The sequence below is a fragment of the Sphaerisporangium perillae genome (assembly GCF_023276435.1).
Lineage (GTDB): Bacteria > Actinomycetota > Actinomycetes > Streptosporangiales > Streptosporangiaceae > Sphaerisporangium > Sphaerisporangium perillae.
In genome coordinates this window covers 1-53,624 of record NZ_JALLPO010000053.1, presented here as the reverse complement: position 1 = coordinate 53,624, position 53,624 = coordinate 1, and the positions used below count along the sequence as shown (strand labels likewise).

44 protein-coding genes are annotated in these 53,624 nt (G+C 71.1%); 33 read left to right on the top strand and 11 right to left on the bottom strand.

Annotated elements, in window-relative coordinates; genetic code table 11:
• The 3 genes from MYF83_RS36725 to MYF83_RS36715 all read right to left on the bottom strand — a co-directional run.
• Window positions 1-1,604 (bottom strand): NAD(P)-binding domain-containing protein (locus MYF83_RS36725; protein WP_248965416.1); only part of this gene is annotated, 1,604 nt, incomplete at its 3' end.
• 4 nt (window positions 1,605-1,608) lie between these two features.
• Complete coding sequence (locus MYF83_RS36720; RefSeq protein ID WP_248965415.1) at window positions 1,609-2,172, bottom strand: hypothetical protein; 564 nt, start codon at window positions 2,170-2,172, stop codon at window positions 1,609-1,611.
• A gap of 116 nt (window positions 2,173-2,288) precedes the next feature.
• A complete protein-coding gene (locus MYF83_RS36715) occupies window positions 2,289-2,849 on the bottom strand; it encodes a carboxymuconolactone decarboxylase family protein (RefSeq protein ID WP_248965414.1) in 561 nt (186 codons plus the stop codon).
• Between the two features lie 288 nt (window positions 2,850-3,137).
• Here MYF83_RS36715 and MYF83_RS36710 point away from each other — a divergent pair, with 288 nt between their 5' ends.
• Window positions 3,138-3,533 carry a nuclear transport factor 2 family protein gene (locus MYF83_RS36710; protein ID WP_248965413.1) on the top strand — a complete coding sequence of 132 codons (396 nt, stop codon included), beginning with the start codon at window positions 3,138-3,140 and terminating at the stop codon, window positions 3,531-3,533.
• Between the two features lie 113 nt (window positions 3,534-3,646).
• Here MYF83_RS36710 and MYF83_RS36705 read toward each other — a convergent pair whose 3' ends face one another.
• Window positions 3,647-4,366 carry a carboxymuconolactone decarboxylase family protein gene (locus MYF83_RS36705; RefSeq protein ID WP_248965412.1) on the bottom strand — a complete coding sequence of 240 codons (720 nt, stop codon included), beginning with the start codon at window positions 4,364-4,366 and terminating at the stop codon, window positions 3,647-3,649.
• Between the two features lie 209 nt (window positions 4,367-4,575).
• Here MYF83_RS36705 and MYF83_RS36700 point away from each other — a divergent pair, with 209 nt between their 5' ends.
• The 9 genes from MYF83_RS36700 (at window position 4,576) to MYF83_RS36660 (ending at window position 18,375) form a co-directional block, all read left to right on the top strand.
• Window positions 4,576-4,812 (top strand): acyl-CoA carboxylase subunit epsilon, encoded by a 237-nt coding sequence (locus MYF83_RS36700; protein WP_248965411.1) that lies wholly within the window; start codon window positions 4,576-4,578, stop codon window positions 4,810-4,812.
• A gap of 212 nt (window positions 4,813-5,024) precedes the next feature.
• Window positions 5,025-6,020 carry a DUF1702 family protein gene (locus tag MYF83_RS36695; RefSeq protein ID WP_248965410.1) on the top strand — a complete coding sequence of 332 codons (996 nt, stop codon included), beginning with the start codon at window positions 5,025-5,027 and terminating at the stop codon, window positions 6,018-6,020.
• 208 nt (window positions 6,021-6,228) lie between these two features.
• Window positions 6,229-7,209 (top strand): DUF1702 family protein, encoded by a 981-nt coding sequence (locus tag MYF83_RS36690; protein WP_248965409.1) that lies wholly within the window; start codon window positions 6,229-6,231, stop codon window positions 7,207-7,209.
• Window positions 7,206-9,173: a CRTAC1 family protein gene (locus MYF83_RS36685; protein ID WP_248965408.1), complete on the top strand. Its 1,968-nt coding sequence runs from the start codon at window positions 7,206-7,208 to the stop codon at window positions 9,171-9,173. The genes MYF83_RS36690 and MYF83_RS36685 overlap by 4 nt, the downstream gene beginning before the upstream one ends.
• Before the next feature lie 5 nt (window positions 9,174-9,178).
• The gene (locus MYF83_RS36680; protein WP_248965407.1) at window positions 9,179-10,171 is read left to right on the top strand and encodes an enediyne biosynthesis protein; all 993 of its coding nucleotides are present in this window, start codon (window positions 9,179-9,181) and stop codon (window positions 10,169-10,171) included.
• A complete protein-coding gene (locus MYF83_RS36675; RefSeq protein WP_248965406.1) occupies window positions 10,168-15,957 on the top strand; it encodes a type I polyketide synthase in 5,790 nt (1,929 codons plus the stop codon). The genes MYF83_RS36680 and MYF83_RS36675 overlap by 4 nt, the downstream gene beginning before the upstream one ends.
• A gap of 4 nt (window positions 15,958-15,961) precedes the next feature.
• Complete coding sequence (locus MYF83_RS36670) at window positions 15,962-16,390, top strand: acyl-CoA thioesterase (RefSeq protein ID WP_248965405.1); 429 nt, start codon at window positions 15,962-15,964, stop codon at window positions 16,388-16,390.
• 33 nt (window positions 16,391-16,423) lie between these two features.
• The gene (locus MYF83_RS36665) at window positions 16,424-16,963 is read left to right on the top strand and encodes a flavin reductase family protein (RefSeq protein WP_248965404.1); all 540 of its coding nucleotides are present in this window, start codon (window positions 16,424-16,426) and stop codon (window positions 16,961-16,963) included.
• Window positions 16,960-18,375: a cytochrome P450 gene (locus MYF83_RS36660; protein WP_248965403.1), complete on the top strand. Its 1,416-nt coding sequence runs from the start codon at window positions 16,960-16,962 to the stop codon at window positions 18,373-18,375. The genes MYF83_RS36665 and MYF83_RS36660 overlap by 4 nt, the downstream gene beginning before the upstream one ends.
• Window positions 18,376-18,642: 267 nt before the next feature.
• Here the strand turns inward: MYF83_RS36660 and MYF83_RS36655 are convergent, their stop codons facing one another.
• A complete protein-coding gene (locus MYF83_RS36655; protein WP_248965402.1) occupies window positions 18,643-19,416 on the bottom strand; it encodes a helix-turn-helix domain-containing protein in 774 nt (257 codons plus the stop codon).
• Window positions 19,417-19,780: 364 nt separating this feature from the next.
• Between MYF83_RS36655 and MYF83_RS36650 the strand changes: the two genes are divergently transcribed.
• The 8 genes from MYF83_RS36650 to MYF83_RS36615 all read left to right on the top strand — a co-directional run bounded on the left by MYF83_RS36650 (window position 19,781) and on the right by MYF83_RS36615 (window position 31,475).
• The gene (locus MYF83_RS36650; RefSeq protein ID WP_248965401.1) at window positions 19,781-20,350 is read left to right on the top strand and encodes a DUF5987 family protein; all 570 of its coding nucleotides are present in this window, start codon (window positions 19,781-19,783) and stop codon (window positions 20,348-20,350) included.
• Window positions 20,347-22,002 (top strand): GMC family oxidoreductase N-terminal domain-containing protein, encoded by a 1,656-nt coding sequence (locus MYF83_RS36645; RefSeq protein WP_248965400.1) that lies wholly within the window; start codon window positions 20,347-20,349, stop codon window positions 22,000-22,002. Before MYF83_RS36650 ends, MYF83_RS36645 begins: the two co-directional genes overlap by 4 nt.
• 170 nt (window positions 22,003-22,172) lie before the next feature.
• Window positions 22,173-23,369, top strand: a complete 1,197-nt coding sequence (locus tag MYF83_RS43355; RefSeq protein ID WP_279340566.1) for a carboxymuconolactone decarboxylase family protein — start codon at window positions 22,173-22,175, stop codon at window positions 23,367-23,369.
• A 39-nt stretch (window positions 23,370-23,408) separates the two neighbouring features.
• Window positions 23,409-24,212 (top strand): TIGR03084 family metal-binding protein, encoded by an 804-nt coding sequence (locus MYF83_RS36635; protein ID WP_248965399.1) that lies wholly within the window; start codon window positions 23,409-23,411, stop codon window positions 24,210-24,212.
• 430 nt (window positions 24,213-24,642) lie between these two features.
• The gene (locus MYF83_RS36630) at window positions 24,643-25,593 is read left to right on the top strand and encodes a prephenate dehydrogenase (protein ID WP_248965398.1); all 951 of its coding nucleotides are present in this window, start codon (window positions 24,643-24,645) and stop codon (window positions 25,591-25,593) included.
• Window positions 25,594-26,244: 651 nt separating this feature from the next.
• Window positions 26,245-27,885 carry an MFS transporter gene (locus MYF83_RS36625; RefSeq protein ID WP_248965397.1) on the top strand — a complete coding sequence of 547 codons (1,641 nt, stop codon included), beginning with the start codon at window positions 26,245-26,247 and terminating at the stop codon, window positions 27,883-27,885.
• Window positions 27,886-28,048: 163 nt separating this feature from the next.
• Window positions 28,049-28,378 carry a YciI family protein gene (locus tag MYF83_RS36620; protein ID WP_248965396.1) on the top strand — a complete coding sequence of 110 codons (330 nt, stop codon included), beginning with the start codon at window positions 28,049-28,051 and terminating at the stop codon, window positions 28,376-28,378.
• Window positions 28,379-28,616: 238 nt separating this feature from the next.
• Window positions 28,617-31,475, top strand: coding sequence for an MGH1-like glycoside hydrolase domain-containing protein (locus MYF83_RS36615; RefSeq protein WP_248965395.1), 2,859 nt, complete (start codon window positions 28,617-28,619; stop codon window positions 31,473-31,475).
• Between the two features lie 153 nt (window positions 31,476-31,628).
• On the opposite strand, the gene MYF83_RS36610 is transcribed toward MYF83_RS36615, so the two are convergent.
• Window positions 31,629-32,840, bottom strand: coding sequence for an acyltransferase family protein (locus MYF83_RS36610; protein WP_248965394.1), 1,212 nt, complete (start codon window positions 32,838-32,840; stop codon window positions 31,629-31,631).
• A 313-nt stretch (window positions 32,841-33,153) separates the two neighbouring features.
• On the opposite strand from MYF83_RS36610, the gene MYF83_RS36605 reads away from it, so the two are divergent.
• Both MYF83_RS36605 and MYF83_RS36600 read left to right on the top strand, forming a co-directional pair.
• Window positions 33,154-34,230: a DUF2855 family protein gene (locus MYF83_RS36605; RefSeq protein WP_248965393.1), complete on the top strand. Its 1,077-nt coding sequence runs from the start codon at window positions 33,154-33,156 to the stop codon at window positions 34,228-34,230.
• An 84-nt stretch (window positions 34,231-34,314) separates the two neighbouring features.
• On the top strand, window positions 34,315-35,052 hold the full coding sequence (locus MYF83_RS36600) for a DUF2306 domain-containing protein (RefSeq protein ID WP_248965392.1): 738 nt from the start codon (window positions 34,315-34,317) through the stop codon (window positions 35,050-35,052).
• Between the two features lie 169 nt (window positions 35,053-35,221).
• On the opposite strand, the gene MYF83_RS36595 is transcribed toward MYF83_RS36600, so the two are convergent.
• Window positions 35,222-36,568: an extracellular solute-binding protein gene (locus MYF83_RS36595; RefSeq protein WP_248965391.1), complete on the bottom strand. Its 1,347-nt coding sequence runs from the start codon at window positions 36,566-36,568 to the stop codon at window positions 35,222-35,224.
• A gap of 295 nt (window positions 36,569-36,863) precedes the next feature.
• Between MYF83_RS36595 and MYF83_RS36590 the strand changes: the two genes are divergently transcribed.
• From MYF83_RS36590 to MYF83_RS36560, 7 genes are all read left to right on the top strand, one after another.
• Window positions 36,864-38,447 carry an FAD-binding oxidoreductase gene (locus MYF83_RS36590; RefSeq protein WP_248965390.1) on the top strand — a complete coding sequence of 528 codons (1,584 nt, stop codon included), beginning with the start codon at window positions 36,864-36,866 and terminating at the stop codon, window positions 38,445-38,447.
• A gap of 149 nt (window positions 38,448-38,596) precedes the next feature.
• Window positions 38,597-39,844 carry a cytochrome P450 family protein gene (locus tag MYF83_RS36585; protein ID WP_248965389.1) on the top strand — a complete coding sequence of 416 codons (1,248 nt, stop codon included), beginning with the start codon at window positions 38,597-38,599 and terminating at the stop codon, window positions 39,842-39,844.
• Window positions 39,845-39,863: 19 nt separating this feature from the next.
• Window positions 39,864-40,409 carry a dihydrofolate reductase family protein gene (locus MYF83_RS36580; RefSeq protein ID WP_248965388.1) on the top strand — a complete coding sequence of 182 codons (546 nt, stop codon included), beginning with the start codon at window positions 39,864-39,866 and terminating at the stop codon, window positions 40,407-40,409.
• A 72-nt stretch (window positions 40,410-40,481) separates the two neighbouring features.
• Window positions 40,482-41,363 carry an LLM class F420-dependent oxidoreductase gene (locus MYF83_RS36575; protein ID WP_248965387.1) on the top strand — a complete coding sequence of 294 codons (882 nt, stop codon included), beginning with the start codon at window positions 40,482-40,484 and terminating at the stop codon, window positions 41,361-41,363.
• A gap of 129 nt (window positions 41,364-41,492) precedes the next feature.
• Complete coding sequence (locus MYF83_RS36570; protein WP_248965386.1) at window positions 41,493-41,642, top strand: hypothetical protein; 150 nt, start codon at window positions 41,493-41,495, stop codon at window positions 41,640-41,642.
• 1 nt (window position 41,643) lies between these two features.
• Complete coding sequence (locus tag MYF83_RS36565; RefSeq protein ID WP_248965385.1) at window positions 41,644-43,020, top strand: condensation domain-containing protein; 1,377 nt, start codon at window positions 41,644-41,646, stop codon at window positions 43,018-43,020.
• 89 nt (window positions 43,021-43,109) lie between these two features.
• Complete coding sequence (locus tag MYF83_RS36560; protein ID WP_248965384.1) at window positions 43,110-43,661, top strand: thioesterase II family protein; 552 nt, start codon at window positions 43,110-43,112, stop codon at window positions 43,659-43,661.
• On the opposite strand, the gene MYF83_RS36555 is transcribed toward MYF83_RS36560, so the two are convergent.
• From MYF83_RS36555 to MYF83_RS36545, 3 genes are all read right to left on the bottom strand, one after another.
• On the bottom strand, window positions 43,601-44,128 hold the full coding sequence (locus MYF83_RS36555; RefSeq protein ID WP_248965383.1) for an SRPBCC family protein: 528 nt from the start codon (window positions 44,126-44,128) through the stop codon (window positions 43,601-43,603). The two genes, MYF83_RS36560 and MYF83_RS36555, sit on opposite strands and share 61 nt — an antisense overlap.
• On the bottom strand, window positions 44,128-44,451 hold the full coding sequence (locus tag MYF83_RS36550; RefSeq protein WP_248965382.1) for an ArsR/SmtB family transcription factor: 324 nt from the start codon (window positions 44,449-44,451) through the stop codon (window positions 44,128-44,130). The genes MYF83_RS36555 and MYF83_RS36550 overlap by 1 nt, the downstream gene beginning before the upstream one ends.
• Before the next feature lie 255 nt (window positions 44,452-44,706).
• Window positions 44,707-45,942, bottom strand: a complete 1,236-nt coding sequence (locus MYF83_RS36545; protein WP_248965381.1) for an acyltransferase family protein — start codon at window positions 45,940-45,942, stop codon at window positions 44,707-44,709.
• 269 nt (window positions 45,943-46,211) lie between these two features.
• On the opposite strand from MYF83_RS36545, the gene MYF83_RS36540 reads away from it, so the two are divergent.
• Window positions 46,212-47,465 (top strand): acyl-CoA dehydrogenase family protein, encoded by a 1,254-nt coding sequence (locus MYF83_RS36540; protein ID WP_248965380.1) that lies wholly within the window; start codon window positions 46,212-46,214, stop codon window positions 47,463-47,465.
• Between the two features lie 232 nt (window positions 47,466-47,697).
• On the opposite strand, the gene MYF83_RS36535 is transcribed toward MYF83_RS36540, so the two are convergent.
• Entirely contained in the window at window positions 47,698-48,528 is an 831-nt protein-coding gene (locus MYF83_RS36535; protein WP_248965379.1) for a methyltransferase domain-containing protein, read from the bottom strand.
• A 426-nt stretch (window positions 48,529-48,954) separates the two neighbouring features.
• On the opposite strand from MYF83_RS36535, the gene MYF83_RS36530 reads away from it, so the two are divergent.
• From MYF83_RS36530 to MYF83_RS44605, 5 genes are all read left to right on the top strand, one after another.
• Complete coding sequence (locus MYF83_RS36530; RefSeq protein WP_248965378.1) at window positions 48,955-50,502, top strand: class I SAM-dependent methyltransferase; 1,548 nt, start codon at window positions 48,955-48,957, stop codon at window positions 50,500-50,502.
• Between the two features lie 79 nt (window positions 50,503-50,581).
• Entirely contained in the window at window positions 50,582-51,967 is a 1,386-nt protein-coding gene (locus MYF83_RS36525; protein WP_248965377.1) for an FAD-binding oxidoreductase, read from the top strand.
• A 300-nt stretch (window positions 51,968-52,267) separates the two neighbouring features.
• Window positions 52,268-52,477 carry a heavy-metal-associated domain-containing protein gene (locus MYF83_RS36520; RefSeq protein ID WP_248965376.1) on the top strand — a complete coding sequence of 70 codons (210 nt, stop codon included), beginning with the start codon at window positions 52,268-52,270 and terminating at the stop codon, window positions 52,475-52,477.
• Complete coding sequence (locus tag MYF83_RS36515; protein WP_248965375.1) at window positions 52,477-53,469, top strand: DUF8832 domain-containing protein; 993 nt, start codon at window positions 52,477-52,479, stop codon at window positions 53,467-53,469. Before MYF83_RS36520 ends, MYF83_RS36515 begins: the two co-directional genes overlap by 1 nt.
• Before the next feature lie 29 nt (window positions 53,470-53,498).
• The coding region (locus tag MYF83_RS44605; protein ID WP_279340030.1) for a cation transporter at window positions 53,499-53,624 on the top strand (126 nt) is incomplete at its 3' end.

Here is a 53,624-nt window from a genome sequence, read left to right as displayed (position 1 = left end):
GTGGTCGGGGGCGGGAGATGGGGGGTGAGGAAGGCTCTGAGGGGGGCTTGGTGGCGAACGGGGTCGCGCCATTGGGCCAGGAGGTCTTCCAGGAGGTGGCGCTCGCCGATCTGCTCGCCGTGACGCCAGGCGCGGACGACCGGGTGGAGGAAGGCGCTCTCGTGCGCCCGGTCGGGGGTGGGATGCCGCTGGATGGCGAACACGTCGTCGTAGCGGTCGCGCCCCCACCGCAGGGTGACCGTGAAGTACAAGGAGTGCCCGGCGAACCGTTCGACCGCGTAGTCCTCAGGCAGGTCCGCGTGGTGGACGATGTGGCGCGCCGGCCGGTCCTCGGCGGGGTTCCCGGAGTGGGTGAGGTGTCCGGAGGGCTCTTCGACCACGTAGACGTCGCACAGGTACTCGAACTGGGTCCATAGCGCCGAGCTGTGGTTGACCCGGTCGAGGATGGTCTCGGTCAGCCGGTCGGGGTCGGCGGGCAGGACCTGCCGGTCGAGCGGGGTCCCCTCGTACCGTTCGGCGAGCAGGGTGGCCAGGGTGCGCAGGTTGTAGCGGAAGCCGTCGATGAAGGCGGAGGAGGCGCGCTTGAAGTCGCGGGCCTGCATCAGCGTGCCGGCGAAGTAGAGGCCGTCGACGTTCACCGACTGGAAGTCGGGGCGGATCGCCGGGATGCGGCCGTTGGGGGCGAGTTCGGGCCGGCAGGAGGTGCCGAAGAGGGTGGTGTCCATGGTGAAGCCGGTGCAGCGCACCACCGCGTCGTACTCCAGCAGGGCTTGCTCGCCCTCGGCCAGGGTGTAGGTGATGGCGGCCTTGTACCGGTCGCCTTCGCGCCAGAGCCGGTCGACCTGGCATTCCAGGACGCCGTGCAGCGTCTTGAACCAGTAGCTGTCGAGGAAGGCGCCGTACTGGCCGCGCACGTGGCCGGGGTGCTTGCTGGTCCAGGCGAGCTTGACGGGGCTCGGGCTGGCCAGGTGGATGACGGCGGCGTGGCCGAGCATGGCCTGGGCGGTCTCGAACGCCGCGTTGCCCTTGCCGATGATGAGGACCTGCTGCCCGGTGTAGTCCTCTCCGTTGATCGAGACGTCCTCGTACCCGACGGCCAGCTCGATGCCGGGAATGTCGGGAACGTACGGGCCGCCCCAGCCGGTGGCCATGATCAGGCACTCGGCGCGGAACACCTCGTCTCCGGCGTGGGCCACGAAGACCCCGTCCACCTTCTCGACGTGGTCGACGGGCATGGAGAAGCGGACGTTCAGCTTGTGCTCGCGCTGGAAGTCGGCGAGGTATCGGAGCAGGTCCTCCGCGCTCGGGAAGTACTCCTGCGAGTACCGCGGGAACAGCAGGTCCGGCGAGTCGTTCAGCAGGGAGTTCCAGTCCCAGCGCAGCGCGATCTCCGGGTCCTTGTCGGTGATGTGCACCTTGTTCAGTGAGATGAGCCTGCGGTGGCGCGGGTAGCGGCGGAAGAAGCCGCCGGGGGCGTCCCCGCGTTCCAGCGTCAGGTAGTCGGCGCCGCCGCGCTGCAGGAAGTAGCTGAGCTGCAGGCCGGCGGGCCCGGCCCCGACGATCAGGTAGCGGTGGACGTGGTCGCGGTGTTCCGTGGACGTCATCGGCTCAGGCCGGGGCGATCGCGCAGCGGCAGGTCATCGCCGCGCGTTCGGCGGGATTGGGCCGGCGGTGCAGCCACATGGCCACCACCATGGGCGCGAACACGATCGCGTTGTAGAACAGGTGGAGCTCCACGCGCGGCACCAGGAGCTGGATCACGCTCGTCGGCACCGGCCTGCCCAGCAGGTTGTTCCCGGTCAGCGCCTGGAGCAGCAGCAGGAGGTGTTCCAGGTGGTGCCACACCTGGATGCCCAGCGAGATGTTCCACCAGGTGCGGGCCCGCCCGGTGAACCCGCGCCGCAGCACGATCAGCCCCGCCAGCATGAGCAGCGCGTAGCCGTAGTGCATCCACTCGGAGGTCACCAGCCAGGGGAACGCCAGCCCGAGGACGCCGCGCGCCTCGGGGATCGGCCAGCCCAGCGCGTAGATCTGCACGGCCTGCGCCACGTGCTCGGCCCAGTGGGCCAGCACGATCACCAGGAAGACGTTCAGCCCGAGCCGGTGGCGGTCGGTGTTCAGCGACGTGAACGGCGCGGCCCTGGGCGGTAACGCGCTCGACTGGCTGGCCATGGGGGATCCTCCGCGATCGTTCGGGTTCTGTGAGCCGTCGGCGCGGGGGTCGCGCGCCGGGGCTCCGCACGGCAGGGGTCGGATGCTTCCGGCCGGCGCGCCGGTGGGCGCCGGCGTCAAGAGCGACCTTGTGATTCGGCGAGCAGCGCCAGGTAACCGTCGGCGACGATGCGCTTCGCCCGGGCGGCGTACAGGGCCGGATCGTCGGGGGCCACCGTCGCGAGGCCGTCGACGTAGCGGTTGTACATGCAGAACGCCGCCGCGATGAGCACGGTGTCGTGGATCTCCAGGTCGGTTGCGCCGGCCGCGCGGGCGGTGTTCACGTGCTGCTCGGAGACCTCGCGGCCGCCGCGCTGGACGGCGCCGGCGATGCCCAGCAGGGCTCTCAGCTTGGGCGGGATCGGCGCCCCGTCGAGGTCGGCGCGGACCTGCTCCACCAGCTCCATGCCTTCCGGCAGCTGCGCCGCCGCGTAGGCGGCGTGCGAGGAGAAGCAGTAGCGGCAGTGGTTGAGCGCCGAGACGTACGCCGCGATCAGCTCGCGCTCGCCTCGCGTCAGCGTGCTCTCGCCGCGCAGCAGCACCTCCACCAGCTCGTTGAGCGGGCGTGCCGTCTCCGGGCGGAACCCGAAGAGGCCGCGGATACCCGGTTCGTCCGTGTCGAGAGTGATGTGGGGCATGGTCGCTCCCTCGCCGTCAAGGAGTAGCCGTCAAGGAGTGGAGGCCTTTCGCGCAGCCCCGGGGATTCATTACGTCCGACAAACGTTCATGCTCGCCATATGACCACCCGGCTGTCAATGGCTCTTTTCGGCCACCCCTAATTCCTTCCCTGACCCCCCTTTAATCGCGTTGTTTCATCCACATGGCTATACGGTAAGTCTGTCCTCACTCTCTTGTTTGACCGCAATGCCCGGCGTAGCGTCACCGTCGCCCCCAAAACGATCCGCACCATCATGAGGAGGCCGTCCATGTCCGAACACCCGAATGTCAACCCCGTCCGTGAGATTTACGACGCGATCGCCAAGGGCGATCTGGACTACATTCGCGACAGCCTCCTCGCCGAGGACGTCTCCTTCCACGTACCGGGCCGTGGCCCGCTGGCGGGGACCTACAGCGGCAAGGACTCCGTGCTCGGATACCTCGCCAAGCTCGCCGAGCACACGGGGAACTCGCTGCGGTACGACCCGGACACCTTCCTCGCCGACGACGGCCACGTGGCGGTGCTGCTCCGTATCCGCGGCGACCGGGACGGCAAGGACCTGGACGAGCGCGGCGTGCACGTGTTCCACGTCTCGGGCGGGAAGATCACCGAGCGCTGGAGCTTCCCCTACGACACGCACGTCATCGACGAGTTCTTCGCCTGAGCGAACCCGACACGGTTCTCCCGCGGTCACCCGGTCTCCGCCGAGCGAGTCGGCGGCGGCCGGGCGGCCCCGGCCGCCCTGCCACCTGCTCCGCGTGGCCCCGGCCGCCGGGCTCAGGACGCCGCCGGTTCCGGCGCGTGGTCCTCGCGCTGCGACTCGGCGAACACCGCGAGGTAGCCCCCGGTCATCTTGGCCCGGGCCGCGTAGACGCCCGGATCGTCCGGGGCGAACGTGGACAGCCCGTCGACGTAGCGGTTGTACATGCAGAACGCCGCCGCGATGAGCACGGTGTCGTGGATCTCCATGTCCGAGGCGCCGGCCGCGCGGGCGGAGTTCACGTGCTGCTCGGACACCGCCTTGCCGCTCTGCTGCACCGCCGCTGCGATGGCCAGCAGCGCTCGCAGTTTGTCGGAGACCGGCGCCGTCGACAGGTCAGCGCAGACCTGTTCCACCAGCGACATCCCGTCGGGTGAGCGCACGGCCGCGAACGCCGCGTGGGTGTAGAAGCAGAACCGGCACTGGTTCAGCGCCGACACGTAGGCCGCGATGAGCTCGCGTTCCCCCCGGCTCAGCGTGCTCGGGCCGCACAGCAGCACCTCCGAAAGCGCGTTCAAAGGGAGCGCGGTATCCGGGCGGTAGCGGAACAGGCCGCGGATTCCCGGCTCGGTGGAGTTCAGGGCGATGTGCGGCGCGGAGGGGCTCTGGCCGCCCAGCGGCACCAGTGGGGGCCGCGCCGGCCACTCCAGCCCGCACGAGAGGCCGGCGGTGTCGGGCAGGGTCGACACGTCGACGGTGACATTCGAGCGGACCGGTAAGGCCACTGCGTTAGTCATTTCATAACCCTTCTTTCGGCTGTCAACTGATCTCGCACGACCAACTCTGCGCTCGGCGCCATCCCGCGGAACAGGGGAATGGGAGTCAGCAAAATGCCGTCAGGAATCCGTTTCCTGCCAATTTCTCCCCTTGACTGGGGTGATCGCGGGCAGGTGCGCATTCGAGAAGTTGCTCCGTCCGATGCCCGGAGGTGACGCTCGGAGAACGGGTGGTGCCGATCTGGAGGGGCGACGTGGCGGACGAGTTGTATCTGAGGGTCGTACGCGGCAATCCCACTCCTGAGGAACTGGCCGCGCTGATCGCCGTCCTGAGCGCCCGCGCCTCCTCGGCGGCGCAGGCGGAGGCCGACGCGTCCGCCTGGCTGGACGGCTCCCGCACGATGCGCAAGCCGTCCGCGCCCAGTTCCAACCCGGCGGCCTGGCGCGTCAGCGGCTGGGCCGGCTGACGGCTCCCCGCCCGCGAGCTCGAGCCCCCGCCGGCGCGGGGGCTTCATTCATGTCGAGGGCTGATCGTCCGCGCCGGTAAGACGGACCATTACCGATCATCACTGAGCTTCGCAATCAGGGAGATGTGCCGTAACTATCCGGCATATCACCATGAAATGGTCCAGCTGGTGTGTGGAACCGTCATCGGCTGATGGCGAAGACGAGGAGCATTATGTCCACCCTGTTGGGTTCACTGCGCAGGCTCATGCTGACTCCATCGCTGACGGATGTGACTTTCGGCGTGCGCGGCTTTCCGGCCATCCCTTCGGAGGCGACCCGGCGGCTGGAAGCGATTCCGCAGGCGGTGATCTGTGGATTCGAGTGGGGAATCGACGCGCGCGACCAGTGGGAGGTCGAGCGCCGCCTGAGCATGGTCGAGCAGGAATTGCGCGGATTCGCCTATGAGGGCGCGACGATGGCGTTCACCGTGCTCGACGCGATGGCGGGCGGGCGCGGCCACCGCACCCGCGACCTGCTGCTCGGGCCCGGGCAGCCGCACATCTTCCTCACCTATATCGGCATCGGTTTCGCCATGGCGCGCCTGCCCCGGCCGCTGTGGAAGAAGGTCATGCCCGACCTGACCGGCTCGGCGTACTACCCCACCATGAGCTGGCTGGCGGTGGACGGGTACGGGTTCGACCGCGCCTACTTCGACACCCGTCGCTGGGTCGACGAGCAGCGGGTCCCGTCGCCCTACGCGTGGGAGGGCTCTCCCGGCTACTTCCTGCGGGCGGTCGACCAGGGCATCGGCCGGGCGCTGTGGTTCATCCACGGCGGGCACGTGCCGGGCATCGCCGCGCGGGTGGGCGGCTTCGCCTCGCACCGGCAGGCCGACCTGTGGAGCGGCGTGGGCCTGGCCGCCACCTTCGCCGGCGGCTCCACCGCCGAAGGGCTGGCCGCGCTGCGCGAGGCGGCCGGCGAGCACCGGCCCGAACTGGCGCAGGGCGTGGTGTTCGCCGCCAAGGCGCGGAGCTTCTCGGGCTTCGTGCCCGAGCACACGGAGGTGGCCACCGGGGCGCTGGCCGACCTGTCCATCGACGGCGCGGTCGCGCTCGCCGACGCCACCGCCGTGGCGGCCGGCGGGTCCGGCGCGCTCCCGGCGTACGAGCTGTGGCGGCGCGCGGTCCGGACGCATTTCGCCGCCTCCGGGGACCGCATTCCCGGCTGACGGCGCCGTCACGGGGCCGAAAGACGATCGCGCGGGCGGTGGGATTTCCTTTTTCCGGCCGGGTGGTCTTTTCGTCATGCCCGGAAAAGGAATCGGACCTCGGGCGGATGAGCACGTTTGAAGTGGACCGGAAGTCGGCCCATATGAGTACATTTTTACAAAAGATTATCCCACGGAGCAGGGAAACCCCCGGGGGAGGGAGAGGCAATTGGCCAGCCTTCTGAGGTCACTGAGACGCCGTATTATCACACCCGACGTCTCGGAGACGAGACTCGCGACGCGTGGTTTCCAGGTGAAAAGCCCGGAAGCCCGTGATCTGCTGGAAACGGTCGGCGAAACGTTTCTCACCGGTTACGCCTACGCGGCGGAGGCGCGTACTCCCGCCGAGGCCGAGGAGCGCCTGGAGCAGATCCCGAGGCGGTTCCGCGGGTTCGCCTACGAGGGCGCGGGCATGGCCTTCGCCATCCTCGACGCGACGCCGCTGTCGATCGGGCCCAAGGTGGCCGGCTGCCTGGCCGGGCGGGGCGACGGGCAGATCTACCTGATCTACGTCGGCATCGGCTGGGCCATGGCGCGGCTGCCCCGGATGCTGTGGTCGAAGATCCACGCACCCGACCCGCTGCTGCGGTGGCTCGCGCTCGACGGATACGGCTTCCACCAGGCCTACTTCCGCACGGAACAGTACGTGCACGGGCAGTACCAGGACCCCCGCTTCCCGTGGCCGGCCGGCGGCCCGCCGGGGTACGCCAACCGTGTCATCGACCAGGGCATCGGCCGGGCCATGTGGTTCGTCGGAGGCACCGACGTGGAGCTGGTCGCCACGATGATCGGCCGGTTCCCCGAGTCGCGGCGAGGCGACCTGTACGCCGGCGCCGGGCTGGCCGCGACCTACGCCTGCGGCGCCGAGGAGGACGAGCTGCGCCGGTTCTGGGAGCTGGCGGGCCCGTACCGGCCCCAGCTCGCCCAGGGGTCCGCGTTCGCCGCCGAGGCGCGGGTGCGGCCGGGGCTGGTGGTGCCCGCCACCGAGATCGCGACACGGGTGTTCTGCGGCGTGACGCCGGAACAGGCGGCGCGGATCAGCAACGAAGCCCGTCCCGAGCAGCCTTTCCAGGGTGATGTGCCGGCCTATGAGGTGTGGCGGCAGCGCATCGCCGACCAATTTGTCTCTCTTGGAGGTGTTAGCCCGTGACTGCGACCCTTGGCTGGCTGCGCAGGCAGCTACCGGGAATCGTCGCTCTCGTGCTGGTCGCGACGGTCTTCTTGATCGCCCGTCTGCCCTCGTACTCCGTGGCCGAGACGGCGACCATCGCGAGCAAGTTCTCGTTCAAGCCCCTGTCCATCGCGCTGCCCAGTGGCTACACCCAGCAGACGATCCGCAAGGTGAACAAGGACTACACGCACATCGACGCCTGGATCTCCTCGGTCGGCGCGGCCATCGCGATGAACGACCTCGACGGTGACGGGCTGTCCAACGACCTGTGCATCGTGGACACGCGCATCGACCAGGCCGTGGTGACGCCGACCCCCGGCGCCGCCGGCGCCAGGTACGCGCCGTTCGCGCTGAACCCCGGCGCGCTGCCGATGAACGACCACATGGCGCCCATGGGATGCGTCCCCGGTGACTACAACGAGGACGGCCGCATCGACCTGCTGGTCTACATGTGGGGCCGCACGCCGATCGTGTACCTGGCCAAGCCGGGCGCGACCAGGCTGGACGCCGGCGCCTACCAGGCGACCGAACTGGTGCCCGGCGCCAACTCGGCGAACGGCGAGTACACCGGGCCGCAGTGGAACACCAACACCGCCACCGTCGCCGACTTCGACGGCGACGGGCACGACGACATCTTCATCGGCAACTACTTCGCCGACAGCCCCGTCCTCGACCCCACGGTCAGCGGCGGCGTGCACATGAACCACTCGATGTCCGACGGCCACAACGGCGGCGAGGACTACTTCTTCCGCTGGACCGGGTCCGCCACGGGTGCGACGCCGTCGGTCAGCTACCAGAAGCTCGACAACGTCCTGTCGGAGGTGGCCTCGAAGGGCTGGGAGCTCGGCGCCGCCGCCAACGACCTGGACGGCGACCAGCTTCCCGAGCTGTACCTGGCCAACGACTTCGGTCCTGACCGGATGTTCTACAACCGCTCCACGCCCGGGCACATCAAGCTGTCGCCGGTCGAGGGCGTGCGCTCGCCGATCATCCCCAAGTCCAAGACGGTCGGCAACGACTCCTTCAAGGGCATGGGCGTGGACTTCGGCGACCTGAACCACGACGGCCTGTACGACATGTTCGTCAGCAACATCACCACCTCGTGGGGCATCGAGGAGAGCAACTTCCAGTACATGTCCACGGCGAGCGACAAGGCCGACCTGACCGCCAAGCTGCGCGCCGGCGAGGCCCCGTTCAAGGACGTGAGCGGCACCTCCGGCACGGCGTGGTCCGGCTGGGGCTGGGACATCAAGATCGAGGACTTCAACAACAGCGGAGAATCCCAGATCGCCCAGGCGACCGGGTTCGTGAAGGGGCAGACCGACCGCTGGCCGCAGCTCCAGGAGCTCGCCACCGCCAACGACCAGCTGCTGCAGAACCCGTTCTGGTGGCCGAACGCGCGCGCCGGTGACGACATCGGCGGCAACCAGACGCTGCACTTCTTCGTGAAGGGCCCGACGGGCCGCTACGTCGACCTGGCCCACGAGCTCGGGCTGGCCATCCCGGTGCCGACGCGCGGCATCGCCACCGGTGACTCCGACGGGGACGGCCGCCTGGACTTCGCCGTCGCCCGCCAGTGGGACGCCCCGGTCTTCTACCAGAACCAGAGCCCGCAGACCGGCGCCTACCTCGACCTGAAGCTGACCCGCGACGCCGCCCCGTCCCCCGGGACGCTGCCCGCGGCCGGCTCGCCGGTCACCGGCGCCCAGGTCACGGTCACCACCGCCGACGGGCGCACGTTCATCGGCCGCGTCGACGGCAGCAGCGGCCACTCCGGCCGGCGCTCCACCGACGTCCACATCGGCCTCGGCCAGAACGTCACCGGGCCGGTGAAGACGCACATCCGCTGGCGTGACCGCACGGGACAGGTGCACGACCAGGATCTACAGCTCACCACGGGCCGGCACTCGCTGACGCTCGGCCAGCAGGCCAAGGAGAAGTGATCGACATGTCTGAGAAGAAGCCGAGCGCGCCGCCGCGCCATGACCCGAAGGTCATCACGGCTCTGCGCAACTTCGCGATCTCGATTACGGTCTTCAACATCTTGGGCTACACCGTCCTCGGCTTCGAGCAGCCGTGGCTCTGGCCCTTCATCGCGCTGGCCACCGGCTACTCCACCGAGATCGGCCTTGAGTACATCGGCGCCCGGGTGGAGGGACGCGCGCCGCGCTACGCGGGCGGCGGATTCAAGGGCCTGGTGCAGTTCCTGTACCCGGCGCACATCACCAGCCTCGCGATGAACATGCTGATCTACGTCAACGACCAGATCTGGGTCCTGCTCTTCGGCGTTGTCGTCGCCGTCGGCGCCAAGTGGGTGCTGCGAGCACCGGTCAAGGGCCGGATGCGGCACTACATGAACCCGTCGAACTTCGGCATCGGGGTCATCCTGCTGGTCTTTCCCTGGGCCAGCATCGCCCCGCCGTACCACTTCACCGAGCACACCGACACCTGGTTCGACTGGATCATCCCCGGCATCATCATCATCGGCGGCACGATGCTCAACGGGAAGCTCACGAACCGGATGCCGCTGATCGCCGGCTGGGTGGGCGTCTTCGCGCTCCAGGCCATCGTGCGCGGCGTCTTCTTCGACACCTCCATCCCCGCCGCGCTCGGGATGATGACCGGCGTCGCGTTCGTGCTCTTCAGCAACTACATGGTCACCGACCCGGGAACGAGCCCCTCCAGGCCCGCCTCCCAGGTGGCCTTCGGCGGCGGCATCGCCCTGTTGTACGGGCTGCTGACCGCCGTGCACATCTCCTACGCCCTGTTCTTCGCCACCGCCGGCGTCTGTGCCATCCGCGGCGGGTTCTTCTGGGCGCTGCACTTCGTCAACAAGGCGCGCGAGCAGCGTGAGGCGCAGGCGGCGCTCAAGGCGGTGGCCGAGTTCCCGGTCGACCAGGTGCCGGCCGCGGCTTCAGGGAAAGAGGTCGCGAACGTATGACCAGGATCGCGATCGTCGGCATGGCGTGCCGATATCCGGACGCCACGTCGCCCAGAGAGCTCTGGGAGAACGCCATCGCCGGTCGCCGCGCCTTCCGCAGGCTGCCCGACGTGCGCATGCGACTGGAGGACTACTGGAACGCCGACCCGGCGCACCCGGACACCTTCTACGCGCGCACGGCCGGAGTCATCGAGGGCTACGAGTTCGACCGCGTCGGATACAAGATCGGCGGCAGCACGTACCGCTCGACCGACCTGACGCACTGGCTCGCCCTCGACATGGCGGCCCTGGCGCTGGCGGACGCGGGTTTCCCCGCGGCGGAGGGCCTGCCCCGGGAGCGCACCGGCGTGGTCGTCGGCAACACCCTGACCGGCGAGTTCACCCGCGCCAACGTGATGCGCCTGCGCTGGCCGTACGTGCGCCGCACGGTCGCCGCGGTGCTGCAGGACCAGGGCTGGGACGACGACCGGCTGGCCACGTTCCTCGCCGACTTGGAGGCCACCTACAAGAGCCCATTCCCTGAGATCGACGAGGACACCCTCGCGGGTGGCCTGTCCAACACGATCGCCGGGCGCATCTGCAACTATTTCGACCTCAACGGCGGCGGCTACACCGTCGACGGGGCGTGCTCCTCCTCGCTGCTGTCGGTCACGACGGCGTGCAAGGCGCTCCTGGACGGGGACATCGACGTCGCGCTCGCGGGCGGCGTCGACCTGTCCATCGACCCGTTCGAGATCATCGGCTTCGCCAAGACCGGCGCCCTGGCCAAGGGCGACTTCCGGCTGTACGACCGGCACTCCAACGGCTTCTGGCCGGGCGAGGGCTGCGGCATGATCGTGCTGATGCGCGAGGACGAGGCCGTCAAGGCCCGCCGCCGCGTGTACGCCACCATCGCCGGCTGGGGCATCTCCTCCGACGGCAAGGGCGGCATGACCCGGCCGGAGGTCAGCGGCTACAAGCTCGCGCTCAAGCGCGCCTACGACCGGGCCGGTTTCGGCATCGAGACCGTGGAGCTGTTCGAAGGCCACGGCACCGGCACCGCGGTCGGCGACGCCACCGAGCTGACGGCGCTGTCGGAGGCCAGAGCCGAGGCCGACTCCTCGGCCACGCGCGCGGCGGTCACCTCCATCAAGGGGATGATCGGGCACGCCAAGGCCGCCGCCGGGGTCGCCGGCCTGATCAAGGCCGCGATGGCGGTGCACGAGCAGGTGCTGCCGCCGGCCATCGGCTGCGTCGAACCGCACGACGTCCTGGCCCGCGACTCGGCCACGCTGCGCGCGCTGCGCAAGGCCGAGCCGTGGCCGGCCGGCGCACCGGTGCGCGCCGGCATCACGGCGATGGGGTTCGGCGGCATCAACACCCACGTCGTGCTGGAGAAGACCGGCCCACGCCGGCGCGCGCCGCTCTCGACGCGCACCAAGACGCTGGCCTCCTCGCTCCAGGACGCCGAGCTGCTGCTCGTCGACGCGGGGTCCCCGCAGGCGCTGCGCGAGCGGATCGCCGAGCTGGCCGACTTCGTGATCAAGGTGTCGTACGCCCAGCTCGCCGATCTCGCCGCCACGTTGCAGCGCGACCTGCGCGACCTGCCGTACCGCGCCGCCGTGGTGGCCTCCTCGCCCGAGGACGCCGAGCGGCGGCTGCGGGGCGTGCTGGAGGCCCTGGACGCCGGCGAGACGCGGCTGTTCGCCCCGGACGGCCGCGCGTTCTACGGCCACGCGGACGGGCCGGGCCGGGTCGGCTTCCTGTTTCCTGGTCAGGGATCGGGCCGGGGAACCAGCGGCGGCGCGCTGCGCCGGCGCTTCCCCGAGGTCGATGAGCTCTACGTGCAGGCGGACCTGCCCACCAGCGGCGACATGGTGGCGACCGCCGTCGCCCAGCCGCGCATCGTCACCGGGTCGATGGCCGGGCTCCGCGCCCTGTCCATGATCGGTGTGGAGGCGGACGTCGCGGTCGGCCACAGCCTGGGCGAGATCTCGGCGCTGCACTGGGCCGGCGCGCTGGACGAGGAGGCCCTGCTGCGCGTGGCGGGCTTCCGGGGCAAGGCCATGACCGAGCACAGCGCGTCGGGCACCATGGCCGGCGTCCGCGCGACGCCGGACACGGTGACCGAGCTGGCCGGCGACCTGCCCGTCGTCATCGCCGGGTACAACGGGCCCGACCAGACGGTCGTCGCCGGTCCCGTCGACGCGATCCAGGCGTTCGGCCGCAAGGCCGCCGACGCGGGGCTCAAGTGGACGCAGCTCGCGGTGTCCCACGCGTTCCACTCGCCGCTGGTGGCGCCGGCGGCCGAGGCCCTCGACGCCTACCTGGCCGAGGAGGACTTCGGCCCGGTCGCGCGGCCGATCGTCTCCACGGTGACCGGGGAGACGCTGACGCCGGACACCGACGTCCGCGCGCTGCTGCGGACCCAGATCACCGCGCCCGTCCTGTTCACCCAGGCCGTCGAGGCGGCGGCCAAGGACATGGACCTGCTCGTCGAGGTCGGCCCCGGCCGGGTGCTCAGCGGGCTCGCCGCGTCGGTGACCGACGTGCCCGCCGTCGCGCTGGACAGCGACGACGAGTCGCTGGCCGGCCTGCTCAGGGTGGCCGGCGCGGCCTACGTCGCCGGCGTGCCGATCGTCCACGACGAGCTGTTCCACGGCCGGCTCGTCCGGCCGCTTGAGGTCGGCGCCGAGTTCACCTTCTTCCAGAGCCCGGTGGAGCAGGCGCCGCAGGTGCAGATCCGCGGCACCGTCCAGCGGTCCGCCCAGGCCGCGGCGCCCGTCGCCGCCGAGGCGCCGCAGCCGGTGGGGGAGGCGGGCGAGTCCAGCATCGACCTGCTGCGCCGCCTCGCCGCCGAGCGCGCCGAGCTGCCGCTGGAGATGGTCGGCGCGGACAGCAGGCCGCTGGACGAGCTGCACCTCAGCTCGGTCACGGTGATGCACATCATCGACCAGGCCACCCAGCGGCTGGGCGTGCCCGCGTCCCAGGCGCCGACCAACCTCGCCACGGCGAGCCTGCGCGAGCTGTCCGAGGCGCTCGACGCGCTGGCCGCGAACGCCGGGTCCGCCGAGGCGGCTCCGCTGTCCGTGGTCGCCGGAGCGGCGTCCTGGGCACGGCCGTTCGCCGTCGACCTCGACGCGCTGCCCCTGCCGGCCCGCACCTCGCCGCAGGAGAACGGCCAATGGCAGCTGTACGCGGCCGGGGACTCCCCGCTCGCCGGGCCACTGCGCGAGGCGCTCGAACGCGGGAAGGTCGGTTCCGGCGTCCTGGTGGTCCTGCCGCCGGACTGCGCGGAAGAGCACCTGGAGCAGGCGCTGCTCGGCGCGAAGTCGGCCATCGCCGGCGCGGCGGGCACCCGGTTCGTCGTGGTGCAGCACGACCGCGGCGCCGCCGGCCTGGCCAAGACGCTGCAGCTGGAGGCCCCGCACCTGCGCACCACCATCGTCCACGTCCCGGCGGCGCCCGAGGCGGTCGCCTGGGTGGTGGCGGAGGTGGCCTCGACCACCAAGTTCGCCGAGGCGTTCTACGACGCCGAGGGTGTGCGGCGGGTGCCGACGCTGCGGGCCATGCCCGTACGGCCGGCGCGTACCGTCCAGCCGCTGGACGGGACCGACGTGCTGCTGGTGACCGGCGGAGGCAAGGGCATCACCGCCGAGTGCGCGCTCGCGGTGGCCGCCGACAGCGGGGCGAAGCTCGCCGTCCTCGGCCGCTCCGACCCCGCCGCCGACGCCGAGCTCGCCGACAACCTGCGCAGGATGGCCGGCTCCGGCGTCACGGTCCACTACGCGCGGGCCGACGTCACCGACCCCGCGCAGGTGCGCGCCGGGGTCGCCGAGCTGGAGGCGGCCCTCGGGCCGGTCACGGCGGTGCTGCACGGCGCCGGCCGCAACGAGCCGAGCGGGCTGACCGGCCTGGACATGGCCGCGTTCCGGCGCACGTTCGCTCCGAAGATCGACGGCCTGCGCAACGTGCTCGACGCCGTCGAACCCGGTCGCCTGCGCCTGCTGGTGACCTTCGGCAGCATCATCGGCCGCGCCGGCCTGCACGGCGAGGCGCACTACTCCACCGCCAACGACTGGCTGGCGAGCCTCACCTGCGAGGTGGGCGAGGCCAACCCCGGATGCCGCGCCATCTGCATGGAATGGTCGGTCTGGTCCGACGTCGGCATGGGCGAGCGGCTCTCGGTCGTCGAGGGCCTCGCTCGCAAGGGCATCACGCCGATCTCCCCCGAGCAGGGGGTGGGGATCATGCGGCGGCTCGTCGCCGACCCCGACGCGCCCACCGTTGTCGTGATCAGCGGGCGTACCGAGGGCATCGACACCGTCCGCTACGACCTGCCGGCGCTGCCGCTGCTGCGGTTCGTCGACAAGCCGCTGATCCACTACCACGGCGTCGAGCTCGTCGCCGAGGCCGAGATGAACGCCGGCACCGACCTCTACCTCGCCGACCACCTCCTGGACGGCAACCTGCTGTTCCCGGCGGTGTTCGGCATGGAGGCCATGGCCCAGGTGGCCGCCGCGGCCACCGGGCGGGACGCGGCGCCGGTCATCGAGGAGGCCGAGTTCCTGCGGCCGATCATCGTGCCGCCGGAGGGCAGCACCACCATCCGCGTCGCCGCGGCCGTCACCGACGACGACACGGTGGAGGTGGCCATCCGCAGCGCCGAGACCGGGTTCGAGGTGGAGCACTTCCGCGCGCGGCTGCGCTACACCGAGGACGGCGTCCCCGCCGGGCCGCCGGACCAGATCGGCGAGGGCCTGCCGGCCGTCCCGCTGGACCCGCCGAGCGAGATGTACGGCGACGTGCTGTTCCAGGGCGGGCGGTTCCACCGCCTGCGCCGCTACCACAGGGCCGCCGCGCGGCACGTCGACGCCGACGTGGCCGCCGTGGACGCCAGGGACTGGTTCGCCGGCTTCCTGTCCGGCGAGCTGCTGCTCGGCGACCCGGGCATGCGCGACGCGCTCATGCACGGCAACCAGGTCTGCGTGCCGGACGCCACACTGCTGCCGGTCGGGATCGAGCGGGTGTACCCCGGCGGCGCGGCGCTCGCCGACGCGGGGGTGCTGCGCTATTGCGCCACCGAGCGGTTCCACGAGGGCGACACCTACATCTACGACATCGCCGTGCGCACCGCCGCCGGCGAGGTCGTCGAGCGGTGGGAAGGCCTCCGCCTGCAGGCGGTGCGCAAGAAGGACGGCAGGGGCCCGTGGGTCGCCCCGCTGCTCGGGTCATACCTGGAGCGCACGCTCGAGGACCTGACCGGCGCCCGGGTGGCCGTCGCCGTCGAGCCCTTTGCCCCGGGCGGCTCCGGCACCGCGGCCGAGCGGGAGGCCCGCACGGCCGTGGCCGCCGGGCGCGCCGCCGGTCACCCGGTCGAGGTCCGGCAGGACGCCGAAGGGCGGCTGGAGATCGACGGCGGCCGTACGGTCTCGGCGTCCCACGGGGCCGGGGTCACCCTGTGCGTCGTCGCCGCGGGCCCGGTCGGCTCCGGCGTCGAGCCGGTCGCCGAGCGGACCGCCGCGGAGTGGGCCGACCTGCTCGGCACGCACGCGCCGCTCGCCGAGCGGATCGCCACCGAGACGGGCGAAGGCCTCGACACCGCGGCGACGCGGGTGCTGGCCGCCGTCCGGGCCCTGCGAAGCGCCGGTCACCAGCCGAGCGCGTCCCTCACCCTCAACCCCGCGCGGCGGGACGCGTGGGCCGTCCTCTCCTCGGACGGCGTGCGGGTCTCCACGCTCGTCACGGCCCTCCGGGACGCCCCCGGCCCGGTCGTGTTCGCGGTCCTCACGGAAGGGCGGTCCTAGCCCGATGGGCAAGTACTACGAATACCTGCACACGGTCGGCTTCGAAGAGACCAACATCGTGGGCAACGTCTACTACGTCAACTACCTGCGCTGGCAGGGACGCTGCCGGGAGATGTTCCTCAAGCAGCGGGCGCCGGAGGTGCTCGCCGACCTCCAGGACGACCTGAAGCTGTTCACGCTGAAGGTCGACTGCGAGTTCTTCGCCGAGATCACGGCCTTCAGCGAGCTGTCCATCAGGATGCGGCTGCAGGAGCTGGCCCAGACCCAGGTCGAGTTCAGCTTCGACTACGTCCGGCTCGACCCGGACGGCACCGAGACGCTGATCGCCCGGGGCCGGCAGCGGGTGGCCTGCATGCGCGGGCCCAACACCCGTACGGTCCCCTCCAGGGTGCCCGACGCCTTGGCACGGGCGCTCGAACCGTATGCCTCGTAGGCGCGGCCCCCGACAGTCAGCGAGGAGGACAGCGTGAACGTCGACCAATCCACGCAAACCCGCCCGGTGGCGGACCTGAAGGCGCTGCGGCGAGCGTTCGGGACGTTCGCCACCGGGGTCACCGTGGTGACGACGGGCGGCGCGATCCCGCACGCCATGACCGCCAACTCCTTCACCTCGGTGTCGCTCGACCCGCCGCTGGTGCTGGTCTGCGTCGACCGCGGCGCGATGATGCACCAGTGCCTCACCACCACGGGCTACTTCGGGGTGTCCGTGCTGGCCGCGCACCAGGAGCCGGAGGCGATGCACTTCGCCAACCGCTGGCGTCCCCTGGGCGCGGCCCAGTTCGAGAACATCGACTGGGCCCCTGGCGAGGAGACCGGGGCGCCGCTGCTCACCGGGACCCTCGCCAGCTTCGAGTGTGAGGTGTGGCGCACCTACGACGGCGGCGACCACACCATCTTCATCGGGAAGATCCTCACCCTCGCCCTGCCGACCGATCGCGACTGCCTGCTGTTCTTCAAGGGCAAGGTCCGTCAGATGAGCCCCGACTGGAGCGAGGTGCCGCTGTGACCCTCACCGGACCCAAGGCCGGCAAGGCGGCCGGCAGCGTCTCCGGGAAGGCATCGGGCCGGGCGGCGCCGTCCGCCCGGCGGGTGCCCCCCGGGCCCCCGCTCTGGGCGGGGCCCGGGCTGTTCAAGAAGCTCGCCACCGACCGGCTCGCGCTGATGAACCTGGCCGCGACCTACGGCGACGCCGCCCGGCTGCGCATCGGCCCGAAGACCCTCTACTTCTTCAACCACCCCGACCACGCCAAGCACGTCCTGGCCGACAACAACGGCAACTACCACAAGGGCGTCGGTCTCGTGCAGGCGCGGCGTGCCATCGGCGACGGCCTGCTGACCAGCGAGGGCGATCTGTGGCGCAAGCAGCGCAGGATGATCCAGCCGGTGTTCCAGAACAAGCGGATCAGCCGGATGGACGCCGTGATCGCGGCGGAGGCGGCGAACCTCGTCGAACGGCTGCGGGCCCACACGGGCGGCGAGCCGGTCGACGTCGTGCAGGAGATGACCTGGCTCAGCCTCGGCGTGCTCGGGCGCACCCTGCTCGACGCCGACCTCGGCGCCTTCAGCTCGATCGGGCACTCCTTCGAGGCCGTCCAGGACCAGGCGATGTTCGAGCTGGTCACGCTGAGCAAGGTGCCGATGTGGGTGCCGCTGCCCAAGCAGATGCGGTTCCGCCGTGCCCGCGCCGAGCTGCAGCGCATCGTCGACCATCTCGTCGCCGACCGCCTGGCCCGTCCGGGCGAGCTCGGTGACGACGTCGTCTCCCGTCTGATCGCCTCGACCCGGCAGGAGGCCGACCCCCGCGTCGGCCGGCAGCGGATGCGCGACGAGCTGGTCACCCTGCTGCTCGCCGGGCACGAGACCACGGCCAGCACCCTGGCGTGGACCTTCCACCTCATCGACCGGCATCCCGAGGTCCGCGACCGGCTGCACGCCGAGGCCGTCGAGGTGCTCGGCGACCGGCTGCCCGTGCACGAGGACCTCCACCGGCTGCGGTACACGGCGATGGTGGTGGAGGAGGTCATGCGGCTCTACCCGCCGGTGTGGATGCTGCCCCGGGAGGCGCAGGGCGACGACGAGGTCGGCGGCTATCACGTGCCCGCCGGCTCCGACGTCCTCATCAGCCCCTACACCCTGCACCGGCACCCCGCTTTCTGGGACGAGCCGGACCGGTTCGACCCGGAGCGGTTCGACCCCGACCGTCCGGTGAACCGGCCGAGGTACGCCTACATCCCCTTCGGCGCCGGACCCCGGTTCTGTGTCGGCAACCACCTCGGGATGATGGAGGCCACGTTCGTGATCGCCATGATCGCCCGTGACCTGCGGCTGACCCAGCTCCCCGGCCACGACGTGGTCCCCGAGCCGATGCTCTCCCTGCGCGTCCGCGGCGGCCTGCCGATGACCGTCCACCCCGCCTGAAGGAGCCGGGCGGGCAGCCGGCCCGGGGCCTGGGGGACACGGAGATGGCGGGCGCCCACCTGATGGGGCGCCCGCCATCCGCGTGCCGGCACGGCGACAGGTGGCACGGCCGCACGGCGTCAGGTAAGGGTCACAAGAAGTCGGACGAAGCGGCGGCTCGGGTTCGGCCGGCGGTTTCTCAAAGCTTCAACTCAGATCAGGTCACACTAAATAACGACAATTCATGTCAAGGTGCTCAAGGCCGCCACGATGGCGTCGTCAACGCGCTCAGTGGATGAGCTGCGGGACGTTGACGGGTAACAGGTCGCGCAGGGCGAGCAACACCGGGGGGTCGAGGGGGCGCATCGGGTGCAGGGAAAGGTCGGCGATTCTCGTGTGCGTGCCGGGCCGTACGGTGATCGGGCCGTGGCGGCCGATGCACAGGGCCTCGTCGCCGCCCGGGGCATGATCCACCGCGTCCTCGCGGCCCGGGGCGACGGCCTGGGCCATCAGGTGCCACTCACCTTGCGGCACGTCCTCCAGCACGTACGGACCCGGCTTGCGCAGGATCGTGTACCTCACGGGACGGCCCTCGAGGATCCGGTCGGGAAAAAGGCCGGCGAAGATGGGCTGGTCCTCGAGCGGGGAGAAGATGTCACCCCGGATCGTCGTCGTCACCGGACCCATGACGGGCGGCTCGTCGAATCCATCGATCGGCGCCCGCGGCGCGACGCTCTTGAGCTGACGGTATTTCGTCGGAGAAAGTCCCACGCTGCTGGTGAAACGAGAACTGAAGGTTCCGACACTGGAATAGCCCACTCTGTGGCTGATGTCCGTGACGGTCAACGAGGTGGAGGCGAGGAGCCTCTTGGCCTCCTGGATCCGCACCGCGGACAGGAAGCGGCCGGGCGACAAGCCGGTGACCCGCTGGAACACGCGGGAGAAGTGGAACTTGCTGAACATCGCCGTGCGAGCCATGTCATTGATGGTCAGCTGCTCGCCCAGGTTTTCGTGCATGCTCCTGACGACGCGCAGGACGGCTTGTTCGATTGCGCTTTCCATTGCTCCTCCCGTGCGTTGGAGGTGTTGTGGTGATCGACCCCGAATTGACACGGGAGTACTCGTCCTCGCGAGCCTCCGTCATCTGCTCACATCCCACTGCTGTGAATGGATCCCACCCGGTCAGGAAGTGAATTCCGGGAAAGACGACGCTCGACGACGACACATCAACGGCACTTGGCCATGTCATCAGAATTGGCCGCCGTACCTCCTGCGACAACCCCTAAGGCCCCCCTGCCTGCTCATATCCGCTTTCTGCGGATGCGGCGGCGGAAATGTGAAAGCAACTCAGAAGATGCACCGGAGGCGGCCGTGGCTGAACGATGAACTGGTCGGCAGCCGGCCTGGACGGACGAAGGGAACGCCTATGCGGTCGCCAGCCCCAGACGGGAACCAAGCCAGGACGATGACGCTGGAGGCGTTCGCGGACACGATCGTCCCCGGCGAGAAGCGATCACCGGACGACAGGGCCGTGGCGGGCGCGGCCGCCGGCGGCGGCGCCGTGGCCGCAGGCGCCATCGAGCTGCTGGAGTGGGACGCGACCGGCATCAGCGAGGGCCTGGACGGCTTCGCCTCCGCGCTGGACGACCACGCGCGGGCGTACGCCGCCGAGCACGCCCTGGACCTGGACGAGTCCGTGCCGCCGTTCGTCGCGCTGCCCTTCGAGCACCGCACCACCCTGGTCCAGCGGCTGACCACCCCCGGCCACCCCGAGAAGGCCCTGTGGGTGAGCCTCGCGCTGTTCAGCAACATGGCCTTCGACTCGGCGGCCCACATGCACACCGCCGACGCGATCGCCCAGGGGCATCCGGGGCTGATCGCGCTGGGCATCGAGAAGCCCGGCCCGGACGGCCTGTGGCGCTTCTCCGAGTACTCCTACGGCCGGCCGCTGGCTCGCCTGCACCCGGACACGACCCCTTCAGGGAGCCCCGCATGACCAGCACGGAACGCACCGACGTCCTCGTGGTCGGCAGCGGCTTCGGCGGCGCGATCGCGGCCTACCACCTCGCCGCCGGCGGCGCGAAGGTCGTGGTGCTCGAACGCGGGCCGTGGCTGACCGGCGAGGACTTCGACCAGGACTTCAAGCTCGGGTCGTCCTACACGCGGGCCTTCGACTTCGTCGTGGGCGACGGCATGAGCATCCTCGGCGGCAACTGCGTGGGCGGCGGCAGCGTCGTCTACTTCGCCGCGATGCCGCGCGCGCCGCGTTTCGTCTTCGAGCGCCACGGGAGCATCGGCCGGCGCATGTGGCCGGCCGCCGTCAGCCGCGACACCCTCGACCCGTGGTACGACCGGGTCGCCGAGTCGATCCCGATCTACCAGCAGGAATGGAGCGACGTCTCCTACGCGGGAGGCCTATGGGCGGCGGCGTGCGACCACGCCGGCCGCACGGCGAACCCGGTGCCGGTCGCCGTCGACCCCACCCAGTGCGTGAACTGCAACTGGATGATGGCCGGATGCCGCTTCGACGCCAAGAAGTCGCTGCTGTTCACCTACCTGCCGGCCGCACTGGCCCACGGCGCGGAGATCAGGCCGCTGCACGAGGTGCAGCACATCTCGCGGACCGACGACGGCGGGTACCGCGTCCACTACCAGCACGTCGACGACGAGGACTACCGGATCACCACCGGAAGCGGCACCATCGACGCCAAGGTCATCGTGCTCGCGGCCGGCGCCGGCGCGACACCCGTCATCCTGCAGCGCAGCGAGGCCACGCTTGGCACGATGCCCCGTGCCGTCGGCCGCTACTTCTCCGGGAACGGCGAGCGGCTCAACACCGCCATCCTCAACGAGGACCGCGTCCGCGACGTCCTCGGCCTCGAACGCGGCAACGGCCTGGCCTACGAGGCCAACCAGATCGGCAAAGGCCCGGTCGTCGCCAACTGGGACCGCCTCGACGGGTCGCTGCCGGAGTACGAGCGCTTCTCGCTGGAGCAGCTGTACTTCCCGCCGGGGCTCGGCACCATTCTCGCCCAGGTCCCCGGCGCGAGCGGCGTGAGCTGGTTCGGCGTCGACAAGAAGGAAGTGCTCAAGCGCTGGCGCTCCTGGCTGATCATCTTCCAGATGATCGAGGACGACAACGAGGGCGTGTTCGGCCCGCCTCCGGAGCGCGGCAACGCTGACCGGCTGTCCCAGCAGATGCTCGGCATCGGCCGGCTGCGCTACGACCCGACCCCCAACACGCTGCGCGCCTGGGCCCTGGCGGACGCCGAGGTCAAGGACATCCTCGAACGCGACGGGCTGGCCGAGGTCGCGGCGTGGACCAACGACGTGGTGGGTGCGTACACCGTGCACCCGCTGGCGTCCTGCCGCATCGGAGACGACCCGGCCACCTCGGCCCTCGACGACCGCCACGAGCTGCGCGGCCACCCCGGCATCTTCGTCACCGACGGCTCCGCCGTGCCGGGAGCGCTGACCGTCAACCCCGCCATGACCATCTCCGCGCTCGCCGAACGCGCCATCCCCGGCATCGTCGCGGCCGCGCGGGAACGCGACGTCGAGGTCACCTACGGCGCCCCGGCCCCCAACGGCGGCACCGCCACCCGCCGCGCCGCCGCCCCCCTCATCCCCGACCTCATGCGCCGGTGACCGATGCGGGGCGGGAGGAGTTCTACCCGCCTCGCCGTGCCTTTCCGCCGGCGCCGGGGCGGTGGGACGGGATGTGGAGTGGATCGGCGCCTTGGGCGGCGCGGGACCTGGTGCATGTTCGCGGATGACCCGGTAGGGGAGGGGAAGCGATGGGTAAGGTGCTCAGCCGCTTGACGCTGCCTGGGGTGCTGGGGCAGGTGCGGCATGTCGTGCCGGTGCGGCCGGCCGCGGCGCAGGGCCTGGTCGCCAGGGTGTACGCGCAGGCCGAGCAGGACTTCGGCATGCTCGCGCCGCCCATCCTGCTGCACTCGCCCGCGCCCGAGCCGCTCGCCGCCTCCTGGGCGATGCTGCGCGAGTCACTGCTCGCCGCCGGCGCCGTGTCACGGCCCGTCAAGGAGGCGGTCGCCACCGCCGTCTCGGCCGGCAACGTCTGCCCGTACTGCGTCGACGTGCACCGGGCCACCATGGACGGCCTGGTGCCGGGCGGCCCGGCGGCCGAGATCGCCCGTGACCACGCCGAGGCGATCGCCGATCCTCGCATCCGCCGGGTGGCCGAGTGGGCCCTGGCCGGCGGGACGCGGGAGACGGCCGCGCGGCGGGAACCGCCCGCACCGGCGGAGGAGGCCAGGGAAATGGCCGCGGTGGCGGTGACCTTCCAGTACCTGAACCGCATGGTGAACGTCTTCCTCGGCGACTCGCCGCTCCCCCCGCAGGTGCCGGACCGGGCACGCGGCGTGCTGATGCGGCTGTTCGGGCTGGTCATGCGCCCGGCCGCTCGCAGGGCCGCCGCGCCCGGCGCCTCGCTCGCCCTGCTGCCTCCCGCGCCGCTGCCCGCGGACCTGTCCTTCGCCGAGGGCGCCCCCGTCATCGCCGGCGCCTTCGCCCGGGCCGCCGCCGCCATCGACGAGGCCGGTCGCCGCTCGGTACCGGAGCAAGTCCGCGAGCTGGTCACCGCCGAGCTGGCCACCTGGAACGGCGGCCCGCCCGGCCTCGGCCGGTCCTGGGCCACCATCGCCCTGTCCGGCCTGCCGCCCGCGCAGCGTCCGGCCGGACGGCTGGCGCTGCTCACCGCGATGGCCTCCTACCAGGTCGACTCCCCCGTCGTGGCGGAGTTCCGGGCCGGGACGCCCGGTGACCGGGCGCTCGTCGAGCTGACCTCCTGGGCGAGCATGGCCGCCGCGCGCCGGGTGGCCGGTTGGCTGCGCACGACGCCGCCTCCCTCCACGTCCGGCGGCACGGCTCCCGGCCATCGGGCAGGTCCCGCTCTGGACGATCAGGCGAGTTCCTCGCAGGTCCGCCCGGCCGGGCTCGTACCCGGCCACCAGGTGGATTCCGTGCGGGACCAGCAGGCCGCCGGCGCCGATTGACGGCTCGCATCATCCGATTCCCAGTGAGAGGAGAGACACGTGTCCGAGCTGGATATCGTGCTCGCAGATCTGTCCGCTGAAGGCGACCAGCTCGATGACCTGGTCGCCGGGCTCACCCCGGAACAGTGGCGGCTGCCCAGCGCCGCCCCGGGATGGACGGTCGCCGACCAGATCGCCCACCTTGCCTTCATCTTCCGCATCGCCGGCGCCGCGGCGTCCGACCCCGAGGGCTTCAAGGCCATGACCGCCGGGGCCGAGCAAGACTTCAACGGCGCGGTCAACGCCGCGCTCGCGGACTACGCGGACGACACCCCCGAGGTGCTGCTCGGCCGCTGGCGGGCCGAGCGCGCGGCCGTGGTCGAGGCGCTCGCGGCCGTGCCGGCCGGTCAGGTGGTGCCGTGGCTGGTCAACCCGCTGCCGCCGATCATCCTCGCCTGCGCGGGCATTATGGAGCAGTTCGCGCACGGGCAGGACATCGCCGACGCGCTGGGCGCGAGCCTGGAGCGCACCGACCGCATCAAGCACCTGGTGGTGTTCGCGATCCTGACCAAGGACTTCGGCTACCAGGCGCGCGGCCTGACTCCGCCGGCGACCGAGTTCCGCTTCGAGCTCACCGCGCCGTCCGGCGAGCTGTGGGCGTTCGGGCCCGAGGACGCCGAGCAGCGGATCGCCGGGCCCGCCGTCGACTTCTGCCTGCTCGCGACCCGGCGCCGCCACCGTGACGATCTCGCGGTCACCGCCACCGGAGCCGAGGCCGACCACTGGCTGGACATCGCCCAGTGCTACCGCGGCCCCGCCGGCGCGGGCCGCACCCCCGGCCAGTTCGCGACCGCCGGGGTGTAGGCGCGCCGAGCCCGGGGCTCGCCATCGGAGGCCCGGGGACCGGGGACCTCATCGGTGGGGCCGCCAGGGAGCGCGGGAGCGGACCCGGGACCTCATCGGCGCGACCGCCGGTGGGGTCCCTTCCGTGTGTCCGTGGCCTTCCGGGGCGTGCCTTCGCGCGGAGGTTCCCCTCGCGCGCGTTTTCCGGAATTCCGTGGTCCAGGGCGCTTCCGCCGGCGACGGTACAGTGGCCCTTTCGTCTCGTCCTGGAAGTGAATTCCTGCCCGGCATGAATGCTTGGACACCGGCCGGTGGTCCATTGGCAGGAAACGGTTACCGGCGGACAACTTGCTGCCTTTGTTTCTCCCCTTCGAATGGCCGTGCAGAGCGCACAGTTGGTGGTGCGGAAACAATTCCACCGCGCGAAACGGCGAGGAAAAGGGAGCCACCCATGGCGATGACGATGACCGCGGACGCCGCGCCGCCGCGTATGCAGGCGGCCGCCGAGCCGGGCTCGCCCGCGATCCGCCGTGTCACGGTCATCGGAACCGGCGTGATCGGGACCTCGATCGCGCTCGGCCTGCGCCGGGCGGGCGTCCAGGTGGCGCTGGCCGACCGGGACGCGGGCTCGCTGGCGCAGGCGGAGCGTATGGGGGCCGGCATCGCATTGGCGGCCGGCGGCCCTCCCGCCGACGTGGTCGTCATCGCCACTCCGCCGTCCACCGTGGTCGGCGTGCTGCGCGACGCCCAGGCCCGCGGGCTCGGCGCCGTGTACACCGACGTGGCGAGCACCAAGGGCCGTATCTTCGCCGACGCCGAGCTCGCGGGCTGCGACTTCACGACCTACGTTCCCGGCCATCCGATGGCGGGGCGGGAACTGTCGGGACCCGCCGCCGCCCGGCCGGAGCTGTTCGCCGGCCGGCCCTGGGCGCTGTGCCCGCACCCGGGGACGCCGGGGGAGGCCGTCCGCCTGGTCGCCCGGCTGGTGGAGCTGTGCGGCGGGGAGCCGAAGGTGCTCGCCCCGGATGCCCACGACCGGGTGGTCGCCGCGGTCTCGCACGCGCCGCACCTTGTGTCGGCCGCTCTCGCGGCCAGGTTCGCGGGCGCCGACGAGGCGATGCTGTCGCTGGTCGGCGCGGGGCTGCGGGACACCACCCGCATCGCGACCGGCGCCCCCGGCCTGTGGTGCGACATCCTCCAGCAGAACGCCGAATCGGTCGCCACGGTGCTCGAAGCGGTCGTGCGGGACCTGACCGAGGCCGCCTCCGCCCTGCGCAGCCGTGACCCTGACATGCCCGGCGTGCTCGCCGACCTGCTCATCCGCGGCAACCTCGGCCGTGAGCACATCGTCGAGGCCTGGCCGTCGCGCTGGGCCGAGGAGCGGGCCGCAGCGGCGGCCTGAGCCGGCCGGGAGCCACGCCCGCCCCGGCCGGGACCCATGCCCGCCCCGGCCGGGACCCGGTTAAAGAGCATTTTGAAAGAAGTGTCGCGGGGTGGCCGGCGAGACAATGCTGTGGAGAGCATCGGCGTGTGGTCGCCGCCCGGCCAACGCCGACAGAAAGGAGCGTGCCGACCAGCATGACAAGATGGCTTGACTCGGCCTTACTCGGAAGGTTTCGCCTGATGGCGCACCCCGGTGGCCAGGTCCGGAGTACCACGCGTCGGCTGGTGTCGGTGTGTCCCTCTGCAACGCGCTCTGACCGTTTCATTCCTGGGTCAGCGCGGTTCGTCGATTTCCCCGCTTTCTCTCTCCTTGTGAGGCGGGGTGTGCGGGATTGTCGCTCGGTCTCCCGCCGCATCCTCTGGTGGCGATCGCTGGGCGCTCCGTTCGTCCGGGTTCCGTCCATCGCACAGGCGCCGCCGGCGTGATCAGCCCGATCTCCGATGCCTGGGAAAGGGGGCGCCGCTGCTGGAAGTCCACGGCCGGTACGCCCTGTCTCCCCGGAGTCCGGAGGACCCGGCCTGATATCGAGCACATCCATGTGAATCGCACCACCCGACTCAAGCAGCGGTCACTCCGCTGGTGTGCGTCCGACCAAGAGAGGACAGGAATGTGACCGACGATGTGCGGCTCAAGGCTGGACGACGTGAATGGGTGGGCCTGGCGGTTGTGGCCCTGCCCGCCCTCATCGTCGCCCTGGACATCTTCGTGGTGCTCCTCGCGCTGCCCGAGTTGAGTGCGAAGCTCGGCCCGAACAGCACCCAGCAACTCTGGATCGTGGACATCTACGGGTTCATGGTCGCCGGCTTCCTCATCACCATGGGCAACCTGGGCGACCGCATCGGCCGCCGCAAGCTGCTCCTGATCGGTGCGGCGGCGTTCGGCGTCGCCTCGATCGTGGCGGCCTACTCGACCAGCGCCGTCACGCTGATCCTCGCCCGCGGCGTGCTCGGCATCGCCGGCGCCACGCTGGGCCCGTCCACGCTGTCCCTGATCAGCAACATGTTCCACGACGACAAGCAGCGGGCGACCGCGATCGGTATCTGGGCCGGGTCGTTCTCGGTGGGTGCGATCATCGGCCCGCTCATCGGCGGCGTGCTGCTGGAGTACTTCTGGTGGGGATCGGTCTTCCTGATCGGTGTGCCACCGATGGTGTTGCTGCTCGTCGTGGGCCCGATCCTGCTGCCGGAGTACCGCAATTCCGAGGCCGGCAAGATCGACCTCACCAGCGTGGCCCTGTCCCTGGCGGCGGTCCTGCCGGTCATCTACGGCATCAAGGAGCTCGCCCGGACCGGCTGGCAGGCGGTGCCCGTCATCGCCCTGGCCGTCGGCCTGGTCATGGCGGTGGCGTTCCTGCGCCGCCAGCGCGCCCTGAGCGACCCCCTGCTCGACCTGCGCCTGTTCGGCAACCGGATGTTCAACAGTGAGCTGAGCAGCATGCTGCTCTACAGCGGCCTCACCGGTTGCACCATGCTGTTCATCACCCAGTACTTCCAGTCGGTGGCGGGCCTGACGCCGCTGCAGGCGGGCCTCTGCCTGGTGCCCGGCCTGGTGCTCGGCATCGTCAGCGTCACCGTCGGCCCGCAGCTGGGCGGCCGGTTCAAGCCGGCCCACCTCATCGCGGGCGGCCTGCTCTTCGTGGTCGCCGGTCTGACCGTCCTCGCCTTCGCCGACTCGGTCGCCGGCCTGATCATCGGGTACTCCATCTGGTGCCTCGGCGGCGGGCCGCTGCTCACGATCGGCATGGGCCTGGTCGTCGGTTCGGTCCCGCCGGAGAAGGCCGGGTCGGCGTCGTCGCTGGCGCAGATCGCCAACGAGCTCGGTTACGCGCTGGGCATCGCCACCGTCGGCACGATCGGCACCCTGGTGTACCGGGCCCAGGTCGCGGACGCGGTTCCGGCCGGCGTGCCCGCGGCGGCGGCCGACGCCGCCCGGGAGAGCGTCGCCGGCGCGGCGGCCGCGGCGGGCGGCCTGCCGGAGCAGATCGCCGGCGCGCTCCTCGCCCCGGCTCGCCAGGCGTTCACCAGCGGGCTGCACGTGGTGGCGGCGATCAGCGCGCTCACCGTCCTCGGAGTCGCCATCCTCAACGCGGTCGTCCTGCGTCAGCTGCCCGCCTTCGGGCAGGCGCCGGCGAACCCCGGCGAGGGTGACGCGAACGGCGGCGAGGCGAACAGCGGCGGCGAGGTGGTCACCACGGAGGCGACTCCCGAGCCGGCTCGCGGCGAGGTCGCGGTGGCGAGCCAGGAGGCCTAGCGATGCGTTGCGGGAGGACCTTTCCGGCCCGCCCATAACGCCGACCGAATGCGTCTATGTCAGGACGCCGAAGAACTCGGACCGTACCATCGTTCGGAGAGAGATCACCGACGCGGCGGTAGCCGGTTCGTTGTAAATGAAACGACTACGAGAGGAGAGCCTGATGGCTCAGTTCGCGATTCTGCTTTACGCCCCCACCCCTGCCGACTGGTCGGAGGCCCCGGCCGACGAGCTGGAGGCCCACGGCACCTACGCGGACAAGATCGAGGAGCTCGGCGGCAGCATCGTCGCCGGCTACGCCCTGCACCCCAGCACCACCGCCAAGGCCGTCCGCAGCGACGGCGTCACCGACGGCGCCTTCGTCGACGCCAAGGAGGTGCTCGGCGGCTTCTCCGTGATCGAGGCCCGTGACCTCGACCATGCCGTGGAGATCGCCAAGCTCAGCCCCGGCACGTGGCGCGGTGGCATCGAGGTCCGCCCTCTGCTCGGCTGACCGCACCACCCGTGCCGGCGGCCACGCCGGGACGGGCGTACGAGCAACGCCCATCGCCGCGGCGACCCCGAGAGGTCGCCGCGGCGATGCGGTCTTCGCGGACCGGCGAGGGGCAGGCGCGACCGAATGCGAACGAAACCGATCGAATGGTTGACCGATGCGGCGAAACCGTGCTTATTAGTGTCAAGGCACGATTGAACTTGGCCGAATCTGATCGGTTGTCCGCGAAAGGCATGCCATGCGCCCGTCCACGCCCCGGACCATCGTGGTCGCCGTTCTGGCCGTTCTGGCCGTCCTGACCTCGTCGGCACTCATGCCGCCCGCGGGCGCCACGTCGGAGGGAGAAAGATCGTCGCCGGCGAAGGCGCGGGGTGGCGGGACGGCCTTCCTCGACAAGGGCTCCTACCTGCGAGGTTTCTCCGACCCCGACTGGTTCGAGGCCAACATCCCCTTCGTCGATCTGCCCGACCGGCAGATCCAGGACGTCTACTACTACCGCTGGCGGGTCTGGAAGGAGCACCTGCGCTACACCGACCCGCGGAACGGGTGGGTCCTCACCGAGTTCCTCGACTGCTGCGGGTACGCCGCCCCCTACCAGGCCATCAACGCCGCGGCCGGCCACCACGTCTACGAGGGCCGCTGGGTCCGCGACGGCACCTACCTCGACGACTATCTGCGCTTCTGGCTCACCGGACCGGGACAGGGCGGGCAGAACGTCAACGCGCACGCGCCGGACTGGGCGCACGAGTACAGCTTCTGGGCCGCCGACGCGGTCTACGCCAGGGCGCTCGTCACGGGCGACTGGGCCTTCGCCAAGCGGCTGCTGCCCGCGCTGGTCCGGCAGTACGACAACTGGAAGGGCCAGTACGACGCGAAGACGGGCCTGTACTGGCAGCTGCCCGTGTGGGACGCCAAGGAGCTGTCCCCGGCCTCCTACCAGAGCGGCGACGCCTTCGCCGGAGTGCGGACCTTCCGCCCCTCGATCAACGCCTACCAGTACGGCGACGCCATGGCGATCAGCCGCATCGCCGCGATGACCGGCGACACCGCCACGGCCGCGGACTTCGCGGGACGGGCGAAGGCCGTCAAGCGCACCACCATCGACAAGCTCTGGGACGCCGACCGGTCCTTCTTCTCCGACATCATCGCCGAGGACAACCCCGACCTGCGCAAGCTGGACACCCGGGAGGACGTCGGGTTCGTCCCATGGCAGTTCGGCCTGCCCGACGCCGCCCAGTCCAAGGCCTGGGAACAGCTGCTCGACCCGCAGGGGTTCGCCGCGCCGTACGGGCCGGCCACCGCCGAGCGGCGCAGCCCCTGGTTCATGCACGACGCGCTCCAAGGCTGCTGCCACTGGGACGGGCCGAGCTGGCCGTACTCCACAGCGCAGATCCTCACCGGGCTGGCGAACCTGCTCGACGACTACCCCGCCCAGCCCTACGTCGACGCCGGCGACTACTACGACCTGCTGCGCACCTACGCGCTCACCCAGTACCGGGACGGCAAGCCGTACGTGGCGGAGGCGCATCACCCGGACGAGAACCGCTGGATCTACGACGGGCACGCCCACAGCGAGGACTACCTGCATTCCACCTACACCGACCTCGTGCTGTCGGGCCTGCTCGGCCTGCGCGGGCAGGCCGGCGCCACCCTGCGGCTCAGCCCGCTCGTCCCGGCGGACTGGCCCTACTTCGCGGTGGAGAACGTCCCCTACCACGGTCACGACGTGACGGTGCTGTGGGACCGTGACGGCTCGCGGTACGGCCAGGGCGCGGGCCTGCGCGTGTACGTCGATGGCACACTGGCACGCGCCTCGCGCACGCCGGGCCCGCTGACCGTCCCGGTCGGCGCGGCGCGGACCGCACCCGCCGACCGGCTGGTCAACGAGGCCGCCAACCCGCTGCGCACGGGGTTCCCCAAGCCGATCGCCTCCTACACCTCGCCGTACGACGACGCGTGGCGCGGGCTGGACGGCAAGGTCTGGTTCGACGAGGTGCCGCAGAACACCCGGTGGACGAACTACCGGTCGCCGAACGAGGAGGACTTCTACGGCGTCGACTTCGGCGGGCCCACGCCGGTCCGGGACGTCCGATGGTACGGCTACGACGACGGTGGAGGCGTCCGCACCGCCACCGACTACCGGCTGCAGTACTGGACGGGCACCGCTTGGCAGGACGTCCCCGATCAGGTTCGGTCGCCGGCGAAACCGGTCGGCAACGGCCTCAACCGGATCACCTTCCCGGAGATCACGACCAGCCGCGTGCGGCTGCTGTTCCGGGGCGAGTCGGTGGGCGTCGCCGAGCTCCAATCATGGAGCCGGTCGAGCGACGCCATGGCGCTGGAGGCGAGCCCGGGCGAGGCCGTGCCCGGAAAGCCGGCGACGGTGACGACCACCCTGGTCAACCACGGCCGCCTCGCCCGCGACGTCGAGGTGCGGCTGGTCCTGCCCGAAGGGTGGACCGCCGGGCCGCTCACCAGTGCGACGGCGCGCCGGCTGCCGCCGTCCGGCCGGCTGGAGACCAAGTGGTCCCTGACCGCCCCCGGCGACGCGACGCCCTGCACCGAGGCCGTGCTGGCGGCGGAGGCCCGCTGCGAGGGCCGGCTCACCCGGACGCGGGCGCCGCTGCGGGTCATCGACGACCCCGCCGTACGGCACGGACTGCGCGGCGACTACCACCTCGCCTCGGCCCCCGGGAGCTTCGACTTCGGCGAGCTCAAGGCCAGCGTGGTCGACCCGCAGATCGACATGTCCGACCTCAACCCGGTGCTCGCCGCCCGCACCGGGCGGGAGGACGACGTCACCGTGCGCTGGACCGGCGCCATCGAACCCAGGACCGGCGGCGCCCACACGTTCTCGATGATCGGCGACAACGGCTTCCGGCTCTGGGTCGACGGGAAACCGATCATCGATCACTGGGTGGACGACTGGGACAACAAGCAGACCGGCGCCCCCGTCACGCTGGAGGCCGGCAGGAAGTACGACATCAAGATCGAGTACTTCGAGCACTTCGGCGGCGCCAACCTGCACCTCACCTGGCAACCCCCCGCCCAGCCCGAACAGCCCGTCCCCACCTGCGCCCTCTACCCACCCACATGACCAGAAGGCGAGCCGGCCACCCGGCTCGCCTTCTCCTGCCGGCACCGCGCGCTCCGCGGATGGTTCCCTGGGTTCGGCGGTGGCCGGGTACCAGAATCTCGGAAGGCCGTCGCCGCGGTCGAGCGCGCGGCGACGGCCTTGGGGAGCCGAGGGCTAGTGGGTAGCGGAGTTCTCCGGAGCCGCGGACGTCGTCGCCGCTCCGGCGAGCGCGGGGGCGGAGGTCCCGGATTCGGCTGGGACGGGGGCCGGGGAGTGCGAGGTGCGGCGGCGGGAGGAGGCGAAGCGGCGCATGATGGGGTTCTCGACGAGGTGGAACATCGCGGCGGCCACCGCCAGTGAGGCGAGGAAGAGCACCGCGATGATGCCGATGGCCGCCGGAGTGCCGTAGCTCTTGCCGCCGGTCAGCAACTGGCTGCCGAAGACCAGGATGAGCAGGTGGCACATGTAGAAGGCGAAGGACACCTCGCCGAGCCACACCATGACCCGGCTGCCCGTCCAGCTCGGCTTGTTGTTGACGTCGGCGATGGCCGCGTTGGCGATGATGAGGGTCAGCGGGACCACCGTGGCCGCCGCCTGCGGGTAGGTGAGCGGCAGGTGCGGGGCCACGACGTAGGCGAAGACCGCCAGCGCGACCGAGCCGCCGAGGCCGAGCGGCACCTTCCGGCCCGTGATGACGATCCGGGCGGCGATGATGCCGAGGACGAACTCCAGCAGCCGCACGGGCGGGAACTTCGAGGTGAACCAGAACTCCAGGTGCGCCGACTGCGTCCACGGCTGGTATGGCCCGCCGGCGCCGGGCAGCAGGGTGGCGACGAGCGGGACCAGGAAGATGGCCGCGACCACGACGCCCGCCCAGGCCCAGAGCCGCTCGGGCCGGATGCGCCCGATGTAGCGGATCAGGAACGGGAACAGGAGGTAGAAGAGCGCCTCGTTGGACAGCGACCAGGAGACCGAGTTGTAGGACGTCCAGATCTCCAGCTGCGGGAAGAACGAGTGCAGCAGGGTCACGTTGAGCAGGGCGTTCCAGCCGTTGAACGCCATTTTGAACACCCCGCCGAACAGCAGCGCCGCCGCGACGAAGGTGAGCAGGTGGTTGGGCCAGATCTTGAAGATGCGGCGCCGCCAGAACTTCGAAGTGCTGTCACCGGGGCGCATGGACCACGTCAGGACGAAGCCGCTCAGCAGGAAGAAGAAGCTGACGCTGGCCCAGTTGCCCTCCCAGAAATACGAGGCGACGGTGCCGGGGACGGGCATCATCTGCCACGTCTTCTCGGCGAACACCGTCGTGCACAGGGCGTGGAAGGAGAAGACGCATATCGCGGCCAGGAACCGCATTCCCGTCAGCGACGGGAGCTGTGATCGCACGACGGCGGGACGAGCCTCGACTTGTGCGGATGACGAATCCACCATGTGACGTGCCTTTCGATGTTCGGGCTCACTGAGACTCGATCAGGCGATGGCTCCGTACGGCGGTCGGGCGGCCACCATGGACGAGCCGGTACGACAAGCGTGGCGTCCCGCGGTCCGGCCCACATATTCCGTATTGCGGAGTTGCCTGTTTCCCCCCGCGCGCTCCAATGCCGCGCAATCCAGGAGATGCGGCGCGCGAAGGCGCGGGAGAACGATGTGGCGGTGTGAGTCGACGTCACTCACCCGCGCGACGACGAAGGAGTTGACGATGTCTCAGCCGGACAGATGGGATCTGGTCTTCCAACGCGACGATCTGACCGTGAGCGAGATCCGGGGCGCGTCCTCTCCTCGCCTGCAGCCGGGCGAGGTGCGGCTCGCGGTGGAGAAATTCGGCCTCACGGCCAACAACGCCACCTACGCGCGCTTCGGCGATTCCGATATCCCGTTCTGGAACGCTTTCCCGGGACCCGACGGATACGGCCGCGTGCCCGTCTGGGGGTATGCGAGGGTGGAGGAGTCGCGCCATCCGGAGATCGGCGTGGGCACGCGCTACTTCGGCTACCTGCCGATGTCCACCCACCATGTCGTGGCGCCGCAGGTCACGCCACGTGGGTTCGCCGACACCACGCCGCAGCGTCACTTCCTGCACCCGTGGTACTGGCACTTCGAGCGTGCCGAGGAGCCCGACGCGCTGGACGACCGCCGCGCCCTCATCCACCCCGTCTATCCGGCGGCCTACAACCTCGCCGACATGCTGGCGCGGCAGGCCGGGCTGGGCGCGCGGTCGGTCCTGATCACCAGTGCCTCCAGCAAGGTGGCGATCGGGCTGGTCGAGGAGGCGGCCGCACGCGGCCTCGGCCTGTCGGCCATCGGGATCACCTCCGAGCGCAACGCCGCGTTCGTGGGCGGTCTCGGCCTGTACGACACGGTCGTCTCGTACGAGGATCTGGCGTCGGCGCCGGTCACCGAGCCGGCCGTCTTCGTCGACCTCACCGGCGAGGCCACCTGGCGGCTCGCGGTCGCCGAGCGTTTCGCGGACAAGCTGGTCAACACCACGCTGATCGGCTTCACCCATCCCGGGGCGCAGGTGCCGCCGCCGCCCGGCCTTCGCGGTCCCGCTGCGGAGGTGTTCTTCACCCCCGCGGTCGAGTGGCAGGTCGCGGAGGAGGAGGGCCCGGAGAACTACTACGCCCGGTACGCCAGGTCCGAGCGCCGGTTCCTTGCGAGCACGACGTCGTGGCTGACCATCGAGCACGCGCAGGGGCCCGAGGCCATCGTCGACGTCTTCGGTGACGTGCTCGCCGGAAAGCAGCCCCCGGACGTGAGCTACGTCCTTCGTCCCTGAGGGCCATCCGGCACCAGGGGGGCCACATCGGGGGAGAACCGCAGCGGCTCGATGCCGGGCCTCGTCAGCAGGAGGAAATCAACCGTGACACTGGATACGGACAAGGCCGGCGTCCCCACGGGGTTGGCCGACCCTCCGGCCGGCCGCCCGCAGGCACCGGCCGTCACTTCCCGCACGCCCAAATCGTGGTGGCGCCGGCCGTGGATCATCCCACTGATGGCGATCGTCGCGATCTACCTGGTCTACCAGGTCTCGCCGTACGTCCCGGAGAGCAAGGCGCCGGTGCCCCCGCACGACGGGTTCCCGGCGTACTACCCGCTGCTCGTGGTGCACATGGTGGCCGGCACGCTGGCCATCGTGGCCGCCTGCTTCCAGGTGTGGCCGTGGCTGCGCAAGCGGCACCCGGCGATCCACCGGGCCAGCGGCAGGGTCTACGTGCTCGGGGCCGTGGTCGGCGGGATCATCGGCCTGATCCTCGTGCGGTTCGCCCCGGCGGTCGGGCAGATCGGCGTCAGCGCGGCCACCACGCTCTGGATCGTGTTCACCGTGACGGCGGTCGTGTACGCCCGTAAGCGCCGGTATGACCTGCACCGCCGCTTCATGCTGTACAGCTTCGCCATCATCATGAACAACATCTGGGGCGTGCTGATCGTCAACGTGCTGATGCGGATGCCGTTCGAGGTCGGGTTCACCTACATGCTGGAGGCCGCCCGCTGGACCGGCTGGATCTTCAACCTGATCCTGGTGCAGTGGTGGCTGTACCACACCGAGGGCCGGGACGTCGGCCTGCCCGGCCGGCGTGCCGAGCGGGTGCGCGCCTGAGCGCCGGAACCGTCCCGTAGGAGCGACCGAGCCGGGCGGCGGGCGGGGGAGACCCCGACGGCCGCCCGGCTTCCGCATGCCCGGCCGCGGGACGATCTGACGAACCCCGGCACGGCGAACGGCCGGCGGGCCCGTGCGGGACCGCCGGCCGTTCGCGCCGCGAGCCGGGTCAGCTGTCGATGAGCATGCAGTGGGCGGGGCGCGGGCCGGTCGCCAGGCAGTGGGCGCCGTAGTCGCCGAGCAGCCTCTCCGCCTCCTCGGCCGCCTCGCCGAAGCGCTCGACCGGGTCGGCGCCGAGCGCCATGATGTCCTCCAGGGCGTACATCATGGCGTGCTGGATCTGGGCGAAGTGGCCGAGCATCGCCGCCTGCGCGCCGGGGACGCCGGTCGTCATGTTCAGCTGGTCGGTGGCCACCCGGTGATAGGGGTGCTCGTCGTACCAGCCCTCCCGCTCCAGCAGCTCGGCGGCGGCGTTGGTGACCGGCGCCGAGCCGTACACCTTGTGCCACTCGGCGGCGTTGCGCGGGTTGTTGAGGTACTGCATGAAGGCGAGCGCGCCGTCGCTGGTCTCCTCGTCCAGGCCGTCGCGCAGCCAGATGCCGTCGCCGCCGATCCAGTTGCCGGCGAAGGGGAAGTCCGCGTTGTAGGGCGTCGGGGTCACCGCGACCTCGAAGCCCCGCTCCCTGCCCGCCTTGACCATGTACGGCGCCTCGAACGAGGAGCTGAACCGGAAGACGACCTGCTGGTCGGCGAAGGCCCGCGAGGAGCCGGCCCAGTCCTCCAGCTTTCCGGTGTGCAGGTAGTGGCCGTCCCTGTGCAGGCGGTACCACCACATGACGTAGGCCGTCATCTCGGGGGAAGTGAGGTCGACGGTCGTGGCCCGGCCGGTGCGGCCGTTGTCGTTGTCGGTGAGCAGGCCGCCCTGATGGGCGAGGGCCTGCTGGAAGAACTTGCCGTCGTTGGCCCAGCTGATGGCGTGGGACGGCCCGTTCTCCAGCCGGGCGACCGCCGCGCACGCCTCCTCGATCTCCTGGAAGGTGCGCGGCACCTCGGTCACCCCGGCGGCGCGGAGCAGCGTGGTGTTGGTGTACATGTGCATCGTGGACAGGGTCATCGGAATGGCCGAGAAGGACCCGTCGATGGTGTAGAAGTGGCGGCCCGCGGCGACGACGTCGTCGAGGACGACTGGCTGGCCGAGGATCTCCGTGCGGCCGCCGATCGCCTTCTCGACCGAGGTGAACAGCGGCTTCCCGTCCCGGGTGAGGGTGTCGCGGGCGAGCTGGGTGGCGCCGCTGTAGTACGAGGCGATGGTCGGCGGGCGGCCCTGCTGTGTCGCGTCCGCGACGTCCCGCGCCAGGTCCTGGAAGTAGGAGCTGCTCACGTCGATCCGGTAGCGCGGGTACGCCTGCTCGAACTCCCGGGCCCGCTGCTTGATCGGGTCGAGGAAGTTCGGAAACGTGTAACCGGAGAACCGGGCGTCGATGACGATTCTTCCGGAGCGGTCCGCCTCACTCACGTGCTCATCCTTTCGTCGGGAATCACGGCGGGTAAGCCCGCGCAGCCTGAGCGGCCCGGTCGCTTCACGCGTGGCGACCAGGCCGGCGAGAGGTGGAGACATCGGTTTCCCGATGCCCATGCTGCGAGACCGCCCACCTCTGCGCATCTCCGCCGTTGCGGTGTTCTCCCGCGAAAGAGCACATCCAAAGATGCAGCCGGATTCTCCGCGACGGCACGCTTGGGAGGAGCCGAGCCGACCATGACCGGCGCGGCGGTGGCGTGGACGCCGCCCGGCCGCCAGTGGAGGAACGAACATGACCGATGTACAGAGCCACGGCCATCCCAACGGAGCCGTCGCCGCCGTTCCCTCCGGCCCGGCCGATGAGCGGTACATCCCCGAGTTCGGGCCGTCGACCATCACCCGTGACGACCCGCGCTACGACAGCATGCTGCGCGGCACCAACCACCGGTTCGTCGGCAGCCCCGACTACGTGCGCGTGGTGACCAGGACCGAGCACGTCGTGGCCGCGGTCGACGAGGCGGTGGCGGCCGGGAAGCGCATCGCCGTGCGCAGCGGCGGCCACGGCCTGGAGAACTTCGTCGCCAACGCCGAGGTGAAGGTCCTGCTGGACATCTCGGAGATGACCGCCGTCTACTACGACAGCGGCCGCCGAGCCTTCGCCATCGAGGCCGGCGCGACCCTGGGTCACGTCTTCCGCGTGCTGTTCAAGGGATGGGGCGTGACCGTCCCCGCCGGCATGTGCCCCGAGGTGGGCGTGGGCGGGCACTTCGCCGGCGGCGGCTTCGGCCCGCTGTCGCGCAGCCTCGGCGCGGTCGTCGACTACCTGTACGCCGTGGAGGTCGTGGTCGTCGGCGAGGACGGGCGGGCGCGCGCCGTCGTGGCCACCCGCGAGCCCGGCGACCCGCACCGCGACCTGTGGTGGGCGCACACCGGCGGCGGCGGGGGCAACTTCGGCGTGGTGACGCGCTACTGGATGCGCAGCCCGGACGCGGTCTCCTCCAACCCGGCCGAGCTGCTGCCCAAGGCGCCGGCCGCCACCCGCAGCGGCCTCGCCATCTGGTCGTGGGAGGGGATGACCGAGGAGGCCTTCACCACGCTGCTGCGCAACTTCGGCACCTGGTGCGAGAACAACAGCACCGCCGGCACGCCGCAGGCCGACCTCTTCCCGTACTTCCACGGCACGCACAATTCGACGCAGCCGGGGCTGATGGTCGGCGCGCTCATCGACGACGGGCTGCCCGGCGCCGAGGCCCTGATGACCGCCTTCCTCGACGAGGTCGCGGCCGGGGTCGGCGTGGAGCCGGCGATGCGGTTCCAGGAGGTCCAGCCCTGGCTGTACGCGGCGTCCTACCCCGGCTACGGCGACCCCGGCAACCCGGGGGTCCGCCGGTTCAAGATCAAGGCGGCGTACCTGCGCAAGGGCTACAGCGACGCGCAGATCGCGGCCGTCTACAAGCACTTCACCGGCGAGGTGTACAACCCGGCCCAGGTGCTGCTCGTCGGCTACGGCGGCCAGGTCAACACCGTCGCCCCCGACGCCACGGCCACCGCGCAGCGTGACTCCATCCTCAAGGCCGCCTACCTCGGCGCCTGGGCGAGCGAGGCCGAAGACGAGCAGAACGTGGGCCTGATCAGGGACCTGTTCCGCGACATCTACGCCCACAGCGGCGGCGTCCCGGGACCGGACGAGCTCAGCGACGGCGCGTACATCAACTACCCCGACGCCGACCTGGCCGACCCGGAGCTGAACACCTCCGGCGTCCCCTGGCACACCCTGTACTACAAGGACAACTACCCCCGCCTCCAGCAGGTCAAGAAGCGCTACGACCCGCGGAACGTCTTCCGCCACGCGCTGTCCATCAGGCTCCCCGAATAGCCCTCCCTTTCTCGCGCCGGGGCTTCGCGATTTCCGAAAGGACGCGGCGGGCCGGCCGTTCGTCTCCGGCGGCCGGATCGCCCGCCCGTCCCGCTCGTGGGTGCCCGCGCACCCTGATCAGCTCGACCGACAAGATCTTGGAGTCACTCATGGAGAATCGCTGCCCCGTCGCCCTGGACATCACCGGCAAGGACATCCACGCCGAGGCCGAGCACCTGCGTTCGCTCGGCCCGGCGGCCCTGATCGAGCTGCCCGGCGGCGTCACGGCGTGGGCGATCACCGACTACGCCGTCCTGCGGCGGGTGCTGACCGACACGCGCGTCACCAAGAGCGCCCGTGCCCACTGGCCCGCGTTCACCAACGGCGAGATCCGGCCGGACTGGGAGCTCATCAGCTGGGTCGCGATGGACAACATCTCCACCTCCTGGGGCACCGACCACAAGCGGCTGCGCCGCCTGGTCGGCAAGGCGTTCACTCCGCGCCGCATCGAGGCCGTCCGCCCGCGCATCGTGGAGCTGACCAACGAGATCCTCGACGCCCTGGCCGGCACCGAGCCGGGCGAGGTGGTCGACCTGCGCGAGCGGTTCGCCTACCCGCTGCCCGCCCGGCTGGTCGCCGAGCTGATCGGCATGGACGAGACCGCCCTGGCCAAGACCGCGGTCGTCATCGAGATGATGGTGGACACCACCGTCAGCCCCGAGAAGGCCCACTCCATCCTCATGGGCTGGCGCGACGCGATGGCCGACTTCATCGCCTCCAAGCGGGCCAATCCCGGCGAGGACATCACCAGCGACCTGATCGCCGCCCGCGACGACGAGGACGGCTCCAAGCTGAGCGAGGGCGAGCTCACCGACACCATCTTCGCCATCCTCGGCGCCGGGTCGGAGACCACGATCAACTTCCTCAGCAACGCGGTCACCCAGTTGCTGACCCACCCCGACCAGCTGGAGCTCGTCACCTCCGGCCGGTTGGCCTGGGACAACGTGCTGGAGGAGGTGCTGCGCGTGCAGGCGCCGCTGGCCAGCCTGCCGCTGCGCTTCGCCGCCGACGATGTCGACCTGGACGGCGTGCTGATCCGCAAAGGCGACCCCATCCTGGTCAACTACACCGCGGCCGGCCGCGACCCGAAGCTGCACGGGGAGAGCTCCTGCGAGTTCGACATCACCCGCTCCGACAAGGAGCACATCTCCTTCGGCTACGGCCCGCACTACTGCCTCGGCGCCGGCATCGCCCGCCTGGTGGGCGGCATCGGCCTGTCCACGCTGTTCGAGCGCTTCCCCGACATCAGCCTCGCCGTCCCCGCCGAGGAGCTCCAGCCGCTGCCCACGTTCATCATGAACGGCCACCGCAGTCTGCCGGTCCGCCTGCACGCGCGGGTGCCGGCCGAGGCCCACTGACCGACCGGGCGGAGGACGCATGCGCGAAGTGATCCTGTCGATGTTCGTGAGCGTCGACGGCTACATCGAGAACTCGACCGGTCAGCAGGACTGGAACATCGACGCCTTCGACGACGAGATGGAGCGCCACGTCGGGGAGCAGCTCGGCGAGGTCGACGCCCTGCTGCTGGGACGCAGGACCTACGAGCTCTTCGCGCAGGCGTGGCCCACGGAGACCGGCGAGGTCGCCGACAAGATGAACGGCATCGACAAGGTCGTCTTCTCGCGGACCCTCAAGAGCGCCGCGTGGCACAACACGCGGATCGCCGCGGGCGACGTCGCCGAGGAGATCGCCGAGCTCAGACGGCTGCCCGGCAAGGACATGCTGATCTACGGCAGCGCCGAGTTCGCACGCGACCTCATGCGGCTCGGCCTGATCGACGAGTACCGGCTGTGGGTCCATCCCGTCGTCCTCGGCGACGGCAAACAGCTCTTCGAGAACTTCAAGGACCGCATCGACCTGAAGCTGGTGGACACCCGGGTGTTCGACACCGGGGTCTGCATCCTGCGATACCGGCCGGCGTGAGCCACCCCGGGCCGTCGGCCGGCCCGCACCACTCCCGTGAGAACCGTTGACACAGAACCTATGGAGGCCGGCGTGAAGGTTGGCTTGGTAATCGGGGACTTCGCCTGGAAGGGCGGACCGGCCCGGGTGGCGGACACGCTGGTAGAGATCGCGCAGTCCGCCGACGACGCCGGCTTCTCGCTCCTCGGCGTGGGCGACCACGTGTGGCAGGGCCCGCACGCGGGCGGCCCCGAGGCGCCCATGCTGGAATGCTTCACCACACTCACCCTGCTCGCCGCGCACACCCGGCGCTGCCGGCTCGCGCCGATCGTGGCCGGGGTGCACTTCCGCCACCCGGGCATGCTGGTCAAGACGGTGACGTCCCTGGACGTCCTGTCCGGCGGGCGCGCGATGCTCGGCCTCGGCGTCGGCTGGTACGAGGACGAGGCGCGCGGCCTCGGCATCCCGTACCCGTCCCTCGCCGACCGGTTCGCGATGCTGGAGGAGACGATCCAGATCTGCCACCGCATGTGGGACGGTGAGCGCGGCGACGAGCGGCCGTACGAGGGCGCGCACTACCGGCTGGAGCGCCCGCTGAACCTGCCGCAGAGCATCGCCCGCCCGCACCCGCCGATCCTCATCGGCGGCGGCGGGGAGCAGAAGACGCTGCGCCTGGTCGCCCGGTACGCGGACGCCTGCAACCTGTACCCGGGCCCCGACCTGCCGGCGAAGCTGGAGGTGCTGCGGGGGCACTGCGAGACGGAGGGACGCGACTACGACGCGATCGAGAAGACGGTCATCTTCCCGTTCGACGTCGGCGACGACGGCGCCAAGGCCGGCGAGCTGGCCGAGGAGCTGCGCAGGCTGGCCGGCCTCGGCGTGGACACCGCGATCGGCATCGTCTCCGGCCCCGAGCCGGTCCGCCAGGTGGAGATCATCGGCAAGAAGGTCGTCCCCGCCGTCGCCGACGCCTAGCACCGGTCCTGCGCCTGCAGTGCGGTGGCCGGACCGGCGGGGTCGCGCGCCGGGCGGCCCCCTCGCCGCTCAGGCGGAACCTCGAGTGGATCAACGACCTGCTCTCCCACGAGCGGAGGAAGGAAGCAGATGGCCTTCGAAGCGATCCAATCGCTCGTCGGGCGTGCGATCGAGCGGTTCCCCGACCAGGTGGCCGTCGAGTGCCCGCAGGGCGTCTCACTGACCGACATCGGCGTGGAGGGCACCGTGGACGTGCTCGCGCGCGAGAGCGGGAGCTGACATGGCCGGACCGGACCGGGAACTGGTCCCCGAGCAGTGGGTGGCCGTCGAGGAGATCCCGCGCGCCGCCGGCGCCGTCCTGCGGGACGCGCTCGCGCCGCCGAGGCCGACCAGGTTCGGCACCGACATCGGCGAGGAGCCCGACACCGCCCCGAGGCCGGCGCGCACCGGCGATCCGACGGTCCCGCTCACGCCGGTCCAGCGCGCCTACCTCGACCGCCACACCGACGCCCCCGAGCGGCGGGCGCGCGCCCTGCTACTGGAACCGCCCGGCCGGCCCGACCTGGCCAGGGTCAGGAAGGTCACGCTGCGGCTGCTGCTGCACCACGACGCGCTCCGGACGCGCCTGGCCGGCCGCGACGGCGAGCCGCGCCAGCGGGACGCGGGCGTCGGCACGGCGCTGCCCGTCATCGGCCTGGACCTCTCCACGTTCGACCCGGCCGCCGAACCCGGCCTTCTGCGGGCCGCCGTCGACCGGATGCGCGCCCGGCTGAACCTCACCGACGGGCCGGTGCTGCAACTGGCTCTCATCGACCGCGGGCCGCGCCCGGCCTGGCTGCTGCTCGTCATCCACGAGTTGGTCGCCGACACCCCGTCGTGGCGGCTGATCCTGGAAGACCTGTGCTCGGCGTGGACGCAGGCGCAGGCCGGAACGCCCGTGGAGCTCACCCCCGCGGCGTCCTTCCTGGCCCGCGCCGGCGCGTCATCGGTCACGCCGGCGACCGTCCCCGCGTCCGCCGGTGCCGCCGAGGGCTCAGGTGTCCCTTGCGGCCCCGGCGTCTCGGCGTCCGCCGTGGCGACGCCGCGCCCGGGCGACTGCATTCTGCCCGGCTGCTCCGGGGACGCCGCCGAGACCCCCACCCGCACCCGCGTCGTCGGCGGCGACCTGGCCGGTACGGCGGCGCCCGCCGCGGGGAAGGTGCTTTCGGCCATCGCCGCCGTGCTCACCGAGTGGCTGGGCGGGGAGTTCCTCACGGTGGACGTGCTCGACCACACCACCCGCGGCGAGCAGGACGCCGGCCCGCGCGCGGTCGGCCCGCTCACGGCCGTGGAGCGGACGATCGTCTCCGCCGAAGGGCCCTCCGGCCTCGCCGCGCCGGGCGTGCCGGCCGCCCGGATCAGGTACGACCACTTCGGCGACCTCGCCGGGCTGCTCCCCGCCGGCGCGCCGATGGCGCTCGCCTCCCGCGAAGAGGTCGACTTCACCGTCCTGCCCAGCACCCGGCCGTACGTGCTGTCGGTGAACGCCGCCGTCCAGGACGGGCGCCTGCGCCTGGACTGGTGGTGCGGCCCCCAGCTCCGCGAGCTGCTGGTGGAGGCCGACATCCCGCGGCGGGTGGCCCACCTGCTGTCCGGCGCCGGCACCGAGGTCACATGAGATGAGCGGCACGACCGCCGGGAGCACCGCTTCGGGGGCACGGCAAGGCGGGGACGGCCGATGACCGTGAGCGAGTGGTGGGAGGCGCGATGACGGTACGAGCGCAGGCGACCCGGGCCAGGTCCGGGACCTGGACGGCGGAGATGCGACCGGCACGTGCGGAGCCGGAGGGCCGCATCGTCGTGTTCCCGCACGCCGGAGCGGGACCGAACGCCCTGATGCCGCTGCTGGCATGCCTGCCCGAGGCCTACGACGTGCTGGGCGTCACCCTGCCCGGCAGGGAACGCCGCTTCGGCGAGAGCTACGAGAACACCCCGTCCGACCCGGGAGCGGTGGTGACCGGGATCCTCGGGGAGCTGGCAGCGCTGCCGTCCTGCCCGACCGTGTTCTTCGGCCACAGCATGGGCGTGGCCGTCGCGGTCGCGATGGCGCTGGCCGAGCCCGGGGCATGCGGCAGGCTCGTCCTGAGCGCGCACCCTCGACGAGGGCAACCGCCAAGCCGTCGCCGCCGAGATCGCCGGCACCACCACCCGATGAGTTCCGCGCCGGGAACTTCGGTGTGCCGCGGGCGGCCGTCGGGTCAGTCCGTGGAGTCCATCCCCGGGATCGGGGCTCCGGAGGGCATGCCCTCGGCGAGGTAGGCGTCGTAGTGCGACTTCCAGGACTCGGCGCCGTCACTGTGCGGGCCTTCGGCGACCAGGCCGGAGAGGTGCTTGCCGAGTTCGGCGAGGCAGACCGTCCACCCCGCCGCGCTGCGCGCCGCGGTGTCCCGCGCCTCCAGCACGTTGATGAACGTGAGCGTGCATCCGTCGTCCCCGTCGGGCCGCAGCTCGAAGTGCAGCTCGTCGGTTCCCCAGGTGTAGGCCAGGCGGCGGGGCGGGTCGTACACCAGGATCGTGCCCGTCATCGTCGCCCCCAGATTGGGGTCGCCGGAGAACTCGATGGTGCCGCCGGCGCGTGGCTGCATCGACACCTTCGACGGGAACCAGTGCGACAGCTCGCCGGGATCGGTGATCGCCTCCCACAGCCGCGACACCGGCCGCCGGTAGGTGCGTTCGAAGCGCAGGGCCGGGCGGCCTTCGTGTTCGATGTAGGTTCCGTGGTCCATCAGGTCTCCTTGCGATCGTCGTCGTCGTCGTCGAGGTGACGCCCGAGCGCGTCGAGCCGGTCGTTCCACAGCCGCCGGTAGGGCGCCAGCCACGCGTCCAGCTCGGCCATGCGGTCGGGGGCGATGGTGTAGATGCGGCGCTGCGCCTGCGTGCGGACCCGTACGAGGTCGGCCTCGCGCAGCACCCGCAGGTGCTTGGACGTCATGGGCTGGCTGAGCCCCAGCTCGCCGGCCAGTTCACCGACCGCGCGGGGGCCTTCCCGCAGGAGGTCGAGCAGCGCCCGCCTGTGCGGGTCGACCAGCGCCGACCATACCGTCTCCATCGTCACCCTGGGAATATGCCACCATTTGTATATACGTGTCAAGGCATATAAGGGGGAGACAGGCGGCCGTGCGCTCAGGCGTGGGCGCGGCCGGCGAGGGGGGCCAGACCGAGGATGGGGCCGATGCGGGCGGGCCGGAGTTACGGTGGGACACGAAGACCTCCGTGCGTGGTGTGGAGCCCAGACAGCTCCACCACACCGGAGGTCTTCCTATCGATCAAGCTCAAGTGTCAGCAACGCTGGTGGTCAATACAGCTAGGCGGTGGTGGACCGGGCCGGCGGGGCGCCCGGGTCGCCGGCCGGGAGCCGCTCGGGCAGGTCCGAAGCGGAGGCGGGCGGCATCGGCAGCGGAACCCCAGGGCCCCTGCCGCGGCCCGAGGACGCGAAGCGCCGCATGATCGGGCGTTCCACCAGCGAGTACAGCAGCCACGACAGCACCAGCGTGATGCCGAACAGCACCGCCAGCATCGCGAACCCGGCAGGAGTGCTCCAGCCCTTCATGGACCCGAACCACTGGGGGACGTAGATCAGGACCAGGAAGTGCCACATGTAGAAGGCGTAGGACACCTCGCCGAGCCACACCATGACGCGGCCGCCGAGCCGGCTCGTCCGCCGCTCGGCGTCATTGGCCGCGCCCGCGGCGATGATCAGGCCGAGCGGGATGACCGAGACGGCCACGACGTCGAAGCTGACCGGGAGCATCGGCGCGATGGCGTACAGGGCGATGCCGATCGCCAGCGCGCCGCCGAGCCCCACGGGGAGCCGCCTGCCGGTCATGACGATCCTGGCCAGGATCATGCCGAAGACGAACTCCAGCATCCGCACCGGCGGGAACTGCATGACGAACCACATCTCCAGCTCGGTCATGCCGAAGCCGGGGATCGGCGGCTGGGCCGGCAGCAGCTTGGCCACGAACGGCATGGCGAAGATGACCAGCACGGTCAGGCTCGCATACCCCCACAGCCGCTCCGGCCTGATGCGGCCGATGTAGCGGGCCATCAGCGGGAAGAGCAGGTAGAACAGCGCCTCGCAGGACAGCGACCACGCCGGCGCGTTGAAGGCCGTCCTGACGTCCAGGACGGGCACGTACGACTGCAGCAGCAGAGCGTGCAGGAGCGCCGTCCCGCCGTCGATGGCCTGTTTGCCCACCCAGCTCACCAGGACGAGCGCGGCGGCGAGCGTGATGATGTAGTTCGGGTAGATCTTCAGGAACCGGCGCCGCAGGAACGTCGCCGCGGTGTCGGAGGACCGCGCGGCGTAGGTCAGCACGAAGCCGCTCAGGATGAAGAAGTAGGAGACCGCAGCCCAGCCGCCCTGGACGACGACCGAGATGTACACGCCCGTGAACGCCGCGGAGGCGAACAGGCTCGCGCCGATCGCGTGGGTCAGGAAGACCATCGCCGCGGAGATGAACCGCATTCCGGTCAGCGACGGCAGCCGGGACGGCAGGGTTGGGGGACGGGAACCGACGGTCTGCGATAACTCCACCATTTGACGCACCTTCTCAGTTCTGGCCGGCTCAGGCTCGATCAAGGGGCGGTCCGGCGTGCCATATGCGTGCTCGGGGAGCCACCGTTCATCGATCGGCAGGACTTGACCATTGCATCCCGGCGGTCGCGCGCGCATTTTCCAAAATGCGGTGTTGGCGGCCTGGCGTCGGCATTCCGCATTCCAGGAGATGCCCGCTCGGCGGGCAGCCGTGACGCTGGCTACATGGCCCGATTCTCCGCTGACCATTCGAAATGGAGGGCTGCGCGGCAATGGCAGTAGCCACGAATGTTTCCGAGTACGGAGTCGTCCTCCCGCCCGAACCCGCGCTCACGCCGGCGGAGATCGTCGCGAGGGCCGAGGCCATCGCGGCGACGCTGGTCGCGCGCCAGGCCGAGACCGAGGAGCGCACCTTCTACGCGCAGGACACCCACGAGGAGTTCCTCCGGGCAGGCTTCTACCGGATCCTCGTCCCGCGGCGCTACGGCGGCTACGAGTTCGGCATCGACACCTTCATGCGGGTGACGATGGCGCTCACGCGGGGCTGCCCGTCGACCGGCTGGATGTACTGCCTGGGGCACGCGCACGCCCTGGTCGTCGCCTCGCTGTTCGACGAGCGGGCACAGGCCGAGATCTTCGCCGGCGGCGACTTCATCTGCCCCGCGACGGTCGCGCCGAGCGGCACCGCCGAGCGCACCGCCGAAGGCGACTGGCTGCTCGACGGCACCTGGAACTACTGCTCGGGCTCGCCGTACGCGACGCACTTCATCGGCCACACCCTCGTGTCCCCCGGCGAGGGGCGCCCGCCCGCGCCCATGCTCTTCGTCGCCCCGCGCAGCCAGTGGCGGCGCCTTTCCGACTGGGGCGGGCAACTCGGCCTCAAGGGCAGCGGATCGCACAGCATCACCATGGAGAACGGGCTCGTGCCCGGCCACTTCACCCTGGACACCCACGTCAGCCAGGTCGACGTCTCCAAGGGCACCCCCGGGCGCACGCTGCACGGCAACCCGGAGTACGGCGGCGGCCAGCTCAGCTTCATGGTCATCGAGGACGCCATCCTCGCCGTGGGCATGGCGCTCGGCGCCCTCGACGCCTACGAGGAGCTGATGCGCACCCGCATCACGATGTTCCCGCCGAACGTGCCCCGCGCCGAGGACCCCGACTACCAGTTCTGGTACGGCCAGGCCGCCGGGATGATCGCCACCGGCGAGGCGGCCGTCCTGCACGCCGTCCGGCAGTGGACCGAGACCTGCGCGCGCGGCCCGGCGGCGGTCACCAAGGAGCAGGAGATGCGGGTCGCCGCGATCTGCCACCAGGTGGTCGACCTCTGCTGGCACGCGGTGGAGAACTACCTGTTCCCCACCGCGGGCTCCAGCGCGGTCCGCCAGGGCCAGCGCATCGAGCGGGTGTGGCGTGACATGTCCATGTTCCACAGCCACGCCGGATTCGCCGTCTTCCTCTCCACGATCGCCAAGCGCGAGCTCGCCAAGGCCCGCTTCGGCGTCGGCGACGCCGCGCACGCCTGACCGGCGACGGCGCCCCGATCCCTGCCGGCCATGTCCACCGACGACGCTGGACATGGCCGGCAGAGCGTTTCCCGGGCCGGTTCGCCGGCCCCCGCTCTTTTGACGGCCGATCTCAGGCCGCACGGCCGATCTCAGGCCGCTCTGCTCTAAGGCCGCTCTGCGCGCGACGGCGACGACAAAGCCGCACCACCGCGCCCGGGGTGCGGTGGTGCGGGGGCCGGACGGGGGCCGGTCAGCGGTTCGGCTTGCGGGCGGACACGATCACGTACCCGATCTGGTCCTTCCTCGGCGCGAAGAAACCCAGGTGCCTGCGGGAGAACTCCGCCAGGGCCTCCTCGCCGAACTTCGCGGCGATCGTGTCCCTGTGGTCCATCGCGGCCTTGATGTACTTGCTCTTCTTGCCGAACACCCTCGGGCCGCACTGGGTGTACTCCTCGACCTCGAAACCGGCCCGCTCCGCGCGTGCGATCCACTCGGCCAGTGTGGGCAGCTCCCGCAGCTTCAGCGTGCTCATGAACCTCTTCACCCGCGCGGGTTCGGCCGCCGACTCTAGGCTGAAGTCGGAGAAGGAGATGCGGCCGCCGGGACGCAGCACCCTGAACAGCTCCTTGAACACCTGCTCCAGGTCGGGGGCGTTCTGCAGCGACTCCAGCGCCAGGACGGCGTCGAAGGAGCCGTCGGGGAAGGCCAGGTCGGTGTAGTCGCCGTACTCGAAGCTCACCCGGTCGGTCACGCCGCTGGACAGGGCGCGCTCGGTCGCCTTGTCGATCTCGAAGGAGCTGACGGTGATGCCGGTGACCCGGGCGCCGTAGTTCTTGGCGAGGAACACCGCCGTCTCGCCCGGCCCGCATCCGGCGTCCAGGACCCGCTCACCGGGACGCAGGCCGAGTGTGTCGGCCACCTTGCGGCTGATGCGGTGCACGGCGTCCTTCAACGGGGCGTCGTCCTCGTTGTCGTACCAGTACCACATGTGCAGCTGGCCGTTTCGGAGCTCGTCGCCGATCGGGGAGCGCTCGTCGTAATGGGTGCCGATATCGGCCGGGTCGATCAATTCCCTGGTCATCTATCCCTCACTCCAGACGATGGTCGGCCGGTGGCGGAAACGGAGAACGGCGGGCCGGCCGTCGGCTCGGCGCTGTGTCGCCGAGATCCGGCGGCCGAGATTTAAAGACGACGGAATCGTTTCTTTCCCCAGCCTCATGGTGGCCGCGCCGCCGCATTCCCGCATCTCCCCGGTTGCTGCCTGCCGGCGGTATCACGGCAGCTCGCGCGGGCTGCTGGTAAGCACGCTCGGAGAAGACTCCGGGCGGCGGCCGGTGCGAAGATTTCGTGGACGGATTTCTCGCCGGACGGGCACGGAACGAGCCGGGCCGTGAAAGCGGCCATCCGGCGGTGCGCATCGGAACAGTGCACATTGGGCGCGGCCGGCGTACGCCGGCGATTCCAGCCGTGCGGGCGCCCATTCTCCCTTTCGTGAAAGGACGCGCACATGAGTGTTTCCACCACGGGACCGGCTGTCGCCGAACTGCTGACCGAGTTCACGGACGCGACGCCCGGCCGTCTGGACGCCGAGTACCAGCGGCTGGCCGCGGCGCTGTGGAACGGCGGCCAGGCGACCGAGCAGGCTCTGGCGGCGACACCCGCACTCGTGACCGCGCTGGACCAGGTCGGCGACGACCGCAAGGGCCACCTGGTCGTCCTCCTCGGCCTGCTCGCCGAGGTCGAGTACCCCGTCACCGGCGGCCCGCTGAACACCGCGGTGCGGCAGGGACTGGACCGGTACCTCGAGCTGCTGGGCCGCGGGGACAAGACGCAGCCGCTGACGCTCGCCCTGCTGTACCTGCTGTCGCACTTCCCGGGTGACCGGGACCGGATCCTCGCCGCCGCGGGGGCCATCGACCTGGACCCCGCGGAGCGGACGCGGCTGGAGCGCGGCCTCGCCCGGCTGGACCTGGACGACCCGGATGTCGGCCGGGTGTGGCCCGCCCCGTCGGTGTGGGACCTCACCGAGGAGGAGCGGGAGTTCGACCGGCAGAACATCCGCGGCCTCAGCCCCGCGCAGATCACCACGAACTGGGAGAACGACACCCGTACGCTGTTCGGCTACTCGGGCGCCTTGGCCTACTGGGCCGTCCGGTACGGGATGCCGGTGACCATTCCCCCCGCAATCCCGTCCGGCGCGGCTCCCGGGCCCGCCGGCGAGCTCGGCATCGAGACCTTCGCGCAGTACGCGGACGCCCTGCGCTGCACGGCCTGCTCCGGTTCGCTGGAATTCGGGGAGACCGTCCGCTGCCCCGCCTGCTCGGTCCGCTACCCGATCGCCCACGGCATCCTGGACCTGTCCGATGGCATCAGCGAGTCCACGGCCGACCTGCCGCACGAGGCGACCGCCAACCTGCTGGCCAAGCTCGCCGAGATACCCAGCCTGGGCGTGTACTACGAGAAGGTGCTGCGGCCGGCCTTCCTTAACATCGCGGGCGCCAACTGGGGCGGCGCGGTGACGCCGGCGGACGAGGACGGCTACATCGCCCGCCAGATCCGCCCGGTGGACGGCCCCGTGCTGGACCTCGCGGCCGGCGCCGGCCGGTGGACCACCGTCGTCGCCAAGGCCGTCGGCCAGGAGCGGCTGGTCGCCGTCGACATGGGCCTGCCGATGCTCACCGTGCTGCGCGGCAAACTCCCGAAGGTGCCGGCGGTGCGGGGCAGCGCGCTCAACATCCCCTTCGAGGACGCCAGCTTCGGCGCGGTGAACTGCTGGAACGCGCTGCAGGCGTTCCCCGACGACGCGGCGGCCGCCATCGCCGAGGTGGGCCGGGTCCTGCGGCCGGGCGGCACGTTCACGATGATGACCTTCCTGTTCGACGAGGACCCGATCGCCCGGCACTTCCAGGAGTCGCACTACTTCCCCAGCCGCCCCGAGGGCATGCTGCTCTTCGAGATGGACGAGCTGACGAGGTGGCTGGCCGACGCCGGCATGGCGATCGCCGACTCCTCGGGCGCGGGCACGTTCGCCTTCGTCACGGCCGTGCGGAACTGACGGGACGGTCGCCACGGCACACGTATCCGACGGGCGCGCCGCGGTGCGCGCTCACGACCGAGCTGGAGGCGGGTCGCCCATGACCACGGTCAGCGAGCGGGACACGGGCATCGCGCTGCTGGGTGAGGCCGCGTACGAGGCCGCGACCGGGGTGTTCAACCTGATCGCCCCCGCGGAGCCCCGGGCCGCGGTCACCGTGCGCACCGTCGAGGAGATCCGGGCCGCGCTGCGCTTCGCCGCCGCGGAACGGATGCCGGTGCGCGTGCACACCACAGGGCACGCGTCGGCCACGGCCCGCCCCATGCGGGGCGCCCTGCTGATCCGGACGCGGATGGCGGGCGCCGTCGAGATCGACGCCTCGCGCCGCCTGGCCCGGGTCCCGGCGGGCACGCGCTGGGGCGCGGTCGTCGAGGCGGCCGCCGCCCACGGGCTCACCCCGCCGCACGGCTCCTCGCCGGACGTCGGCGTTGTCGGCTACCTGCTGCGCGGCGGCATGAGCTTCTACAGCCGCAAGGTCGGGCTCGCCGTCAACAGCGTCCGCGCGGTCGAGCTGGTCACCGCCGACGGGGAGCGGCGCAGGGTGGACGCCGCCTCCGACCCGGAGCTGTTCTGGGCGCTGCGCGGTGGCGGCGGCGGGTTCGGCGTCGTGACCACCGTCGAGATCGACCTGTTCCCCCTGGCGAAAGTGATCACCGGCGCGGCGTTCTGGCCGGCCGTCCATGCCTCCGCGCTCCTGCGCGCCTGGCGCCGGTGGACCGAGGACGCGCCCTGGGAGGTGGCCACGTCGGCGCGGGTGATGAACCTGCCCCCGCTGCCCGAGGTCCCGCCCGTGCTGGCAGCCGGCCCGGTGCTGTGCGTGGACGGCGTCGTGCTCGTCGAGTCCGGCCAGGACGTGCCCCTCGCCCGGCGGCAGGCCGAGGACCTGCTCGGGCCGCTCCGGGCGGTGGCGGACCCGGTGCTCGACACCTGGGAGCTCACCGAGCCCGCCGGGGTGCTCCAGGCGCACATGGATCCTCCCGACCCCGTCGCGATCGCCGGTGACCATCTGCTGCTCGGCGAGATCGGTGACGACGGCGCCGAGGAGCTGCTCCGGGTGATCGGTCCGGGGTCCGGATCCCCGCTGATCACCGCGGGCCTGCGTCAGCTCGGCGGCGCGTACTCCGTGCCGCACCCGTCCGGAGGCGCGCTGGACCACCTCGGCGCCCGGTACGCCTACTCGGGCGCGGGGGTTCCCGGCGGCGCGCTGACCAAGGAGGCGATCTTCGCCCACTGCGCGGTGGTACGCGCCGCGCTCGCCCCCTGGGACACCGGCCGCACCGCCCCCACTTTCGTGGAGAGCGCCGACCAGCCGCAGGGCCACCTGAGCGACGACCAGGTGACCGCCGCCGACCGCGTCCGCGCCCGGGTCGACCCCACAGGGGTGTTCCGCCATGACACCATGCGGAACACCACCGCCCTCATCTGAGGCGGCGTCTTCGAGGCGGCGTCTTCGAGACGGGGTTCTGGAGACGGGGCCTTCCCGGTCCTGATCAGGGCCCCGACCAGGGGCTTCCCGGTCCCGGCTTCCGGCGGCTCCGGTATGTTCGATACGAGGCTCGCCGGTCCGATGGATCTTCGATGTCCTCTCGTAGCCGGCAAGCCCCCGAAATCCCAGCGTCCGCCCTCGCGGACGGGCCTCTGACTGTGCGCCGAAATACGGTACAGGGGTATGGTGTTGAGCCAGAGGGGCGCCGGACCCCGCGTCGAGACGACAGGAGTGATCACGTTGAGCAGCACCACGTACACCGTCAAGGGCATGACCTGCGGCCACTGCGTCAGCTCGGTGAAGGAAGAGGTCGGCGAGGTTCCGGGTGTCACGGGTGTCGAGGTGGACCTTCCCACGGGGCTGGTAACGGTCCAGAGCGAGGGCCCCGTCGACGACGCCGCGCTCACCGCCGCCGTCCAGGAGGCCGGCTACGAAGTGGTGAGCGGGTGATGAACACCCCCGCGAAGCTCGCCGCCTACACCCTGGGGCTCACCGTGATCTTCGGTGGCGCCTTCGGGGCGGGAAAGGCGGTGGGCGCGGTCGGGACGCCGGTCGCGGCGGCGCATCCCGCGCATGCCGCGACGGCCGGCCAGGCCGGAACGGGGGGCGCCGGGCAGCCGGCGGCGGTTCCCGGGGGGCTGCAGGTGTCCCAGGACGGGTACACCCTGAACCCGCTGACCACGCGCGTCGAGCCGGGCCGGGTCACGCCGTTCCGGTTCACCGTGACCGGTCCCGACGGCCGGCCGGTGACCCGCTACCAGGTCGAGCACGACAAGAAGCTGCACTTCATCGTGGTGCCCCGCGATCTCGGCGGGTTTCGGCACCTGCATCCGGAGCAGGAGGCGGGCGGGGTGTGGTCGGTGCCGCTGACGCTGCCGCGCCCTGGCGCCTACCGGATGTTCGCCGACTTCACTCCCGAGGGGGCGGCCGGCCTGACCCTCGGCGCGGACCTGTACGCCGCGGGCGACTACGAGCCCGAGCCGCTGCCCGCGGCCGCCCGCACCACGACCGCCGACGGATACACTGTCACCCTCGACGGTGACCTGGAGCCGGGCAGGTCGAGCAGGCTCACCCTGAGGGTGAGCAAGGACGGCAGACCGGTCACCGACCTGCAGCCCTATCTCGGGGCGTACGGCCACCTGGTGGCGCTGCGGAGTGGCGACCTCGCCTACCTGCACGTGCACCCGGCGGGGAAGCCGGGGGACGGCGGCACACCGGCCGGACCCGAGATCACCTTCTACGCCGAGGTCCCCAGCGGAGGGGACTACCGGCTGTTCCTGGACTTCCAGCACGCCGGGACCGTCCACACGGCGGCCTTCACCGCCCGGGGCGGGACCGGGGCGACGCCGACCGGCGATCCGGTGCCGTCGGCCGGTCCCGGCCGGTCGAGCGGGCCGGACGTGCACGCTCCGTCCGGCGAACCGGACGGGCACGGGCACTGATGCCGGGCGAGAGCCGGGAAAGGAGAGACATGTCTTCGGTCACCGAACAGAAACCGCCGGGCGCCGGCGGCTCGGTCGAGCTCTCGATCGGCGGCATGACCTGCGCGTCGTGCGCCAACCGCATCGAGCGCAAGCTCAACAAGCTCGACGGCGTG

Coding starts and splice junctions, on each gene's coding strand:
- MYF83_RS36720 (WP_248965415.1), bottom strand. CDS start 2,172: ATGGCCAGCCAGTCGAGCGCGTTACCGCCCAGGGCCGCGCCGTTCACG.
- MYF83_RS36715 (WP_248965414.1), bottom strand. CDS start 2,849: ATGCCCCACATCACTCTCGACACGGACGAACCGGGTATCCGCGGCCTC.
- MYF83_RS36710 (WP_248965413.1), top strand. CDS start 3,138: ATGTCCGAACACCCGAATGTCAACCCCGTCCGTGAGATTTACGACGCG.
- MYF83_RS36705 (WP_248965412.1), bottom strand. CDS start 4,366: ATGACTAACGCAGTGGCCTTACCGGTCCGCTCGAATGTCACCGTCGAC.
- MYF83_RS36695 (WP_248965410.1), top strand. CDS start 5,025: ATGTCCACCCTGTTGGGTTCACTGCGCAGGCTCATGCTGACTCCATCG.
- MYF83_RS36680 (WP_248965407.1), top strand. CDS start 9,179: ATGTCTGAGAAGAAGCCGAGCGCGCCGCCGCGCCATGACCCGAAGGTC.
- MYF83_RS36675 (WP_248965406.1), top strand. CDS start 10,168: ATGACCAGGATCGCGATCGTCGGCATGGCGTGCCGATATCCGGACGCC.
- MYF83_RS36670 (WP_248965405.1), top strand. CDS start 15,962: ATGGGCAAGTACTACGAATACCTGCACACGGTCGGCTTCGAAGAGACC.
- MYF83_RS36655 (WP_248965402.1), bottom strand. CDS start 19,416: ATGGAAAGCGCAATCGAACAAGCCGTCCTGCGCGTCGTCAGGAGCATG.
- MYF83_RS36650 (WP_248965401.1), top strand. CDS start 19,781: ATGCGGTCGCCAGCCCCAGACGGGAACCAAGCCAGGACGATGACGCTG.
- MYF83_RS36645 (WP_248965400.1), top strand. CDS start 20,347: ATGACCAGCACGGAACGCACCGACGTCCTCGTGGTCGGCAGCGGCTTC.
- MYF83_RS36630 (WP_248965398.1), top strand. CDS start 24,643: ATGGCGATGACGATGACCGCGGACGCCGCGCCGCCGCGTATGCAGGCG.
- MYF83_RS36620 (WP_248965396.1), top strand. CDS start 28,049: ATGGCTCAGTTCGCGATTCTGCTTTACGCCCCCACCCCTGCCGACTGG.
- MYF83_RS36615 (WP_248965395.1), top strand. CDS start 28,617: ATGCGCCCGTCCACGCCCCGGACCATCGTGGTCGCCGTTCTGGCCGTT.
- MYF83_RS36605 (WP_248965393.1), top strand. CDS start 33,154: ATGTCTCAGCCGGACAGATGGGATCTGGTCTTCCAACGCGACGATCTG.
- MYF83_RS36590 (WP_248965390.1), top strand. CDS start 36,864: ATGACCGATGTACAGAGCCACGGCCATCCCAACGGAGCCGTCGCCGCC.
- MYF83_RS36585 (WP_248965389.1), top strand. CDS start 38,597: ATGGAGAATCGCTGCCCCGTCGCCCTGGACATCACCGGCAAGGACATC.
- MYF83_RS36580 (WP_248965388.1), top strand. CDS start 39,864: ATGCGCGAAGTGATCCTGTCGATGTTCGTGAGCGTCGACGGCTACATC.
- MYF83_RS36570 (WP_248965386.1), top strand. CDS start 41,493: ATGGCCTTCGAAGCGATCCAATCGCTCGTCGGGCGTGCGATCGAGCGG.
- MYF83_RS36565 (WP_248965385.1), top strand. CDS start 41,644: ATGGCCGGACCGGACCGGGAACTGGTCCCCGAGCAGTGGGTGGCCGTC.
- MYF83_RS36560 (WP_248965384.1), top strand. CDS start 43,110: ATGACGGTACGAGCGCAGGCGACCCGGGCCAGGTCCGGGACCTGGACG.
- MYF83_RS36555 (WP_248965383.1), bottom strand. CDS start 44,128: ATGGACCACGGAACCTACATCGAACACGAAGGCCGCCCGGCCCTGCGC.
- MYF83_RS36550 (WP_248965382.1), bottom strand. CDS start 44,451: ATGGAGACGGTATGGTCGGCGCTGGTCGACCCGCACAGGCGGGCGCTG.
- MYF83_RS36545 (WP_248965381.1), bottom strand. CDS start 45,942: ATGGTGGAGTTATCGCAGACCGTCGGTTCCCGTCCCCCAACCCTGCCG.
- MYF83_RS36540 (WP_248965380.1), top strand. CDS start 46,212: ATGGCAGTAGCCACGAATGTTTCCGAGTACGGAGTCGTCCTCCCGCCC.
- MYF83_RS36535 (WP_248965379.1), bottom strand. CDS start 48,528: ATGACCAGGGAATTGATCGACCCGGCCGATATCGGCACCCATTACGAC.
- MYF83_RS36530 (WP_248965378.1), top strand. CDS start 48,955: ATGAGTGTTTCCACCACGGGACCGGCTGTCGCCGAACTGCTGACCGAG.
- MYF83_RS36525 (WP_248965377.1), top strand. CDS start 50,582: ATGACCACGGTCAGCGAGCGGGACACGGGCATCGCGCTGCTGGGTGAG.
- MYF83_RS36515 (WP_248965375.1), top strand. CDS start 52,477: ATGAACACCCCCGCGAAGCTCGCCGCCTACACCCTGGGGCTCACCGTG.